This is a genomic window from Laceyella sediminis (assembly GCF_003003125.1).
GTDB classification, from domain to species: domain Bacteria; phylum Bacillota; class Bacilli; order Thermoactinomycetales; family Thermoactinomycetaceae; genus Laceyella; species Laceyella tengchongensis.
The window spans coordinates 456,781-512,014 of record NZ_PVTZ01000001.1 but is presented as its reverse complement, the minus strand read 5'-3'; the positions used below and the strand labels follow the sequence as shown (position 1 = coordinate 512,014).

The window sequence follows — 55,234 nt, the reverse complement described above, 5'->3', positions numbered from 1 at the left end:
CCATCATCCCAATGTGACTCTCGATGATGCGATTGAATATTTGTCTGCTTGGAGTAGCAGAACCAATCAGGTGCAGGCTCTTTATTATTATTATGTCCTCATGGTATTGAAAGGGATGGAAGGATATGAGTTTGAGAAAAGCAGGGCGAAGAGATTAATTGAAGCTTGTGCCAAAGAAGCAGAAAAGTCCCCCTACAAGACCTTTTGTTTTGAGTGGTTTGGAATAGGAGAGGGATTGCAGTCATTGGTTCATCATCGGATGATTGATGAAGCTGGGGGAAACCAGTTGCGGACGGTAAGAGGGATTGTGACGGAGTATAAGCATCCCGGCAATGGAAAAATCGAGGTCAATGGATTTGAGGTATTTTTCAAGCCAGGGCAAGCGAAAGGAATTACAAAGGATTCTCTCAACAAAGAGGTTGAGTTGCAATTTGGATTTAGTTACGACGGGCTTCGGGCCAAGAGTAAAAGTGTCAGGGCACTCGACTACCTCGAAGAAAACATGCCAGCAGATGATAAGAAAACGGCTCACAAAAAGACGCAACAAGCCCAAGAAGAGACCGCTTTTGAACTTGCTTACAAAATAAAGGGAAAAGCCGCCATCAGGTGGCTTTTTTTATCAAGATGACCTCATCCCGCCACATGGAATGAAGGAGTGTTTGGGGAAAATTTATAAAAAGGGGGTTTGCGATGGAAGGAAAATGAAAAGAATGAAGAGAGAGGGAATATCTGCTTCCTGATGAATAAACTAACATTAAGATGCGGGTTGGAGGGATTTGATGGAACCAACGCAAATTCAAACCAATTTGGAAAGAATGCCACAGCGAAACAAAGAAGCGCAGATTGCATTGGTGTTGGGAATCGTCGGCTTTTTTTCAGCCTTTGTGTTTGCGCTGGCCGGGATTGTGTGCGGAGTGGTCGGATTGGTGCTGGGGTTGAGGGGTAGAAGATCAGAAAAAGGGAACTTGGCGAGCGTGGGGATGATGTTAAGCGGATTGGCGATTGGGTTCAGTTTTATTCATGCGCTGTTAAAAGCGGTGTTGATGACCGCACTCCTTTAACGCAGATAGCAATCGGTTGCGGAAAAACGAAGTCAAATCATATCCAAGCGTGCGGGAGTGGCAACCAAATAAATTCAGAATAGAATTAAATTAAAATTCCCGTTGACAACATGAATGAACCAGTGTAATATATATTTTGTCAGCGAGATGAGCTAACGAAAATGAAAACTTAACTTCACAATACGGAGAGATGTCCGAGCTGGCCGAAGGAGCACGATTGGAAATCGTGTAGGCGGGCAAAACTCGCCTCGAGGGTTCGAATCCCTCTCTCTCCGCCATTTTTGACAAAAACGATCATCTATGTTATAATAATCAAATGTGGCTCGGTAGCTCAGTCGGTAGAGCAGAGGACTGAAAATCCTCGTGTCGGCGGTTCGATTCCGTCCCGAGCCACCACGCTGGTGTAGCTCAATTGGTAGAGCAACTGACTTGTAATCAGTAGGTTGGGGGTTCAAGTCCTCTCACCAGCACCATACAGGGGCGTAGTTTAGTGGTAGAACAGAGGTCTCCAAAACCTCCAGTGTGGGTTCGATTCCTACCGCCCCTGCCAATTATCATGGCGGCATAGCCAAGTGGTAAGGCAGAGGTCTGCAAAACCTTTACCCCCGGTTCGAGTCCGGGTGCCGCCTCCATATGAAGTTTGCGGACGTGGCGGAATTGGCAGACGCGCAAGATTCAGGTTCTTGTGGCCGCAAGGCTGTGGGGGTTCAAGTCCCTTCGTCCGCACCAATCGCATATGTGCCCTTAGCTCAGCTGGATAGAGCGTCTGACTACGGATCAGAAGGTCGGGAGTTCGAATCTTCCAGGGCACGCCATATAAAAAGTAGCCGGCTTTGAAAAAAGTCAGCTACTTTTTTTATTGGCTTCAATTGGTTAAATCTCGCAATATTTCTGCCAACTTTTTTTTAGTAGATTTTGTCGCTTCGCAGGCCAGATCGCATGTGGGCGTATTTTGCTGTGGTTTTTCCTTCTGTACAACGGTTGTCTCTGAAGGTTTATTATGTATGTCTGAACTTGGTGAAGGGTTTTTTTCATATGAAGGCGTCGCGCTGGCCACTACATTTGAGGAGGCGTGAAAAATGTTAAGCGGATCCCGGTTGTCGTCATTCCCGATGTGTGAGGGTTTGTTCGGAGATTGGTTAGGGTGAGCCGCATCTGGGGTTGGGTTGGCATCTCCGTCAACCATGCCGGGAAGATGTTTTGCCGGGTCGCTGGGTTGATGGCCATTGTCCGACGAATTCGCTTTTGTAGCGGTGGATGCGGACTGGCTTGACCTGTGCAGTTTTTGTTCCGTCTCTGGGGTGGGCCGTTTCGTTTGCTTGGCGGTGACTTCGTTGTTGTCAGTTGACATAGACCCAGTTGAGTTGGTGAAAATGGCGTAGGAAAAGACGGAACATGCAATGCCAGCACCAATCAGAGCGATGGTTTTTCGTTTGATTTGCGTGCTGTATTCTTCGGGAGACAGGTCGTCTGTGTCAAACTCAGGGGTGGGTAAATACGCTTTGTCCTTCAATGCTACAATCCCCCTTTATACTATGAAACTCGACTTAATGCTACTCTATTTTCCAATATTTGAATAGTAGACTAAAGTCCCGTTTTCGGTTGTGCCATAAAACGGAAACATTTTGGCAGCCAAAAGAAACAGTGTGATAGAAGTTTGCTGAACGATGTCGAGAGAGGCATCGTAAAAATAAGGTGCGGCTTTCTTGATTCAGCCCTGTGGCCGTTCAAGAAAACCGCCCAATGCTATTTTATGTTAAAAGGTGCTGTCAATAATGCCCCCACCTAAACAAATTTCCTCATCATAGAAAACCACGGATTGCCCCGGGGTGACCGCCCGTTGTCGTTCGGCGAATTCCACGCAGAAAGTGCCGTCCGGTTGCGGAAGTACGCGCACCGGTTGGTCTTTTTGACGGTAGCGGAATTTAGCGGTGCATATAAAAGGCTCGTTTGGAGTGTCGCCTTGGCCCAACCAATTGATATCGGTGGCGATGAGCCCACCGGAGTACAGTGCTTCATGGTCATGGCCTTGCGCCACATAGAGAATGTTCTTTTCAATGTCCTTTTTCACGACAAACCAAGGTTCGCCTGTTCCGCTTCCACCGATCCCCAATCCTTGACGTTGGCCCAACGTATAATACATCAAGCCGTCGTGCCGCCCTTTCACTTCCCCATCTAGGGTATGGATCTCTCCAGGTTGTGCAGGCAGATAGTGGCTGAGGAATTCGCGGAAATTCCGCTCGCCGATGAAACAGATGCCGGTGCTGTCTTTCTTTTTGGCTGTGGCCAAACCGACTTTTTGCGCGATCTCGCGCACCTCCTGTTTCTGCATGTGCCCAATGGGAAACATGGCCTGTAGCAATTGCGGTTTGTTGACGGCGTACAAGAAATAGGTTTGGTCTTTATTGGGGTCCGCGCCACGGGCTAGGTACTTTTCTCCGTTTTTCTCGATGATTTGTGCGTAATGGCCCGTTGCGATGAAATCGGCCCCTAGCTGTTTCGCTTTGTTTAAGAACTCGCCAAACTTGATTTCCCGGTTGCACATGATGTCCGGATTGGGGGTTCTGCCTTTTTTGTATTCATCAAGGAAATACTGAAACACTTTTTGTTCATATTCCTTTTCGAAGTTGACAGAGTAATAGGGAATGCCAATCTGTGCGCAAACGCGACGCACATCTTCGAAGTCCTCCGTGGCTGTGCAATGGCCGAATTCATCGGTGTCATCCCAGTTTTTCATAAACAGCCCGATAACCTCATAGCCTTGCTCTTTTAGCAACCAGGCGGTCACGGACGAGTCCACGCCGCCGGACATGCCGACCACCACGCGTATATGTTTCTTGCTCATTTGCATCACTTCCAGTGTTCGGTTTCATACCCTTGTTTCGATGGCATGTCTTCATTATAATCGAAACCAAATGTTTTCAACAAATCCGTAGGCAAACGATCTGATTGATTAGAGATTGGTGGATGTGCAAATATGGATCAAAAACAATTGTTGCAGAGCAGGCTCACTTCGACACAAATTTTGGTGCTCGGGTTTGCTGTGACGATTTTGATCGGGGCGTGCTTGTTATCTTTGCCGGTGGCCACAGAATCCGGACAGGGATTGCCTTTTATTGACGCATTGTTTACAGCCACCTCGGCTGTATGCGTGACTGGGCTAGTGGTGGTTGACACAGCTACAACGTTTAACACCTTTGGCGAAGTGGTCATCTTGTTGCTCATTCAAGTGGGCGGATTAGGTTTTATGACGTTCGGCACGTTTTTCGCATATCTTGTGGGCAAAAAAATCGGATTTCGGGAGCGGTTGGTGTTGCGGGAGACATTCAACCAGTTCAACATGCAAGGGGTAGTCAACCTCGTGTTGAAAGTTCTCAAAATTACCTTCATCATTGAAGGAATCGGATTTGTATTGTTGAGCGTGCGTTTCGTTCCCGAATTCGGATTGGAAAAAGGGCTTTATTTCTCCCTTTTTCATTCCATTTCTTCATTTAATAGTGCCGGGTTTGATCTGTTTGGGGAAAAGGAAGCGTTCAGTAGCATCACCCATTATGTTGAAGATCCGTGGATAAACCTGGTTGTTTCCTCCCTTGTTATTTTGGGAGGGATCGGGTTTGTCGTTATTTTAGAATTGCTTCATTATCGGAAGACCAAACGGATTAGTTTACATACCAAGATTGTTTTGACCATGACGGGAATCTTGATCGCTATGGGTATGCTGGTGATTTTGGTGGTGGAATGGGCCAATCCCAAAACCTTGGGCGGGTTGTCGTTTCAAGGAAAAATCATGGCATCTTTTTTTCACTCTGTTACACCGAGATCAGGCGGCTACAACACACTTAGCATGGGGGATATGTACTCAGCGACATTGTTTTTCACTGTGTTGCTGATGTTTGTGGGGGCCTCCCCCAGTTCCACGGGCGGGGGAATCAAGACGACCACCTTGGCTACCATTCTGCTGTCGGTCTGGTCGATGATCCGCGGACGGGATGATGTCATCGCATATAAGCGCCGCATTCCCCACGGGTTGGTGTACAAAGCGCTTACCGTGACTGTGGCGGCGACCACGCTGGTCATTTTGGATACGATGCTGTTGACGATCACTGAGCAAACTGATCTGTTGACCGCTGGGTTTGAGACGGTTTCCGCGTTTGGCACAGTTGGTTTGACCATGGGATTGACCCCGACGCTGTCAGTGCCAGGTAAAGTGATCGTTCTGCTCACGATGTTTGCCGGTAGGTTAGGGCCGCTCACCATTGCTTTTGCTATCGCCCACAGTCAGAAACAACCGCCTTACCGTTATCCTGAAGACAGACCGTTGATCGGTTGACGAACGGGTTGGACAGGGGGTGCCAGTTGCCCACCCAGCATGGCAAGCGGTTGATCGGTCTTTGAAGTGGGCATGCTGGTAAGGAATGTGGTGTGACGGAGTTGGCTAAAAAATCGTACTAAGATTGTCGAAACGCCAGGCTTAAAAGCGGTTGTCAAAGCAAAGTGGTTCCAGTAAGCTATTTACAAGCGCAATGGCATAGAAATGAGTATCATGTAACCACTTTCAGTAAGGAGGGGCTTATGCGAATCACAAAAAAAGATTTCTTGCCATCGGCTCTCCTCTGCTGCAGTTTCCTCTTCTTAAGCGGTTGCGCCACCGTGATAGAAAAAATTCAGCATACGACTGGAAACCAAGTTGAAAAAGTAGAACAGCTGGCAGTAGACGATATTCAGAAGCAAGAGACGGAAGAGATGCCGAGACAAGAGGATACATCGGATTTGCCCAAGAGCCCGGCTCCACATACGGAGTTAAATGATATTTTAAACGATGAAGGAAAAGGGGAGTACGCCGGCGAGAAGTTCAACCGGGGTAAGGTGGTTCAAGCTTTGAACCAGATGCCCAAAGGATTGAGCGATGACAAGGCGTATGCCTATTTATTGGGTTTAGTGGGTGAGAACTACCGGAGCGATGTGGATCGCTTCAAAAATCTAGAGGAAGCCGATTATGAAGAGATGGTCGATGTTTGGGTGGCGGCGCGCCACAAATACCCCAAGCCGACACCTGCTTCCGCTTCCAAGGATAAGCCGTCTTCAGCGCTTACACCTGAACAGCCCAAGAAAATGAACATGTCCGTCATGCTTGACGCCAGCGGCAGCATGAAAAGTCAGTTGTCGAATCACAGCAAGAGCAAGATGGACAGTGCAAAACAGAGCATTGAGCAAATGGCTGCTGCCTTGCCTCCGAAGCGCTCCCTGTTGCAAGTGAAAGTGTACGGCCATGAGGGAACCAGCGCGCAAAAGGACAAAGAGCGGTCATGCCGAAGTCAAGCTAAAATTTACGCCGGGGATAAATGGGACCGAGAAAGACTGCGTAAAGCGCTGAGCCAAATTCATCCGGCCGGATACAACCCATTGGCGCTGGCCATGGGTAGCAGTTCCAATGACATGCAAAAAGGGGCTCCGGCTACCGTGGAAAACCATATACTCATCATCAGCGATGGGTTTGAGAATTGCGGCGGGGACCCGGTACAAACGGCTAAACAGTTGCATCGCGAGTACATGGCCAACATTCATGTGATCGGTTTGGATGTGGAACCGGAAACGGAGCGGCAATTGCGGGAAGTGTCCACCGTTACGGGAGGCGCTTATCAAACAGTGACGGATGAAAAAGAATTGAAGCAGGCCGTAAAAGAACGGGTGCAGATGGTGAACCGACTGAACGATCCATGGCAGATCCGGGCACTCCAAACTGCGATCAATGCGCATCACCAAGACGAAAAAGAACTGACTAAACATCATCAGAAGATGAAGAAGAAAGTGGAAACCGAGCACCAGCGTTTGAATGAGGCCAATTTGTATATCAAGAAAGAAGGAAAAATTGACAAAAAGACATGGACGGAAATCGATACGTGGATTGACCAACGCTGGCAACAGCTTGAAACATTCACCGAAGATCGATATGGGGAAGTAGACTCCCTGTTGGATTCCGAGTTTCAAGAAGAGACACACCGCTTGATGAATGAATGGGAAAAAGATGGCGGCAAAAAGGAAGAGTTTCAGAATAAAGCCGTGCAACTGTTAAAAGAGGATTTGCTGAAGAAAAAAGCGGAAGAGGCTGGCGGGCTGACGGACCTGTCGAATCAGCAGAGCGAATGAGGTTGAATGTTATGTCAGAGTGTCCATTTGCATTTGTGTATGATGAGCGTCTGGGATTAGCTCGACCCGTTCTTTATGTCGAATATGAAGAGCTTTCCCAAGAGAAGCAAGATGAATTTGAATTGAAATGCCAAGAGTGCTGTTCGTATATCCCAGAACGGATTAAGGAGATCGAGCAGGACTATTTGCAACGGTATGAAGCACTAGCAAATACGGAGGATGAAACGGAATTTTTGCGGTTGAACGACGAATTGAACGAGTTGTCCAAGCGCATCTGCGAATTGAATTTGCTGTATTTGCAAATAGAAGGAACCTATTTGTCTGCCAATGTGCATGCATAGATCAAAGGTTGGGGTGTGGAAACATATCCCAACCTTTTTTATTACTATAAGACTTTACCATACTAATGTATTAGTGTATCATCAAACAATAGTGATACAATGTACAGAAAGAACATGCGTTTTAGGAGTGGAGAAAATGAAACAGAAACAATTGGGCTTATTCTCTTTGATGGCGGCGGTCGTGGGGACCATCGTCGGCGGCGCCGCCTTCAATTTGCCAAGTGACATGGCGGCTGCAGCGGGAAGCGGTCCGGTCATCTTGGCTTGGGTGATCACCGGCTTGGGCATGTTAGCGCTGGCGATGGTTTTTCGAAATCTTTCTTTGCGGAAGCGGGAGTTGAGCGGAGGTATCTACAGCTATGCTAGGGCCGGATTTGGTCCGTTCATCGGTTTTAGTAGCGCTTGGGGTTATTGGATTGCATCGATTTTGGGGATTGTCGCGTTTGTGACTTTGTTTTTCCAGACACTTCGCTTTTTCTCTCCGTTGTTTGGTCAGGGGGATAATCTGCCTTCCCTGGTGGGAGGGATTGCGTTTGTGTTGTTTTTCCATTGGTTGGTGGCACGTGGGATCAAGGAAGCAGCCATTATCAATATCATGACGACGGTGGCCAAGCTGATCCCGATCCTGATATTTTTAATCATTGTAGCGGCGGCATTTAAGCGCGACGTGTTCATGGCCGACTTATGGGGTTCGGGGAGCTTTTCTTGGCAGTCGGTCGGCCAACAAGTGAAAGACACGATGTTGGTCACTTTGTGGGCTTTCGTAGGAATTGAGGGTGCCATTGTCTTGTCGGGTCGGGCTAAACGTGCAAAGGACGTGGGTGTAGCGACCATTGTGGGATTGCTGGGAACTTTGGCAATTTATCTACTGATTTCCGTACTGTCTACAGGGATTTTATCACAATCTGAGCTGGCTGCATTGCCGGAACCGTCCATGGCCTATGTATTGAAAGCGATCGTGGGGCCCTGGGGGGCGGTGTTGATTGTGATCGGCCTTCTGGTTTCCATCTCGGGGGGCATGCTCAGTTGGTATTTGGTGACGGTTGAGATTCCGTATGTGGCGGCGCAAGATGGCGTGTTTCCGGACCGATTTGCCCAGGTGAATCGTCAAGGTACACCGATGGTATCGCTGTGGTGGTCGACGGGAATCACTTTGCTCTTTACCGGTTTGGTGTACGTGTCGGCGTCCACTTATCAAAAAGTATATTCAATGGCCAGTGTTGCCATATTAATCCCATATCTATTGTCAGCCTTGTACCAAGTAAAATTGGCCTTGGTGGGGGAAACTTACCTAAAGGATGGACGGAGAACAAGAGATCTTTTGATCGGCGCGTTGGCTACAGGCTATTCGCTATGGACGCTTTATGCCGCTGGCCTGACTTATCTGTTGATGGTTTCCGTTGTGTACGCGGTGGGCATGGTGCTGTATCTCTGGGTGCGACGAGGGCAGGAGCAGAGCATGCGCAAGTGGGATTGGATTGTTGCCGGAATCATTGTGGTGGCGGCTTTGGTAGCACTGGGCGGCGGAATGGTGTAAATTGGTATATTAATTTTTTGTAAAGGCGAAATTAATATATGGTTAAATGTGCGTCCAAACTCTGTTCAATCCCATTTGTTAAGTCTATGATTATTTTTGGTTAAATAATGGTTAACTAGGAGGAATTGAACGTGCTGTTTAACCGCTCAAAAGACCGCCTTTTTTTCAAAATAATGGTCGATGCAACCACCAACATCGCGGAGGCCGTCCAGCTTTTCCGTGAAAATGTGGAGACGCTGGAAGAAAAGGAAGCCTATGCGGAACGCCTGAAAGAACTGGAAGACAAAGGGGACGATTACACACATCAGCTCATCAGAGAGTTGAATCAAACCTTTGTTACGCCATTAGACCATGAAGATATCCTCAAGCTGGCCTATACGCTGGATGACGTCATTGACGGCGTGGAAGCCTGCGCGGCTCGCTTTGTTTATATGCAGGTGGATAAAACCAATTCCTGCCTGATCAAGTTTGGAGAGATCTTGGAGAAGAGCGCCCGCCATCTCCATGATGCTTTCATCGCTTTGGAAAAGCGCGACTATGAGTTGATCCGCAAGATTTCCATCGAGATTAACTTGCTTGAGAATGAGGGCGACCGGTTGATGCGCGAAGGCATCATGGAGTTGTTTGCCGATCCGGTGGATGTGGTTCATCTCATCAAAATGAAAGAGATTTATGAGAAACTGGAAGATGTAACGGATGCTTTTGAAGATGTGATGGACATCATGGAAAGTGTGGTCATGAAGTATGCTTGATCCATTTTGGGTTTTAGTCGCCGTCGTCGCATTGGCCCTCGTGTTCGACTTCACCAATGGATGGCATGATACGGCTAACGCCATTGCCACTGTTGTGGGGACACGAACACTTTCTCCGGCGATGGCGATTCTGATGGCTGCCTTGCTCAACATAGCGGGGGCTTTTTTTTCGACGGAAGTGGCGAAAGCGATCGGGAAGGATATTGTCGATCCAAATCACGTGACATTGATTGTGCTACTGTCGGCGTTGTTGGCGGTCATCTTGTGGAATATCATTACGGTGATGCTGGGGTTGCCGACGAGTTCGTCCCATGCCTTGATCGGGAGCTTGATTGGCGCCGCCGTCGCTTATAAAGGTACTGCGATTCTGCAAACTCACGGTATCCTGATGATATTGGTCGCTTTGCTGATTTCACCGGTGTTGGGTGCGTTGGTTGGGGCTGGTCTCATTAAACTCATTCGTGCGTTATTCAGCAATATCCCTCGTTCCAAGGTGAAAAGAACGTTTAAGCCGTTGCAGATCTTTTCTTCCGCGTTCATGGCGTTCAGCCATGGTGCAGCCGACGCCCAAAAGGCGATGGGGATCATCGCGATGGCATTGGTTGCGTATGGCTCCCATACCGAGCTGTATGTGCCCGATTGGGTGAAGATCGCAGCCGGGCTCGCCATGGGTTTGGGTACAGCGATGGGCGGTCGGAAAATCATCCACACCATTGGCTCGCGTCTGAGTCGCTTGGAAACACCGCAAGGTTTTGCTGCTGAGACGGGAGCTGCACTGTTGTTGGCGACAGTGGCGAAAATCGGGATTCCGGTGAGCACCACGCACACCATCACGGGTGCCATCATGGGCGTGGGTGCTGCGGAACGGGTACGTAGCGTCCGCTGGAGTGTCGCTACCAAGATTGTGTATGCTTGGATTTTGACATTGCCAGTTACAGCCTTGATGGGCTATGTGTTTTACACCATCTTCAAAGTATTAGAAGGCTAAGATGACAAAGCTTGCGTTCCGTTTGTTAATCGGATGGGCGTAAGCTTTTTTCGTTTGTCAGGGGAGCTTTATGTAAATGGTGAGGTTTACCGTGTGTTAGGGAAAGGGCCTCGTGGCAAAGAAATGCGAAAAAAACCCAGTGGAAATCCACTGGGTTTTGATTGGCGTGCCCTGGAAGATTCGAACTCCCGACCTTCTGATCCGTAGTCAGACGCTCTATCCAGCTGAGCTAAGGGCACATATTTGGTTGGTGCGGACGAAGGGACTTGAACCCCCACAGCCTTGCGGCCACAAGAACCTGAATCTTGCGCGTCTGCCAATTCCGCCACGTCCGCATGAATGGTAGTGGTGAAGACAGGTTTAAATATAACATCATCTTAGAGAGATTGCAATCATTTTTTTGCAACAAAATCATATTTTTAATATTCGGCCCTTTTTTGATAAATTGACATGGCTTTTTTATCCGGTTCGGGAACGTGGCACAGGAGTGGCGCGGTGTTCCTGCTATTTATGGATTGTTTGATTTTAAAAAAATTTGGTCGAATGTTTGGCCGCATGGTATAGTAAAAGCAGTCAAACTTCAATGAGCGGGGGGTTACCTACCCCTTATCTTGCAGGTGAACGCCTTAAGAGGGCGGCTTACTGGCTCCCCATTGCAGGGTGGGGAGGTTCGCAAAGAACATAGCAACGGTATGTATACATCATCGCGGAAATAGAGACTGAACAAAAGCAGGAGGAATGACCGATGAGTGAGATTCGCTGGTTGGACGAAGTGGAAAAACGCAAAGAAGATTTATTAAAAGATCTGGACGGGTTGCTTAGAATTGAAAGCGTGCTCGATGAATCCACAACGGGGGAGAAGGCGCCATTTGGGCAAAAAATTGCCGAGGCGTTGGAATATATGATGCGGTTGGGGGAGAAAGACGGGTTCATCACCAAAAATGTGGATGGGTATGCAGGTCACATCGAATACGGTGAAGGCGAAGAACTGATCGGTTTGATTTCCCATATCGATGTCGTTCCGGCAGGCGAAGGGTGGACTTCCCCTCCTTACGAACCGGAAGTGCGCGATGGCAAGCTTTATGCTCGTGGCGCAATCGATGACAAAGGGCCGACCATGGCTGCTTACTACGCCTTGAAAATCGTTAAAGAATTGGGCTTGCCCCTCTCAAAGCGCGTGCGGTTGATCATCGGTACTGACGAAGAATCGAAGTGGCGGGACATGAAGGCTTATTTTGCGCGTGAAGAGATGCCGACAATGGGATTTTCGCCGGATGCTGATTTTCCGATCATCGCCTCTGAAAAGGGGTTGTTGGATATTCTGCTCACTGGGAACGGACAGGGGCGACCAGTCGACGGGGATTATTGGACACTGGCTGAATTCAAGTCAGGCCAGCGGGTTAACATGGTTCCTGATCAAGCGGTGGTCAAATTGGTTGGTGAGGGCGATGTGTTCGAATTAAAAGAGAAAGTGCAAGACTTTCTGTTGACACATCGGATTCAAGGTTACGCGGAAGAAAACAACGATGGTGTGTCGATTGTGATCCAAGGGCAATCCCATCATGGTTCCGAACCGCATAAAGGGTTGAATGCTGCATTGGAAATGGCTCGCTTGCTGGGGCGCGTTCCGCTTGATCCATCGGGGCGGAACTTTGTTGACATGCTGAATGACCTGCTCGTTGACGGGTATTTTGGCGAGGGATTAGGTATTGCCCAAGAAGAGGAAGTCTTAGGCAAACTGACTGTAAATGCGGGCGTGTTTGAACATGTCCACGACGGGCGCCAGTCGCTCCGCATCAACGTCCGGTATCCGCTCGGGGGGGATTCTGAATCCATCTTGCGGACTATTACTGACAAAATGTCGGCCTATGGCTTCACCATCGACAATGTGGATCACAAACCGTTGCATCACGTAGAGCGCAACCATCCATTGATTCAAACGCTGGCCAAGGTCTACGAAGATCAGACAGGAGAAAAGGCCGAAATCCTGGCCATCGGCGGCGGCACGTTTGCACGGGCGCTCAAGACGGGAGTTGCTTTCGGCCCGTTGTTCCCAGGCAGTGAAGAGACAGCCCATCAACGGGATGAACACATCCTGCTGGAAGATTTATGGCGGTCTACGGCAATATATGCCCAAGCAATTTACGAATTGGCGCGCTGATAACAAACCCCCCGGCCCATTTCAGGTCGGGGGGTTGCGTTATTTGGCATGATACATTTTATAGATAAAGCTGTCTGGTGTGACGTCTGGAGGAAGAGGCCGCATCGTTTTCACCCGAATCTTGTTATTGAGGATCGTACGGTGAAGTGCTTCAAACTCCGTTTGCTTGTATAAAGGGGAGTTGTAACCGTTCAAGTCGATCATGGTGTTGTCTTTGAAATAGACCATGTATTTTAACCGCAAATGACGGTCGTCATTAAACGGCAACCGCTCGTAATCGTAATCCAGCACGACTTGATCGATATCGCGCCAGCGTTTCACTTTGGCATCGTCCAAACTGAACAAGGTGTTATAGGCAATCCCTTTGGGAGTCACCAACAGATAGTTGTCAAAGGCCAATATGACCAACGGGCTGGCTACCAAATACAAGGAGGCGAAGACCAAAAAGGTTCGCCGCAGTTTCTGTGGGTGTTGCCGCATCCGGAAAAAAGCGATGACAAAGAAGACGACGCCACACAAGAACAAGAAGACAAACCCATAAGCGAATGGGGTGCCCATCAGGTAAACCTGATCGGGTTCTGCGTAATTTTGCAACTGATAATAGATGAAAGCAATCCACAGCAAGGTGGACACAATCAATCCGCCAGCTAGCCGAATAATCCAATTTATCATCGTCCGCAATGAAGTCGAGCCTCCAGATTGTTAGTGTTCTTGGGGAGATAAGGAACGCAGATAATGCATGACTTCTTTCAACTCGTCAACGAATCGGTCGATCAGTTCTAGGGTCGTGTCTTTGCCAAAGGTGATTCGCAAGCTTTGGAACGCGGTGTCCAAGCTTTTGCCCATGGCGAGTAACACATGTGAGGCGGCGTGCTTGCCAGCGCTGCAGGCGGAACCGCTTGACACGTAGATTTGTTTACGATTCAGTTCCAAGAGAATCGCTTGCCCCTCCACACCATGAAAACTTAAATTCAAGTTGTTGGGTAAGCGGTCGCTGGGGTGTCCGTTTAAATCCACATCGCCGATTTCCGACTGGATCCGCCGCCAGCAATGATCGCGTAGTGCGGTGAGGCGCGCCTGCTCATCAGCCACTTCCTGTGAGATAAGTTGGCAAGCTGCGCCGAATCCGACGATGGCCGGCGTGTTTAGTGTGCTGGCACGCATGCCGCGCTCCTGTCCGCCGCCGTGAAGCAGGGGTTCAATCCGCACCCCTTTTTTTATAAACAGGGCTCCAGCTCCTTTTGGTCCGTACACTTTGTGCGAACCGAGGGAAAGGAGATCGACGCCCAACTCGATGACAGAAAAAGGAACCTTGCCAAAGTATTGAACGGCGTCAGTATGAAACAATATAGGAGAATCCTTCAGTAATTGCCCAATTTCGCGGATGGGTTGTAGGGTTCCCACTTCATTGTTGGCAGCCATGACGCTAACGAGAATGGTGCGGTCGGTGAGCGCCTGTTTTAATTGATCCAGCTTCACCAACCCATTGGAATCCACCGGCACATAAGTAACTTCAAACCCTTCCCGTTCCAAAAAACGGCAGGCTTCCAAGACCGATGGATGTTCCACGGATGATGTGACAATATGGTTGCCGAAGGCTTTCCGTTTGCGGGCGGCGCCGATCAAGGCGAGATTGTTTGACTCGGTTCCGCTGCTGGTGAAAATGATTTCACGCGCAGTGGATGCCCCGATTGCTTGGGCTACCTGTTTTCGGGCCGTTTCAATTGCCTCGCGGCTTTGCTGGCCGAAATCATGGATGCTGCCGGAATTACCATAAGCTTGGCTAAAGAAAGGTAGCATTGCCTCTAGCGCTTCGGGGCGCACAGGGCTGGTTGCCCCGTAATCAAGGTAAATCGGTTTCATTAGTTGTGCCTCCGCTCTTTCTTTCCTTTCTTCATTCATTATAACGGAAAACGCTTAGTTGAAGACCTTCATTTCCAATCTGTTCACAATGAAGTCGCTTAAAATAAAGGTTGACATTCGTCATTTTCCTGAGAAAATAAAAATGTTAAGATTTCGTGAAAGGATTAATCAAAAATGACCCGATTAGTGACCGATTATGTTGTGGTGGGAAGCGGAATCGCAGGCTTGACTACGGCTCTTTCTCTTGGGGAATCAGGTCGTGTGATTGTGCTGACCAAATCGCGTGAGCAAGAAAGCAATTCTTTCCGGGCCCAGGGAGGGATCGCGGCCGCCATTGGCGAAGGGGATTCTCCTGAATTGCATAGACAAGACACCTTGCGCACCGGGGTTGAATTATGTATTCCACAATCGGTCGACGTTCTGGTAGAGATGGCTCCCCAAACCATTCAACTGCTGTCGGGATGGGGTACTCCGTTTGACCAGGAAGGGGCGCAATTTGCTTTGGGGCGGGAAGGCTCCCATAGCGTTTCGCGCATCTTGCATGTCGGTGGGGACTCGACGGGGGCGGGCATCACAGACAGCTTGTTGAAGCAGGTGCAAGCTCATGAGCGGATTGAAATCATGACACACACCATGGTGGCGGATCTGATTGTGCATGGGGGAGTCTGCCTTGGGGTCACCGCGCTCGATGAAGGCCGTGAACCTATCGCTTACCTGGCGCGCAAAGGGGTGGTTTTGGCCACGGGCGGTTGTGGACAGTTGTACCGCTATACAACGAACGATCTGGTGTCCACCGGTGATGGTTTTGCGATGGCTCATCGCGCCGGCGTTAAATTGATGGACATGGAATTTGTACAGTTTCATCCGACAGCGCTAGCGATAGAGCAAAATCCGATGTTTTTGGTTTCGGAAGCGGTACGTGGAGAAGGCGCGCATTTGGTGAATGACCGGGGTGAAGCGTTTATGGAGCGTTATCACACCTGGAAGGATTTGGCCCCGCGCGATGTAGTGTCCCGCGCGATTTATACGGAGATGAAAGCAGGAAGAAAGGTTTTCCTCGATGCCCGAGTTCTGGGAGAGCGGTTTGAGAAACGCTTTCCGAAGATCTACCGGCAAGCGCGCGAACACGGAATCGATCCTGAAACAAACCTCATTCCTGTAACCCCAGCGGCTCATTTCATCATGGGTGGGATTCAAACGGATTTGCACGGACAAACATCGTTGCCACGCCTGTTCGCGTGCGGAGAAGTTGCCTGCACGGGTGTTCACGGGGCGAACCGCTTAGCGAGCAACTCCTTGTTGGAAGGCGCCGTGTTTGCGCAACGGGTGGCAGATAAGCTGTCTTCCTTGGCGGAGCAAGCAGTTGAGGATGTGCCCGATTTTTCTATCCCGACTTTGTGCAATGATAAGCAATCTGAAGAAAAGTTAAAACAATCCATACGGCAGATCATGTGGGACTATGCAGGAATTGTAAGAACGGATGAAGGTTTGCGCAAAGGGCTATCCCTACTGGATAAGGTGGCGGAACAAGTGGAAGATGGGATGCTTGAAACGAGAAATATGTTAATAACTGCACAAATTATTATGAAAGCGGCGTGCATGCGTGAGGAAAGCCGCGGCGGCCACTACCGGCGCGATTTTCCGGAAACTCGGTTAGAGTGGTCTCATAAACATTTGGTGATATAGGGAGCATGGAAGATGAATCCAATTTATTTAAAGCAGTTTATTCGTGAAGTTTTGAACGAAGATATCGGCGCCGGTGATTTGACGACGGAAGCACTCGTTCCGGAAGGGCACCGCAGCACCTGCGTGCTTCTTGTCAAGCAACAGGGGGTTGTGGCCGGGCTGCCGGTCGCCGAACAAGTGTTTAAAGAATTGGACCCCGCCTGTGAGTGGACTCCCTTGGTTGAAGAAGGGGCGGAGGTGGACAAAGGAACGGTGATCGCGCGGATCACGGGAAGCACCCGCGCTATTTTGACCGGGGAGCGGGTTGCGCTCAACCTGATGCAGCGCATGTCGGGCATCGCAACTGTTACCCGTGAGCTGGTCAATAAGCTGGAAGGGCTTTCATGCCGTGTGCTGGATACGCGCAAGACGACGCCGGGGATGCGCCAGCTGGAGAAATACGCGGTTCGTGTTGGAGGCGGCGTCAATCACCGTTTTGGTTTGAGCCACGGGGTGATGATCAAGGATAACCACATCGCCATGGCCGGAAGTTTGGAAGAAGCCATCAAGCGTGTGCGCGAACGGGTCGGACACATGGTGCAAATTGAAGTAGAGGCCGACACACTGGAGCAAGTGAAACAGATATTGGCGTTCGATGTCGATGCGATCTTGTTGGACAATATGGATCTGGATACCATGCGCCAGGCTGTGAAGTTGATTGATGGACGCGTGTGGACGGAAGCGTCCGGAGGCATCACTCCCGAGACGATCCGCCCGATTGCGGAGACCGGGGTGGATGCGGTGTCTTTGGGCTGGCTCACACACTCTGTCTCTTCACTGGATATCAGTTTGGATTTTGAAGATGAAACGGGGGATGAATAATGTCTATTGACACGCTCACCTATTTGGACGCGGAGTTGCCCGAAGTTTACCGCAATATGTCCAGCCAGGAGCTGGATGAACGCATCGCTCGCGCTAAGCAGCAACTGGGGCGGGATCTCGTGATTTTGGGCCATCATTATCAACGGGATGATGTGATCAAGTTTGCTGATTACCGTGGGGATTCGTTGAAGTTGGCGCGGATCGGCGCGGAGCAGAAAGAGGCCAAAACAATCATTTTCTGTGGAGTACATTTTATGGCTGAGACGGCTGACACATTGGCACAAGATCATCAAATCGTCATTTTGCCCGATTTGCGAGCGGGATGTTCGATGGCCGACATGGCTGACATTGAAGACTTGGAAGAGGCGTGGGAGATCTTGCAAGAGCGGTTCGGTGACACGATTATTCCGCTGACATATGTCAATTCCACTGCCGCGATTAAAGCGTTTGTCGGCAAACATGGTGGAACCACATGCACTTCTTCCAATGCCCACAAGGTGCTGGAGTGGGCTTTCAGCCAGAAAAAGCGAATTCTCTTTTTGCCTGATCAACATCTGGGCCGTAACACGGCGTATGCGATGGGCATCCCGTTGGAGCAGATGGTGGTTTGGAACCCGCAAACGGTCGAATTTGAAGAAGTGAAAGGCGATCTGGAGCAAACGCGGATGATTTTGTGGAAGGGCCATTGCTCTGTGCATCAGAAATTTACTGTTGATCAAATTAAACGCATTCGTGAGCGGGACCCAGAGATGAAAGTGATCGTGCATCCGGAATGTTCGTTTGATGTGGTGCAAATGGCTGATGACTCAGGATCGACGGAGTACATCATCAAAACGATTGAAGCGTCTCCAGCGGGGAGCAAATGGGCTGTGGGAACGGAAGTCAATTTGGTGCAACGGTTGGCCAATGAGAATCCGGACAAGAAAGTGGTGCTGTTAAGCACGACGATGTGCCCTTGCCTCACTATGAACCGCATCGACCGTCCTCATCTTTTGTGGGCGTTGGACAGCGTATTAGAAGGTCGTCCCATTCATGTGATCGAAGTGGATGATGAAACCAAGCATTGGTCTAAAGTGGCGTTGGATCGGATGTTGGCGATTTAATAAAGAGGGAATACAAAATCAACTCTTGCTTTGCAGAAAAACGAAAAGGAGCCCGATTATGGGCTCCTTTGTTATTTGAAGGGGAACAGTTATTTGGCGACGGAATTGTGAATGAATCCAGTGCGTCCGTCTTTTAACTTCACAATAAACCATTCGCCGTTTGTGCCAGTGCGTTCCAGTTTGGTGCCTTTGGCCACCCGCATGATAATGGTTGCTTTTTGTGAAGGGGCATTGCGAATGTTGGCCAAGTTCACCGTGACGGTCACCATTTGCTTTTGCACCGGTGCTGGTGCGGAGATTTTGGCGACCGATTTATGGACATACGCTGTGTAGCCAGTTGTCAGTTGAACCCGGAACCAATCTTTGTTCTCCCCGGTCAGCGCGATTTTGGTTCCTTGTTTTACTTTTTGCACGATCGGTGCACTCAGTGAAGGGTTGGAACGAATGTTGACCACGTTTTCAGTGGTGACCACGGTTCCGCTTTTGGAGACAAACGAAGAAGTTGGTGTTTCGCTTGGTTGACCGGAAACTTTGGTGACGGTCGAGTTGTGGATGAAACCAATCTTCCCGTTTTCCAGTTTTACCTGGTACCAATCTTTGACGAAGCCGGTCAACTCCAAGACGATGCCGGTTTTCTCCTGTTGGATGATAAAAGCACCAATCGATGGACCGGTACGTACATTGGCCAAATTGACGGTGACTTTTACTTTCCCTTCAGTTGGTTGTACAGCGAACGAGGGGTCGCCTGACCATTTGCCATTGGAAGCGCCTTTGTGAATCCATACGGGCGTTCCTTCAGGAATGGTATTGTACAATTCAATCAAGTCTTCTTTTTTCATGCGCACACAACCGCTGGAAGCGTGCGTGCCGATGGACTCAGGCTTGTTGGTGCCGTGAATGCCGTAAGTCCGGCCATTGTCGCCGTTGACGCTCAGACCCATCCATTTTTCTCCGATGGGATTGTTTGGGTCGCCGCCAGGAATGTTTTTCCAGCCTGGCTTGTTGATCTTTACGACCATGGTGAATGTGCCTTCAGGTGTGAGTTCTTCCGTCCGTCCGGTAGCGACCGGATAGGTTTTTTTCAATTCACCGTCTTTATACAAATGTAACTTATTGTTGGTTTTGTCGATCTCTACTTGGTAATTGGGTGCGGCCCCAGACGTCGTGTAGTAGAACCCGAACACGACGGCGATGGCAACAAGTGTGGGGACGAACCATTTCAGATGTCTACCCGTAACTCTTCCCACCTGCGGGCCAGATGACGAGCAGGTGGGTTTCACCTCTCTTTGTTTATGTTTTTCAATGTATTTGTGATTTACTCTCTTTTCTAAATGCGAACAGACGGCTTCCCCTTCATGTGTTCATGAGGACAAGCCATTTGCAGGCTTGTCTTTTTTTACTATACAAGGAAAAGGAAGCGAACGGGGAAGTATATTTTAGCTAAAATATGAATTATTGATTAACAAAATATGGCGCCCGTAAGCGCCATTAAAGACCGTCGCGGTTATGCACTTTCAGGAAACACAAGAATGATGGATGTATGCTGTGCTTCCGCTTTTCAGTCGGATTTGTACCCACTCTCCCGACATGCCCGTCTTGGTCAGTGTCGTGCCCTTGGCCACGCGTTGCAGCACCTTGCCGGAAGTAGAAGGCGTGGCGCGGATATTGGCGAGATTGACACTCACTTTTACGGTGGAAGTGGAGGCTGTGCTTCGGGTGGCCACCGTGTGGTGCAGATATGCGGTGTTGCCATTAGACAATTTGATGCGGAACCATTCCTTGCTGGTTCCGGTCAAAGTAAATTTGGTGCCTTTTTTCGCTTTGGTGACAATGGAAGCGGATAGGCTTGGAGCGGACCGGACATTGGCGACCGAAGCCGTCACCGTCACTTGCCCTGTGGCCGGTTGGATGCCGGATGCCGGGGGTGGGTTGCTCCCCTTGGCCTCATATTTCACATAGGGACTGTACACAAATGCGAGGCGCCCATTGGCCAATTTCACTTGATACCAATCGCCAGAAATGCCGGTGACCGCCAAGCGGGTGCCTTTTGCTAGGGTTTGTATGACGAAGGAACCGGTTGATGGGCCTGAACGGGCGTTGACATTGCTACCCGTGATCGTGGCTGTCCCTGATTTGGGTTTGAGTCCGACGCGGCTGTCTCCACGCCATTGGTTGTTGCTGGTCCCGGAGTGAATCCAAACCGGAGTCCCTTCATAAATGGTGTTATACAATTCAATCACGTCTTTGTTGTGCATCCGGACGCAACCGCTGGAGGCATGTTTGCCAATTGATTGGGGATTGTTTGTCCCGTGAATGCCATAGGTGCGGCCGTTGTCGCCGCGGACGCTGATGCCATTCCAACGCTCCCCGAGTGGATTGTCGGGATGACCACCAGGGATGTTTTTCCAGCCCGGCTTGTTGATTTTGACCACCACGGGCCAAGTGCCTTCAGGTGTGAGTTGGCTGGTTCGCCCAGTTGCCACGGGGTACACCTTGCTCACTTTTCCATTTTTGTATAAGTAGAGTTTGTTCGTTTTTTTGTTAATTTCGATTTTGTAGTCAGTTGAAGCCGCGAAGCTGTGTTGTGGAATGATCAATGTGGCCATTAAGGCGATGATGGCAATCAAGGCCATGTTAAAAAGTATCTTTCTATGGAACAATATGTTCCCCTCCCTTTAAATAAAAAGCCTTTCGCGACGGGCAAAATTTGACAAATGCCTCTATTTCGATCATACTTCATGTCAAATTCCCTGTGAAGACTATATAATCAAAAATATTTAAAAATAATCGTAAGATCATTAACTTGACTTCTACTTGTCAGATAGTGATGCCTGTGCTGCTGGTAGGAAGTGGATTTATGGCGTGTGACATCATTTTAATAAAGAATTAATGCGATAAAGGCTAGAAGTCGGCGGCGGATTGATGGTAACATCAATCTCATAACCAACGGCAAGGTAAAAGCGAATGCCATCACTTTGGGGGAGGGTTTTGCGGTGTATAAGACGGTTTTGTTTGATGTGGATGGTGTGTTTTTGAGTGAAGAGCGGTGTTTTGATGCTTCGGCTCTGTCGGTGTGGGAATTGTTGCATGCCCCCCACTTCCTTGCGTTGCCGCAAGCGGAGCATGATGTTCAACTGGAAGAATCCGCCATTCGGCTGATCCGGGACCAGGTGTTCGACCGCAATCGGGTCTTGGACTGGATGAAGACACGGGGGCTTAATTCCAATTGGGACATGGTATATCTCGCTTTTGCGGGTCAGCTGCTCTTGTTGTTGAAACATCTGTATCCAGCGCATCCGACGGAAGTGAAGGCTTTTGTCAGCCAGCCGATCACGGAAGAAGCCCTTGTCGGAATCCAGCAGTGGGCAGGCGAAGATAAGAATGGTTTCACGCCAGAGTTTGCTCGGTTCCCGGAGCTTTTCGCAGGGCAAGAGCATTTGGACAAGATGGCTTTGCTCACTTATTTCAACGAGTTAGCCTCTGAGTGGTTTGGTGTAGAAGTGAAGCAGTTTTCACGCAACAGCGCCTTGTGGGAATGCTGTTACTCCGTTTATCAGGAGTGGTATCTGGGGGATGAATTGTACCGGAAAAGCGAAGGTGTCGATGTGCGTATGCCCGGAAAAGTAGGATTTTTGCAACAGGAAATTCCCATTGCCGCCCCTGAACGGATGGGGGAGACGCTCAAGCGGCTCAAAGAGAAAGGGATTACCGTGGGCATCGGAACAGGGCGCACCTTTGAAGAAACGGCAGTGCCGCTGAAAGAGCTGGGGCTATTCGGATTGTTCGATGAGTCGCACATCGCCACAGCATCAGACGTGATCGCCGCAGAGGAAGCCCATCCTGAAAAGGCACCGCTCGGCAAACCCGAACCATATACGTATATTAAGGCTCTTTTAGGGACGTCGGCCTCCATAGAAGCGTGTCTCGATTGCGCTTTGCCGCTGGCAGAAGGTGCTGAGATCTTGATCGTGGGGGATTCCGTCGCTGACTTTTTGGCAGCCAGAAAAATGGGTTGCGCTTTTGCGGCCACATTGACAGGTTTAACCGGGCAGGCGGCGCGGGCCAAGTTTGAGCAACTGGGGGCGGATTACATTCTGGACGATGTGACCGAATTGATGAAGGTGTTCACTTAAGAAAAATAAGTTTTTGGGTGAGTTCGTTGACTAACATCACCGATTTTTTGCATAATAAAAATTGAGACGCAATCATGATAGCAGCTCTTCTCCCCTTGAGTGGGGAATAGGAGTGTGGACATATTACATAGGAGGGTTCTGGAATGGCGAAATTCGAACTGCTCGCATTGCCTTACGCTTTTGACGCTTTGGAGCCGCACATTGACGCGCAAACCATGGAAATCCACCATGACCGCCATCATGCCACATATGTGAACAACTTGAACGCCGCTCTGGAAGGGGTGGAAGTGAGCGCTACTTCCGTGGAAGCATTGATCTCCAACCTGGATGCACTGCCAGAAAACGTGCGCACTGCTGTTCGTAACAACGGTGGTGGCCACGCTAACCACAGCCTGTTCTGGGAAATCTTGAGCCCAAATGGCGGCGGTGAACCGACCGGTGAAGTAGCTCAAGCGATCAAAGATACCTTCGGCGATTTCGACAGCTTCAAGAAACAATTCACCGATGCGGCGACCAAGCGCTTCGGTAGCGGTTGGGCTTGGTTGGTTGTGAAAGATGGCAAGCTAGCTGTGACCAGCACCCCTAACCAAGACAGCCCGCTGATGGAAGGGGCCACACCGATCTTGGGCCTGGACGTATGGGAGCACGCTTACTACCTCAAATACCAAAACAAGCGTCCGGCTTACATCGAGGCTTTCTGGAATGTGGTCAACTGGGAAGAAGTAAACAAACGTTATCTCGCCGCGCGCGGATAATGGGGGAGCGCAACCCGTTATGGGGTTGCGCTTTTTTTGCTTTGGCGGCATTCCGGGGCGAAGTGTGCGCTTTTGCGCCCTGTGAACAAAAAGTGTAGAATAAAAAAAGTTCACCCCTTATATTTGCCAAGGTGTTGTCGCAGACTATCCAACAAGGAGGGGATGTGATGGCGCGTAAAAGAAAAAAACGGTTGCTCAATCCCGCAGCCAGACAGGGAATGGATTTGCTTAAGAAGAATGTGATGGGCAAGGCGTTGGGCAAGCATATCGCAAGCCCAGATGACGTAAGTATGGAAGTAGCCAAGCAATTAGGCATTCCGTTTCAGGAGCGGGGGAACGGAGAGCTGAAGGCTGAGGACGCCGGCAAGATCGGCGGAGCCATCGGAGGAAGCATGGTTAAAGAACTGGTGCGCATGGCCGAGGCCTCGTTGGCTCACAACCGGAAATGAGGGCAAATCTGTATGAACAGTTGGTTAAGATTAGTAAAGAAATCAACAGATTCATATATATGCGCTAAATGAGCGCGCTATAATGGGGAAGATGGGTTAAGGAGGGGAGTGCCATCGAACGCATACTCTTGCTTACAATGGGATTTGGGACAGGCCACAACTCCGCCGCCAAAGCGTTGGCGTGCGAGTTTAATAAACAATCGAACGTCACTGCGGAAGTTGTTGATCTGCTGCAACTCATTCCAAACAGTTTTCATCCACTGTTGCAGTCCGGATATCACGGCATGCTAAGTAAGTTTCCGACCTTATACTATTATTTATATGATTGGACTCACCATAACAAAGTCATTCGGTACGTTTCTAGTGAAGTGATTGAAAAGATGGGTTGGTCCATTCGCAAAAGGTTGAATCAGCTGATTCGCGTGACGGAGCCAACCAAAATTGTGACCACCCATCCTTTCGGATTGCTCATGTGTCCGGACATCTACGAAGAGATCCCGACGGTTGGGGTGGTGACGGATTATGAGTTGCATCCCATTTGGCTCGCTCGCGTGCCCCATGTGTTGTGCGTGCCCAAAAAATTGCCCAATTGGCATCAGTTTGAGCGGATACAGTGGCAAACCGGGTTGTCATTGATTGAGACCGGCATTCCGGTCAATCCCACATTTTATGAGCATGTATCCAAGCAAGAGGCGTGCCGCCGGTTGGGGTTGTCCCCCGTGCGCCCGGTGGTGCTCGTCATGGGCGGAGGCACTGGCCTGGGACCGTTGGAACAAGTTGTGGGCGAATTGCAAGAGTTGGACCATTTGCAGTTGGTGGTGCTGACAGGGAAGAATCAGGGATTGTTTGAGCGGCTGACCCGGCAGTTTGTCGCACCGCACATACGGATTGAAGGGTACCGCACCGATGTACCCATATGGATGTCCGCTGCCGACCTTTTGATCACCAAGCCGGGTGGGGTGACCATCACTGAAGCGATTGCTAAACAGTTGCCGATGCTGTTGTTCGAAGCTTTCCCGGGTCAGGAAGAAGCTAATCAGCAATATCTCTTGCACCATCGCGTCGCCATGATTACGCGTCCGTCAACCATTCGCCTGCAAGTCTCCAAACTGCTTGATTCGCCGTTGCAATTGGGGCGGATGCGCGAACGGTTTGGGGTGCTGATGTCATCAGACGCGTGTCAGAGAATCGTCAAAGAGACATGCAATGCCAAAGCTCCCATTTTGCAGACTTTGTAATGAAGTCTGTTTTTTTATTCGCGGTGGGATGAATCATTTCGCCGCTTGCTAAACGATTCAAAGTTGGAATATTGTAAAAAGGAGGGGAGGGAAAGTGGATGAAGTTGGTTACTTATATGGTCAAAGCGGATGAACTCAATATTCAATCACAGGATGGGATGCTGGCCCGTTTGGGCTGGGTGCGGGACGGGCATGTGATCGATGTCGGGCTGGCACAGCAGTGCATGGAGTTGGAGCAAAACCTCGTCTTTCCTTATCGTCTCGCCACCGACATGCTTACGTTTTTGCAACGGGGCGAACAGGAGCGCGACTTTCTGCAACGATTGGATCAAGCACTGGGGCAGAGAGATTGGTTGCGCTTGCAAGTGGAAGGGGAACCGGTGGCATTAGCTTTGGCGGAAGTGGATCTATTTGCGCCGATCGCGACGCCGAGTAGCCTGCGCGATTTCTACGCATTTGAAGAACATGTACGGACATGCCGCCAAAAGCGGGGATTGGGCATGGTACCGCAGTGGTATGAAATCCCCGTTTTTTATTTTTCCAACCATCAGGCAGTGATTGGCCCGGAAGCGCCTGTGAAGAAACCGGCGTACACCAATCAGCTTGACTATGAATTGGAGATTGCCTGCGTCATCGGCAAAAGGGGAAAGAACATCAAGCGCGAAGAAGCTCTTGCCCATATCGCTGGCTTCATGATCATGAATGATTGGAGTGCCCGCGACGCCCAACTGCAAGAGGTGGCGGTCGGGCTTGGGCCGGCGAAAGGGAAAGACTTCGCCACGTCGCTCGGCCCCTGGTTGGTGACAACAGATGAATTGGAAGACTGCCGCGCCGGAGAGCGCTGGTCGCTTACGATGCGCGCGCGTGTCAATGGCCGTGAGCTATCCAAAGGGAATACCAAAGATTTGCATTGGACCTTCGCGCAAATGATTGAACGAGCGTCTGCTGAGTGCGAATTGGTACCTGGAGACGTGATCGGATCGGGCACGGTGGGCACAGGCTGCTTGTTGGAGTTAGGTGAGGAAGTCCATCCTTATCTCCAACCAGGAGATGTGGTAGAGTTGGAGATCGAACGGTTGGGATTGTTACGCAACACGATTGTGGAATGACATTTTCTTTTTAATGATTGACAAGTATCCTCGGTTAGCCCATAATAAATAAAAATATTGGAAAAACGATATCGGTTGTACGATTTTCTTATCCAGAGTGGCGGAGGGACTGGCCCGATGAAGCCCGGCAACCTCGGTATATCATACCGGAAGGTGCCAAATCCTGCAGTGCACATGTAGCACTGAGAGATAAGAAGAATGGTTTCGTCGTGTGCAAAAACCCTCTTCTTATCTAGAAGAGGGTTTTTTCTATATTCAAACACAATCATTTGGAGGGATTGGGATGGAACAGGTGCGAGTGGCACTGTTGGGCTTGGGAACGGTAGGCACCGGCGTGTGGAAGATGATTCAAAGCAACCAAGACGTGATCGCCCGGCGCACGGGCATGTGGGTAACGGTGGAGGCCATCTTGGTGCGCGATATCACCAAAGAACGCCAAGTGGAAGGAACGCAATCGTTGTTGACCACCAGTTTTGACGAAGTACTGGCCCGCGAGGTAGATGTGGTCATCGAAGTGATGGGAGGCGTCGAACCTACCCGTGATTATTTGCGGCGGGCAATGGAAAACGGTTGTCACGTTGTGTCCGCCAACAAGGAGTTGTTGGCCCGCCATGGGGAAGAATTGCGCTCATGGGCAAAGCGGTTTGGTGTGAAGTTGGCTTATGAAGCCAGTGTGGGCGGCGGAATTCCGATTATCGGTACGGTATCCCATTTCCTGAAGGCCAATCGCATATGTAAAGTTTCGGGAATATTGAACGGTACAACCAACTTCATTTTAACCAAAATGAAGGACGAAGGTCGTACGTATGAGGACATATTGATAGAAGCGCAACAAAAGGGATACGCTGAAGCGGACCCGACGGCAGATGTCGAGGGGATTGATGTTGCCCATAAACTGTCGATTCTCTCGCGCCTCGCTTTTGATGTGCATGTGCCTGTCGATCAAATTCAGCGGGTGGGCATCACGCAGGTCTCCCCGATCGAATTGGACTTGGCCGATCAACTTGGTTTTGCGGTTAAATTGCTCGCTTCTGCTGAACAATATGGTGAAAACGGCCCAGTGTCCTGCTCGGTATCCCCGACCCTGTTGCCGCTGTCCCATCCCTTGTCCAATGTGAACGATGTGTACAATGCCGTGCATGTGGAGGGGGACTTTGTTCAGGATCTTACGCTGATCGGCCAGGGGGCGGGTGAGAAGCCGACCGCCAGCGCTGTGGTGGAGGATTTGTGCAACTTGTGGCGGTTGACGGGACAGACCTCCGGCAAAGCGGCTCCCCGCGCATTGTTATTGGAGAGTGCGGATGGAGACGGCTCGCGCTTTCATCTCTTGTCTTTTCCGTCCGCGCAAGCATCGGCTGGCCAAGTGGTCGGGCACCTGGAGCGGGCGGATCTATCGGTGCAGGCATGGAAGGCGGCGCAAGAGGGGGAAACGACGTGGTTAGCGTTGATCGCCAACGGATGGGAGCGAGGGCAAGCGGACCGCTTGTTGCGTGAGCGGAGCTTGGCAGTGACTTGGCACGCAAACCGTCCCGTTGTGGGCGGAGGAGTTCCATGGGGCTCTAAGGCGGTGCCGTTGGCTAAAGCGGCGGGCGACCAGTGAACAGGCAGAATTCAAGCTTTCGGTTTTTTAGTTAGTCTGGCGGCCACTAATGGCCGTCTTTTTTTAGGGATCACCTGCCGTCAGACCTGCGTTTTCAAATTGTTTCGGGTACAATAGGATAAGCGCATTTATTAAGGAAAGGAAAACGGCAGATGAACAAGTCAACCAAGCAAGCAAAACAGATTCGCTTGAAGCGGGGGGAGGTGATCCAGCTTCCCATCCGCCGCATCGGCATCAATGGCGAGGGCATAGGCCACTACCAAAAGCAAGTGGTTTTTGTGGAAGGCGCTGTACCGGGTGAAATCGTGGTCGCCCGCGTGGTACAAGTGGAACCCAAATTTGCCAAAGCCCAACTATTAAAAGTGAAGAAAAAATCGGCTTATCGGGTGGAACCGCCGTGTCCGGTGTATCGGGAGTGCGGTGGGTGCCAATTGCAGCACATTGACCGCCGGATGCAGAAGCGCTTGAAGCGGGAGTTGGTTGCCGAGAGTTTCGCCAGGTACGCTGGTTTGCGAGATGTGCCGATCAGCGAGACTGTCACGATGGATGAACCGTGGTCGTATCGCAACAAGGCGCAATTTCCTTTGCGGCGTGTGGGCGGTCAAGTCTCCATGGGCATGTTTTCCGCCGCTTCCCACCAATTGGTTGATGCGAGTGCATGCATGGTGCAACATCCCAAGCTGAACGAAGCCCTCTACGAAGCCAAGCGACTGGTGGAGGAGTTGGGGGTGGATATCTATGATGAGCGGAAACATCGCGGCACACTCAGGCATCTGGTAGGGCGGATTGCTTTCGCCACGGAAGAAATCCAGTTGGTGTTGGTCACCCGGACGAAATCATTTCCCGAAGAAGAAGCTTTTGTGCGTGAAGTGACCCGACGGCTACCTCAAGTGAAAAGCGTAGTGCTGAACCACAATCCAGATAAAACCTCACTTGTTTTTGGAGAGGAATCCCGGCTGTTGTGGGGGAATGAGAAGCTGATTGAACGATTGGGAGAATTGACGTTTGCGTTATCCGCCCGGGCCTTCTTTCAGCTGAATCCCGCCCAGACCGTCCGGCTGTATGACGCGGTCAAACGAGCGGCTCGCCTGACAGGGACAGAAACCGTGATTGACGCCTATTGCGGAGCGGGAACCATCGGCTTGTGGTTGGCTTCTGAAGCGAAGCGTGTCATCGGCATGGATACGGTGCCTGAAGCCGTTGCCGATGCCAAGGAGAATGCCAAATTAAACGGTATCGCCCATGCCGAATATTACGTGGGTGCGGCGGAAACGCTTTTGCCCAAGTGGATCAAAGAAGGATTGCGGCCGGATGTTATCGTGGTAGACCCGCCACGGACCGGATTGGGACAGCCTTTGTTGCAGGCTCTGATGCGGACAAAGGTGCCGCGCGTGGTATATGTTTCTTGCAATCCAGCGACGTTGGCCAAAGATTGTGCGCAGTTGTTGAAGAGCGGGTATCGGGTTGCCGGGATTGAACCGTTTGATATGTTTCCGCAGACAGCGCATGTGGAAGCCGTGTGTGAACTGGTGCAGATGTAAAATTGAATCGCCAAACAGAAAGAGCGGGTGGGAGAAGATGAACCGTAGCGTGGATTGGAAGAAGGGGATGCGCGCTGGCCTTAAAACGTCGTGGGAGTTGAGCAAAATCGTTCTTCCCATTGCGTTTGTCATTCAGGTGGCTAAGCAGACGCCCGTGTTGGGATGGGTGACGGAGAGCATCGCCCCCTTTATGTCTGTTTTTGGATTGGGTGGGGAAGCGGCGATTCCGCTGGTGCTGGGCAATGTGTTGAATCTTTATGCCGCTTTAGGGGCTATGCAGGCGGTTGACTTGACGGTGAAGCAAGCGTTCATCTTGGCGGTCATGCTTAGCTTCTCACACAACATGTTTATCGAATCGGCGGTTTGCCGCCGGGTGGGTGTGGCGACATGGGCCGTGATCACTGTGCGGATGGGACTGGCAGTGGTCTCGGCCTTGATCATCAACTGGACGTGGGCCGGTGGCGGAGAACCGATTGCGCAAGGAGTGGTAGCGCCAGTTGAGCATGCTCATGCTGACGGCTGGGGGGATATCTTGCTCACGGCCTTCTATGCGGCGGCCGAAGGTGTATTGCAACTGGTGGTGATTGTGCTACCGTTGATGGTCGTTTTGCAGGCCCTCAAGGATGTCGGTTTTCTGGATAGGGTGGCGCAGTGGATTATGCCGCTACTCAAACCTTTGTCGATTTCCGGGCATGGAGCGATTGCGATGGCCACGGGGTTATTTGCTGGCTTGTTTCTGGGGGCGGGTCTTATCATTCAAGAGGCGGAAGAGCGTAACTTTTCCAAGCGCGACATGACGTTGATCATGATTTTTTTGGCCGCTTGTCATGCGGTGGTTGAGGATACCTTGATTTTTGTCCCGCTTGGGATTCCGGTCGTTTACCTGTTGTTGATCCGATTGCTGGCAGCGATCGCTGTCACGCTGGTTGTCGCTCGCCTTTTAGTGAATGCTGGGGAAGAGCCCTTAGGGCAGCGGATGCAAAGAAGTAGTTAGGGCTAGTCAGGTGCATTGAAATGGATGATTGGGTACTTTTCTACATTTTATAAATGTTTAGCAGGGTTAATCTATATAAAAGTCGAATAAAATTATTTAATATTCTAGTGGTTTGGTGCAATGACATGAAAGGGATGAACATGACATGGAACTCGTTTTTCGCACGATTAAACCTGCTGATGCACCTGTGTTAAAGGAATTCTTGGAGTTGGCGATGGAGTTTTATGGAAATGAACGCGAACAAATGATGGATCATTATCTCGCAGATTGGGGAAAACGGGTGGATATCGGCTTTATCGTTTTATTAAAGAAAGAAAAAAAGCCGATTGGTGCGGTGTGGTTCCGCCAATTCACACAAGACCGCCCGGGGCTCGCTTTTCTTGATGAGAAGACGCCAGAGCTGATTGCGGCTGTTTCGCCAGAGTATCGCAATCAAGGGATTGGGCGCTACCTGATTACCCGGTTGGTTAATCAAGCCCGCATGGAGGGCTTTCAGGCGCTTTCGGTCGCCGTGCATAAGGATAACCCGGTGCTCGGTTTATACGAGCGGCTCAGCTTTCAAGTTGAGCGGGAAGACGGGTCCCTCAAGGTGTTGCGGCTGACGCTTTAGCCTTGAAACTCCTAGCGCATCGCTTTTTATCGTTCTTGCTTCTGTAAGGTTTGCCTTTTGCCCGATCGCTTTGCTGTTCGTTGACGGAGCGCGTTTGGGAGGGTTATAATAAATGACAAATTGAAGGAAAGGAACGGTATGCGAACAATGGACAATGTATCTCGCTAATCGAAACCAATCATTGAGGAATCAATTACTCAGTGTTTTCGGAGCGGGATTCGTCTGTCCATTTTTCGTTATTGCACGAGCATCGCTGGCGCGTTGCTTGGCTGGTTTATACCTGCCGGGCGATGTGCTTTTCGTGCATGCCGTTAAACGGATATGGCATGAATCCTCTCTGGGAGCGAAGGGAGGATTTTTTTGTTTTTGCTAGAAGCGGCGAATGTGAATAAGTGGTTGGGTGAGCGGTTGTTGTTCACGTTAGATGAATTGAAGGTACAAGCCGGTGAAAAAATCGGCATCGTCGGTTTGAACGGCGCCGGCAAAACGACGCTTTTGCGCACATTGGCCGGGGAAGAGCCCGCCGACGAAGGACGGATTGTGCGGCGCGGTTCGGTGGCTTGGATCAGACAGCTAGTCGGCGACAGCGAAATGCCGCTGAGCGGGGGTGAACAGGTGCGCGAGCAGATTAAACGGGCCTTATCGAAGCAAGCCTCGCTTTTGTTAGCGGATGAGCCGACCTCTCACCTCGATTTGGCCGGGGTCAAGTGGCTGGAGAAAGAGTTGCGGGCGACAGACCGCGCCGTCCTTCTGATCTCACATGACCGGGCGCTGTTGGATGCGGTTTGCGGTAAGATTCTGGAGATTGAACAGGGAGTGTGCACACTATATCCGGGTAACTACTCCTTTTACCGCGAAGAAAAGGAACGGCGTCGTGCCTTTGCCCAAGCGGAGTATGATCAGTACGTGGCCGAGAAAAAACGGTTGCAAGCGGCGATTCGTGAAGTGAAAGAACGGTCGCGGAGGATGATGAAGCCGCCGAAGGGGATGAGCGTGTCCGAAGCCCGTATGGGCAAAGATTATCGAGGGACGAAGCAGGGAAAAGTGGCAGGGCGTGCGAAAGCGCTCGAATCACGGTTGGCCCGCTTGGAAGAGAAAGAAAAGCCGCGCGAGTTGCCGCATGTGCAATTTGATGCCAGCCATCACGATCCCATCGGGAGCAAGGTGGTGTTGCGACTGGAGCAAGTCGGCAAACCAGGCCTGTTTGCGCCGCTTCGGTGCGCGATTCCGACGGGAGCGAAGGTGGGCGTGATTGGTGCCAATGGTACGGGCAAATCGACATTGCTTCAGCTACTGGTTTCCCGCGCACCTGGGGTTGCTTGGGCCTCGGCGGCGAAAATCGGCTTTTTCCAGCAACAAATCAATGTGTTGGATGAAAGAAAATCGATTTTGGAGAATGTGCGGACATCCAGCCGGTATGATGAGACCATGATCCGCACGGTACTCGCTCGGCTGTTGTTTCGACGTGAGGAGGTGCACAAGCCGGTAAGCGTGCTCAGCGGCGGCGAGCGGGTGAAGGCGGCGTTGGCCAAAGTGTTTTTGAGTGAGTCCAATGTGCTGGTGTTGGATGAACCAACCAATTTCTTGGATCTGTTTGCGCGCGAGGAGTTGGAACGGGTGCTCAAAAGTTATCCGGGAACGTTGCTGTTCGCTTCGCATGACCGCCATTTGCTCCGGGAGGTGGCTGAACGCTTGATCATCATTGAAGATCAGCACGCCGTTTATTTCGAGGGGACGTTTGCGGAGTATGAGCGGAGCTTGACACGAACATCCACCTCCCAGCCCAAACAGTCGGCCGAGGCCTTGTTGCGGATTGAAACGGCATTGGCGGAAGTGCTGGGGCGACTCGGTTTCCCGTTACCAGAGGCGGAGCGAGCTGAGCTGGAACGGCGTTTTCAAGAGCTGGTGCGAGAGCGCGATCGGTTGAAAAGAGGGAAATAGAAGCGCGTGAGAGGGTTGCATCCATGGGGAAGGATGCGGCCCTTTTTTCGTGGTGGGAGTGGAGACATCGGCATGGTTTTGTCTTAAAATCAGAATATGATGCCAAAGGGAGGTGAAACGATGAATCCATCGCGTGCAGGTGTGTTTTTGTTACTCGCATTGGGAGTGGTGGCATTCTCTTTTTCCGGTATTTTCATCAAGTGGTCGTCTGCGCCTGCTAGCGTGTTGGCCACGCATCGTTTGTCGCTGACTGCGTTGCTCATGTTGCCCTGGGTCTGGCGGGAGCGTGCTGGGCTGGTCAGACTGACGGGTAAGGATTGGGTTCGACTGTCGTTGTCGGGCTTTTTTTTGAGCTTGCATTTTTTGTTCTGGATGTCATCCTTCCATTACACCTCAGTGGCTAGTGCGATGATTTTCTTGAATCTGACTCCGCTCTTGGTGGCGGCGGGAGCTTTTCTGATGTTTAAGGAGAAATATCCGGCGCGTGCGTTTTGGGGAATGGGATTGGCGCTGGTTGGCACGGGGCTGGTTGTTGGCGGTGATTTTACTTGGACCCTGACTGCGCTGTGGGGAGATGTTTTGTCGTTTTTGGGCGCGGTTGCTGTTGCCATCCATATGCTATTGGGGCAAAATTTGCGCCAGCGCATCTCTTCGACGGTTTACAGTTTTGTGGTGTTTGTGGTCGCAACCTTGGTGCTGGCCGGATATAACGTTGTTCTCGGTGTCCCGCTGTTTTCCTATCCAGCTGAAGAATGGGGCATCTTCTTCCTGCTGGCCGCCGTGCCGACCGTCTTTGGCCACTTGTTGTTCAATTGGTTACTCAAGTTTACCAAAGCGGTTACGATTCAGATGGCAGTACTGGGTGAACCGGTAGGAACGGTCTTGTTGGCAGCGTGGCTCCTTGATGAGGCGGTTATTTGGTCGCAACTGGTGGGTGGATTGCTCTCTATCGTCGGAATTGTGTGGTTTATTCGGGCGCAGGCGCGGTCAGAAGAAGATGGAAAGTTTCAGACGGCTGCTTGAGAAGGCTTCAACCTCTGAGCGCAGCCACATCGGTGACGCTCTTCGATGGATCAATCCCCGCCCCGTATGGCCTAAGGCGGGAAGGCCTTATACGTCATCTCTGTCCGTAGCCTTTTCCATTCCGTAGATGTCGGAGAAGGGGATGGTGGTGGTTTCCCGCCCATTGGCCAGTCGAATCCAGCGCTCATGCGGATTGATCTTCTGCACAAAGCCGCACCATTCACAGGGGCGGCGCCGGTTCACATAACGGACGAGCAGAGGGAAGTCGCCATCCACCGCCTCCATCAGCAGGCGATTCATCTCGACGAGCTGGTCTTCATCCAACTGGGGGGGAATGAACGCTTCCTCGTCCTGTTTGCGCTGCAAGAGTGCCGCACGGTGTTCTGGGAGAAACATACGGCTACCTTCCCACAGCATGTTGTGGCGATTCAAAGATTCATTCATCGGTAATGCCCTCCTATTTTTTGTGACCGTTCTAGAGCCTGCCCGGCGCGGGTGAGCGAAGCGGCCCGCAAAATGGCGGTGGGGCCGAAGCGTTGGTTGATTTCATCCATGACATGGCCCAAACGGTGCTGTTGATCATTGTTCTCAAACAAGCTGAGTTGCATGGGTCGATCGGCGGACAGCTGGCTCAGGCTTACACCGATGGAGCGGATCGGCTGGCCGTCCCAAAAGCGGGTGAACAATTCCCGGGCATGGCTAAATACAGTCATCGTGTGATTGGTCGCTTCCGGCATGGTGCGTTGCCGATGGAAGCCGCTGGGGAAGTTGAAATCGGCTCCGCGGCAACCGACGCTGACAGTCCACCCCACTTGCCGTTGCCGACGCGCGCGCCGGCACACTTCCTCGCACAACTCCAATAAAACGACGCCGATTTCTTCCGCGGTGCGATAGTCACGGGGCAAGGTCATCTGGTGCCCGATCGCTTTTTGTTTTTGAAACGTGTCGGGATGAACGGGTGATAGGTCAATGCCGTTGGCTGTCATCCACAGAACATGCCCGTTCACCCCCCACCGTTTTCGCAGGCGAGCCAGTGGGCAACGGGCGAGGTCGCCAATCGTGGCGATTCCCATGCGGCGCAAGTGGCGTCCCATCCGTTTGCCAACACCAAACATTTTTTCAACGGGCAACGGCCAGAGATGGGTTTCCAACTTGTCTTTGGTCAGCTCAAACAGGCCGCTTTCGTTCTTTTTGGCGAAGTGGTCGCAAGCCATTTTGCTGAGCACTTTGTTGGGGCCGACGCCAATCCGGGCATATAGACCGAGTTGGATGGCGATCTCTTGTTGGATTTTGCGGGCCGTTTCCATCGGGGAGCCGAATAATGTTTGACAACCGCTGATGGAAATGAATTGCTCATCAATCGAATACGGTTCAACCTGATCGCTAAATTGGCCCAAAATCTCTGTAATCCGCAGGGAGGTTTGTAGGTAAAGGGACATTCGCGGCCGAACCACGGTCAAGTGGGGGCAACGCTCTTCCGCTTCCCGCAAGGTGATAGCGTTTTGGATGCCATAGGATTTGGCGAGCGGGCAAGCGGCGAGGATGACGCCACTTCGCCGCTCTGGGTCACCCGAGACGACCAAAGGGCGATGTTGTAACTCGGGTCGCAAGGCTTTTTCGATGCTGGCGTAGAAAGATTGCATGTCAATGAGAAGCACCGTTGATTCCATATGGGTCACTCCATTATGCGAACGTATGCTTGCGTTTGTTTTTATTATATGCAAATATATGTTCGGGTAATATCGTAAAATGTTTCCAATCAGATCAGGACAGGGGAGAGGACTGGCATGAACGGGAAAACGATCTATTATCACGGACGGATTACCACGTTGGACCCGTCCCAGCCATTGGCGGAAGCGGTAGTTGTGGAGCGGGGGCGGATTGTGGCGGTGGGGGAGACGGAACAGCTTTTGCTCGATCATGGCCGGGCGCAAGTGAACAAGGTAGATTTGCAAGGGGGCTATGTTTATCCGGGGTTCGTCGACAGCCATCTTCACCTGTCAGGGGTCGGGCAACGGTTGCGATGGCTGGATCTGGGCGCGTGTCGGAGCAAAGCGGAGTTATTGCAGGCGATCAAATGGCGGGTGCCAACTAGCAAAGAGGGTGAATGGATTCTGGGCATGGGGTTGGATGAAAATCGTTTGCAGGGCGGCGCGCCGACACTGGAGGAGTTGGATGAAGCCAGCCCCCACCATCCCGTGCTTTTGGCCCGGGTCTGTTTGCATGCCCATTTTGTCAATTCGGCCGCTTACCAGGCGGCGGGGATCACAGAGGCAACGGCGCCACCGGAAGGCGGTGTGTTTGGGCGGGACGGAAGCGGACGGCTGAACGGATGGGTGTATGAACAAGCTTCCCAGCCTTTCTATGCTGCGCAACCCACCCCGTCTTACCATGAAAAGAAAGAGACGATTCGCCAAGCGATGAAACAGGCGTTGGCTTGTGGATTGACTGGCGGACACAGTGAAGATTTGCGGTATATCGGAAATGTTGGGGAGTTGGTGCGGATTTATCGCGAGTTGGTGGATGAGGGAGTGAAGTTTCGAACGCATCATCTGTTGTATCACCCTTATCTGGCTGAACTCGATGAGCTGGAGCCAACGGAGCTGGCGCCAAATCCGTGGGTTCGCTTGGGGGCGGTAAAAATTTTTGCCGATGGTTCAATTGGCGGAAGGACAGCGTTGATGTCGGCGCCTTATGCCGATGATTCGAGCCAAATCGGGGTGGCGATCCACGAGCAGGCGGAATTGCTGGACTTGGCGCGCCGTGCTGCTGCCTATGGGCGCCCCATCGCGGTTCATGCGATTGGTGATGAAGCGGCGCGCCGGGTGATTGAGACCATGGAGCAAGTCCCCGCTCCGGCAGGAGAGCTACGGCATCGCCTCATTCATGGTCAATTTTTGCGGGCGGATCTGATTGCGCGCCTGCAACGGCTGGATGTGGTGGTGGACATTCAACCACGTTTTGTGGCGAGCGACTTTCCATGGGTGTTAGAGCGGGTGGGAGAACAACGGATCGCTTATGCCTATGCATGGAAAACGTTGCTCGAAACGGGAATTCCCTGCGCGGCGGGAAGTGATGCTCCAATCGAGCCCTTGCATCCGCTCTTGGGAATGCACGCGGCAGTGACCCGGCGGCGCCTAGAAGATCCAGTTACTCATCCTGGATATCTGCCTGAGCAGAAATTGCAACCGCTTGCAGCTTTGCGCTTGTTCACGCAGGGAAGTGCTTACGCTGAAGGCATGGAAAAGGAGAGAGGCGTGATCGCCGTTGGGCGCTGGGCCGATCTCACCGTGTACGACCGCGATCTTTTGCAGTGCCCAGCGGAGGAATGGATAGAAGCGAAGACGGTGTGCACAGTGGTGAACGGACAGATGGCATACGATGGGAGATAATCCGAACCCGTCGACTCCGCTTCCAAACATTTGATGTTCTTTTTTGACAGGGGTCCACATATTTTTACCTCAGGGGGGATGGTATGGCCATCATCAACGCGCGGGAAAAAGATGTCAAGTTGTTGGCCCGGTTGATGCGGGCGGAAGCAGAGGGAGACGGGAAACTCGGTATGTTGAATGTGGGCAATGTGGGCGTGAACAGGGTGTTGGCCGATTGCCTCGATTTTGAGGGACTGCGCTCGGTTCAGGATATGGTGTTTCAATCTCCGGGCGGGTTTGAAGCAGTGCAAAAGCCTTATTTCTACCAAGCGGCGCGCCAACTGGACATCCGGCTGGCCCGACAAGTCATTCGCGGCCAGCGGTTCATCCCGGGCCGGTACGCTTTGTGGTTTTTCGAGCCACCAGGAGCATGCCCGGCCCGATGGTTCAACCAAGTTAACGCCGGGCGTTATAAAAGCCATTGCTTTTATATACCGAGCCAAGAGGATTGCCCCAAAGTATTCAGTTTTTAGGAGGCGGTGGAGATGTACTGGTCTTATCCATATGTTATGGGCATGGATGCCAATGTGTCGCAGCGGCGGCAGGAGCGGCGGTTTTCAGAAGATTTGATGCAAGCCAATGTGGGAAGACGAATCACGGTGTTTTTGACTTATGACGGTAGCCAACAGTGGCGGGATGTGACATTCTCAGGGGTGTTGCGCCAAGTGGGCCGGGATTATTTCATGATCCGGGAACAGAATTCTGGCCGGGACATGATGTTTTTAAACATCAATTTGGATTATGTGGTATTTGAAGATCAACCAGCGCGATTAGCGGATGCATAGGGGATTGCGTAATAGGAAACCGGGCGGAAGGGCGCCTGGTTTTTTGCTGTGGATGAAAGGACTCCAAAAAAGCGGAGTCCTTTATTCTTCGAAGAGATAAGCCAAGGCGTCCAAGGCTTGTTCAGGGGTCTCGACAACCAGTTGCGCGCGTTGGGCGAGTTCTTTGAGCGGATGGTGCAGACTTTCTGGCCGGATGAGAATCAATGGCTTATTTAAAGCCAAAGCCATGGACGCATCCATTGCCGTGTTCCATTGCCGGTATTTTTCACCGAATAGCGCGATCACGATGTCTGCTTTTTGCATCCAAACCCGTGTGCGTAGGTTATTCACTTCTGAAGCGACATGGTCGCGATACACAGCGTTTGGTTGCGTTCCTTTGATGCGTTCGCCGATCTCATCGGAGAGATCATGGTTTTCTTGCGGCCCTTTGAAGCGGATGGGGAGGTTGCGGGCTTGCGCGCCTTGACGCAATTGCTCCCGCCAATCATCGTGAATCTGCCCAGCCAAATATACGATCAATTCCATAGCAAACGCCTCCTTGATCCCCACGGGGGAATGTGTTTTACATGGCGGCTCCGTGTGGGCGGGCCACAAACTAAAGTGTATCAAATGAGCGTTCTACGATAAATGGGTTTGCCGCGAATTGGAACAAGTGAAAAGGAAGGGTTGGCAGAGCATATGATGAAAGAAAGCTTCCTACAGCGGAAAATGAACGGATCGCATCGGCAAGGCGGTTCGGTCAAATTTTAATAAACCCGATCATCTAACTTGGGTTATGATGTAAGAATTGAATAAAAATGATTGACTGAATTAGTTATCTATTTTATTCTTAAATCAGTGTACTTAATTCCGAGTTAATGTATATGGAATACCTGTTTTACATGAGCAGACGCTGGAGGAAAGCGTGGGTTGTCTGTTAACACGGGGGAAATTGGGCAAAGGGAGTGACTGCCATGACGGTAGAATGGAAGTGGGCTGAACAAGCAGACAAACTAAATTCAGTAGAGCAATTGAAATTGAGACAGGATGGGCTCGACATCATCGATGAGATCAGAGAAGTTTACGCCAAACAGGGGTTTGCCTCCATTCCGGAGGAGAAATTCTCCTTGTTCAAATGGGCGGGCATATATCAACAGCGCCCAAAATCTGACGGTTACTTCATGATGCGGGTTCGCATTCCCACCGGCATCTTAAACAGCCGCCAAGCGAGAGTCATCGCGGAGCTCTCTGAACGGTTCGGCCGTGGTTTGATTGATGTGACGACGCGGCAGGCCATTCAATACCATTGGTTGCGGGTGGAAAATCTGCCGGAGATGTTCGACCGTTTAGGCGAAGTTGGCCTCCATTCATATGAAGCGTGCGGCGATTGCCCACGGACCATTATTGGCAATCCGCTGGCGGGCATCGATCCCAATGAATTGATTGATACCCGGCCGATTGTGGCTGAGTTGGAGAAGACTTTTTTGCTGAACAGAGAGTTTTCCAACCTGCCGCGCAAGTACAAAATTTCGGTTTCGGCAAGCATTTATAATCCTGCCCATGCGCAGATCAACGATCTTGCGTTCACTCCCGCAGTCAAAGAAATAGATGGGGAAGAAGTGGTTGGATTCCATGTTTGGGTGGGCGGCGGCTTGTCCAACCGTCCGCATTTGGCACAACAATTGGATATATTTGTCCGACCGGAGCAAGTGGTGGATGTAGCCGTGGGAGTGACCAAAGTGTTCCGCGATTATGGGTATCGACAAAAACGACACCGCTCCCGCCTGAAATTCTTGGTCGCCGACTGGGGCCCGGAGAAATTTTTGGAGGTGTTGTCCGGCGAGATCGGCACCTACCCGACGCGCGGGGAAGATCGGATCGTTGGCTGGAATGCGGGATATTTCACCGGAGTGCATCCGCAAAAACAAGCGGGCCTCTCCTATGTGGGGTTAAGTATTCCGGTCGGCCGGACTTCGGCGGAAGAATTCGCAGCGTTGGCTGATTTGGCTGATCGTTATGGCTCGGGGACATTGCGCACAGTCAACACGCAAAACATCATCATCTCCGATGTGCCTGATGAGAAGGTAGCTGCCCTGCTCGAGGAGCCGCTCTTGAAGCGGTTGAGCCCGTCGCCAAAACCGTTTGAAGGCCATGCCGTGTCCTGCACCGGCAATGAGTTTTGCAACTTGGCGCTCACAGAGACGAAAGAGTTGATGCGAGAAGTGGCGCGGTATCTGGATGAGCATGTGGAATTGGACACCCCGATCCGGATTCACGTCAATGGATGTCCCAACTCCTGCGGGCAACAGCAAATCGCCGACATCGGCTTGATGGGTGGCAAAAGCAAAACAGCCCAAGGGATGGTCGAATCTTACCAAATCTCCGTCGGCGGCCATCTGTTCGGGGCAGGGAAGTTCAACACTCCGCTCAAAGGGCGCGTGGCCAAAGAACATGTAGCTCCGGTGCTGAAAGAGCTTGTTCTGTTCTATAAAGAACAAAGACAGGCCGGAGAACGGTTTACACAGTTTATCGAGCGAGTTGGCATAGAGGCGTGCCAAGCGGAACTGGATCGCATTTGTGAACGGGTGGTGCCATCAGTATGAGCCAGGAATTGTACTTATACCGGTTGAAGGCTGAACTGAAAAACGGCGACACCCATGCGGTGGTGGTGTTGTCGACGGGCGACGAGCAAGCTTTCACCCATGCGGAAAAGGAATTGGAGCGTTATCTAATAGCCACGCCAGATGTGAGGGAATGGACACTGGAAGAGAAAAAGAGAGTTCGCCCGGGTTCTGGTTACGTCTTGTCGTCCAACGGCTGAAAATGGTCTGATATGTGATCAAACCGTGCAACCAGACATATATGGAATGGGTGAGGAGGAATGAAAATGGAAAAACAGCTGTTGCAACATGCGGTGTTGGATGAAACGCGGCTGAAGAGTTTGCAAGAAGAGTTGCGGACGAAACATCCGGAAGAAATCATCCGTTTCGGCGTAGAAGAGATTGGAGTCAAAGCGATCACGCTGGCTTGTAGCTTCGGTTATGAGGATGTGGCGCTGGTGGATATGGCGCTGAAGGTAAATCCTGAACTAGATATTTTTTATTTGGATACCGATTTGCACTTTGCGGAGACATATCAGGTGCGCGACCGCTTGAGCGAGCGTTACCAGAAAGAATTTATTCGCGTTGCGCCGGCACTGACGTTGGAAGAACAACAGGAGCGCTACGGTGCTGAGCTTTGGAAACGCGATCCCGACTTATGCTGCAAACTGCGCAAGGTGGAGCCGCTTAGAAAATTCCTGACCGGTTATCAAGGGTGGATCACCGGCATCCGCCGCGAACAGTCGCCCACGCGAGCGCATGCGGAAGTGATTGAATGGGATCAAGCCTTTGGCATGGTCAAATTGAATCCTTTGGCCTTTTGGAAGGAAAAACAGGTGTGGAACTATATCTTCGCCCATGATATTCCGTACAACCCATTACACGACCAACAGTATCCAAGCATCGGTTGCCAGCCATGCACCCGGCAAGTGAAACCGGGTGAAGATCCGCGCGCGGGCAGATGGTCCGGGTCTGCAAAAACGGAATGCGGGTTGCACGTCCCGCAAAGCGAGTAATGTTGACAGTCTCCTTCACTGGATTCATCGTCGGTTTGCTCGTGGGCTTGACGGGAATGGGTGGGGGGCTTCTGATGACACCGCTTCTCATCTTGCTGTATGGCTTTTCACCGACGATGGCAGTGGGGACGGACTTGATATATGTAGCAGTGACCAAAGCGGTGGGGAGCTTTCAGCATTTCCGCTAGAAAACAGTCGATTGGAGCATTGTTCGGCGCCTGGCCAAAGGAAGCGTTCCCGGCGGTTTGTTGGGTGTGCTGACGATCCAGGCGTTGAAGCGGTTTGCCAATTTAGATATTGAGCAGGTGTTGGGCCAGTTCCTAGGGTTGAAGTTTATCATTGTATCACTGTTCATGTTGATCAAAATGATGGGCAAAACGGAACGCCCAAGTGAGTGGATCAACAAGGTCCCGCTGGGATGGGTCGGCTTCTTGGGTGGTTTATTGGTGGGCCTGACATCGGTTGGCAGCGGGACGCTGTTTATGGCGATCTTGCTTTCCAGCACGTCACTCGCGGCGGCGAAATTGGTGGGAACCGATGTGGTTCATGCCTTTTTTCTCACCTTAAGCGCGGGTGCGATGCATGCTTCATTCGGTCATGTGAACTTGGAGTTTGTAGCTTGGTTGCTTTTGGGTTCGGTTCCCGGGATTTTGCTCGGGGGGAGATTGACTCTCCGCGTTCCCGACCGGGCTCTGCGCATTGGCATTATCGTTGTGTTGTTTGTTACAGGAATCAAGATGGTGTGAAGGGAGACGAAAGCATGGCAGAATTGATCGCCCCTCACGGAGGACGATTGGTGCAACGTGTTGCAACAGGAGAAGAAAAAGAGAAATGGTTAGAAAGGGCGGCGGCGTTTCCCTCCATATCGGTCGGCGCAGTGACGTTGTCTGACTTGCATTGCTTAGCAACGGGCGTGTTTTCCCCGCTGACGGGATTTCTCAATGAGCGGGATTATGAGTCCGTTCGGGACGAGATGCGGCTTGCTGACGGTACGGTATGGAGCATTCCTATTACCTTGCCTATTCCAGAAGAGAAAGAGGCAGAAGTTAAGCGAGCGGAGTATGTGTCCCTGGTGACGGAAACAGGAGTGCTTGTGGCCGTGGTACGCGTGGAAAGTGTGTACCGAGTGGATCCGGAGTTGGAAGCGAGCAAAGTGTATCAGACCGTGGATCGCAACCATCCTGGGGTTGCCCGGTTGGCGGCGCAGTCAAACGTGTATCTAGGCGGGGAAATCACGCTTCTGGAAAGATTGGATCAAGGCATTTTTGCGAAGTATGCGTATGACCCCGCCGATACGAGAAAAATGTTTGAAGAGCGGGGCTGGCGGAAAGTTGTCGGCTTTCAGACGCGCAATCCCGTGCACCGGGCGCATGAATACATCCAAAAAGCGGCGTTGGAAACGGTGGATGGCCTCTTTTTGCATCCGCTGGTAGGGCAGACGAAGTCGGATGACATCCCTGCCGATGTGAGATTAAAAAGTTATGAAGTGATTTTGGAACACTACTACCCGCGCGACCGGGTGATGTTGGGGGTATTTCCAGCAGCCATGCGTTACGCCGGGCCGCGTGAGGCCATCTTCCATGCGATGGCTCGCAAAAACTACGGTTGTACACACTTCATCGTCGGCCGCGACCATGCGGGGGTGGGCGATTATTACGGCACGTATGATGCGCAAAAAATCTTTAGCCGGTTTACCCCCGACGAATTGGGAATCACACCCCTGTTTTTTGAACACAGCTTTTATTGCAAGAAGTGCGCGGGGATGGCTTCATACAAAACATGCCCGCACGGCAAAGAAGACCATGTGATCCTGTCGGGAACAAAAGTAAGACAGATGTTGCGCGAGGGAACGATGCCGCCGCCGGAGTTTTCCCGTCCAGAAGTGGTTCGGGTGTTGATTGACGGCATGAAAAACGCTTGAACAAGCAAATCCGAACAACGAAATCAATTGGAAGACAAACGCAAACCACCCGGCATATGCCGAGGTGGTTTGTCGCATTTGCGGTCACGGCAAGAAACGTCGGATGTCGGCCAACACATCTTCAATGGGGATCGCAAACCCCAAGCTCTGCGAGGGAAAAATAATCAGGGTGTTGATACCGATCACTTCGCCTAAGATGTTGACCAATGGCCCTCCGCTGTTGCCGGGATTGATGGCGGCATCGGTCTGAATGACGTTGTCATAGTGCAAGCCATTGATGTGGAGGGGACGATTTTTGCCGCTGATCACCCCGACGGTGACGCTTTGTTCCAGACCCATCGGATTGCCCATGGCTAGCACCCATTCTCCCACTTGGGTCGCTTCGGAAGATCCCAAAGTAAGCGACTTTAAGGGCCGCGGTGGTTGAATCTTCAATACAGCAATGTCCTTGTCCGGGTGGGACCAAACCACAGTGGCGGGCAAGGTGCGCTTGACTCCGTCCACTTTGACCCGGATTTCCGACGTGCGTTCGATCACATGCTGATTGGTCAAGACATAACCGGACGGATGAATGATGAAACCCGAACCGAATTGGCGCGACCGGTTAACCGGCTTGGCGAGTTCGGGAAACAGCATGCCCAAGACCGCGCTTTGCAGGGAGAGGCCTCTTTGCTCCTCCATGGTTTCAATTGCTACGACACCGCTTTTGATACGGCGGGCGACGGATACAAAGAGATTGGCGGGGTGATGGGCAGCAAGTCGAAATTTGTGCGTGTACGCACGCGGATTGTCATGGTTCAAAGAAGGTCACTCCTCAGCACTTGTTGACCTGGATGGGATATCTTATGTTCCGCGCCTGCGCGCTGACAAGGCGCCTGCCCGGAAACAGGCGAACCAATTGGCATGGGGATGGCACACGGAGAGGAGAAGTGAGGTTTATTTGTAAACGGAGAATGACTAATTAGTTGACAATATAAACGGAACGCTATAATCTAAAAATGATTTTATAGTCAATTATTAAGGAGACTGCAAGATGGACAAAAACAGGCAGACCGTGCGTGACATGACATGGATTGCATTGTTCACGGCATTGTTGGCAGTGAGCGGACAATTTCAGATTCCGATAGGACCGGTTCCTATTACCCTGCAACCATTGGTAGTCATGTTGGCAGGCTCTCTCATAGGCGCCAAGCGGGGCGTTATCAGCATGGCGGTGTTCATTGGCCTCGCCGCGGCCGGGGCACCAGTCATGGCGGGAGGAACAGGCGGGCTGGCCAAGTTGGTCGGGCCGACCGGAGGGTATGTCTTCAGTTGGCTGTTGGCCGTTTGCGTGATTGGTTGGATGGTTCAGAAGATGGCGCGGCATAGGCAGATCGCCTTATGGCAGCTCATCTTGGCCCACCTGGTCGGAGGCGTCGCAGTGGTACATGCGATCGGATTCGCTTGGGTGGTCACTTACTTGAACCTTCCCCTCACCATGGGCACGTTGAGCGCAAGCCTGTTGATTTTCCTGCCTGGCGACATCGCCAAAGCTGTGGTCGGTGCCATTGTGGCGCAAGCGATGTATCGCGCGATTCCCGCGTTGCGTCCCGTGTCGAAGGGATAATCCCATAACAAAAAGCCCCCCGTTCCGTCATCAGGCATGGGGGGCTTTTTATTATGGCAACAGCGTTAAATTGGTCACTTGGCTTAAAAAATGGATAAAACGGCTGTTGAGGGGAATGATCAAGTCCGCGGTATCTTGGGTGAACGCACCTTGGCGGTTGACCAGATGAAGATGGGCGACGGATAGCTTGTAAAAATCGCGGTGCCGATTGGGCTCAAGCCAGCCGACCACCGAGTGGGTTCCGCGCTGGTTGGTTGGCAGGGGATAGGGGACAAGGCCCAAAATGTCATCTAAAAAAATATGGTAGGATAAATGGGGACGTTGAAAAATCAACTCTTTGGTTGTCAAGGTGGCTCCCCAATTGTTGTGACGTTGCGACAAAATCAATTGACCGGCTAATCGTTTGATGGGAATGAATGATGATCGGTACATGGGGACACACCTTTCATGATTGAGTTGCAACTATTGTATCATAAGGGAGGGAATCTGATGCGGACGTTCGCGGATGTGCGCAAGCTATTGAAGCAATTCGGGACCGTCATTTACACCGGGGATCATCTCGGCGATTGTGAGTTGATCTTAGATGAATTGCGGGAAATGAAATCGTATGGGATGATCGACGCGGACACATACCGGATGGCCGTGATGATAGTAAAAAGTAGCCAACAGCGCCAAGCTTGACTAGGGTGTGTCTGGCAAATCAAGTTGGTGGGGAAGAAGCGGCGGAAAAACCTTTTCTCGAGGAGCGCCGATGCACAAGTGAAGCGAATGAGAAAATGGTTTGGGAGCCGCTGGCCTATTCATCAGACACGCCCTAGTGGAAAAATTTACTCTAGTATGCTGGATACAACGCCGTCAGGCGTGAGCGGTTTGTTGACAGGAGGCGATCAAGTGGAGTGGCAACGAGTGGTGCGTGAGGCGCGCGCGGCCGCCGAAGAATTGGCGGTTGCGGCTGGGAAATTGGCGAAGGAAGCTTTTCTGCTCGACAAGGAGATCGAAGCCAAAGGGGAATACGGTGACATCGTGACGGAGATTGACCGCCAAGCGGAAGAATGGATCGTGTCCGTCATCAGGAAGCGGTTTCCAAGTCACCGCATCTTGGGCGAGGAGTTTGGCTGGCAAGGTGGGGATGATCCCGATTGGTCCTGGATGATCGATCCGCTGGACGGTACCAACAACTATGCGATCGGCTTGCCGGTGTATGCGGTGTGCATCACCTGTTTTTATCGCGATGAGCCCGTGTTGGGAGTCATTTATGATTCGCATTTAGAACGGTTGTATGTTGCTGTAAAAGGGGAAGGGGCAACAGTCAACGGCAAACCGCTAATCATCGCACCCCAATCGTTCAAGCGCCCCACTGTCGCCTGGGTACAGGGACATCATGTACAGGGGGATGAACGCTCTTTGGCTTTGCGCCAAGCCTTGGAACAACGGTGTAAGCGGGTGTTGCGCCTCTGGGCACCTGGGATCGCTTGGAGTTTGTTGGCACAAGGGCAGATTGACGCCATGGTGGTCTACCGTTCCGGTGGAGTCGACATGTATGCGGGAATGCTACTGGCCCGTGAAGCGGGAGCCGTCACCGTCGATTATGGGGGCAAAGCGTTTGACGGCATCGATCCCGACGCTTCCCTGATCGCCTGTCATCCCGAGCGGTTGACAGAGATCATCAAGCTGGTGCGAACATAAAAAGGGGGGGCATCGTGGTGCGTCAGATAAATCACAAACGACTGCATGAAGAAGTTCAGAGACAAGCAAAGCGGCATGTGGACAATTTGACCAAGCCGTTGGGTAGCTTGGGTGCGTTGGAACAGATCTATGTTAGGCTAGCCGGTATCACTGGACAATTGCATCCTGATATTGGTCAAAAAGCGATTGTCATCATGTGCGGGGATCATGGCATCGCGGAAGAAGGGGTGAGTGCCTATCCGCAGGCCGTGACTGGATTGATGATACATAATTTCGCCAAAGGCAAAGCCGCGGTCAATGTGCTAGCTCGCCAGCATGGAGCAGAAGTGAGAGTGGTTGATGTCGGGAGTTTGTTGGATGAAGTGCCAATTCCCGTAGTGGACAGACGGGTGCGCAAGGGCACTGCTAATTTCACGGTTGCTCCGGCGATGAGCCTGAATGAAGCGGAGCAAGCCATTCAGGCCGGACTGGACGTAGTTCGCCGATTGAAGGCAGAAGGAACGCGCCTGCTGGCTGTTGGTGAGATGGGTATCGGCAATACGACTTCGGGGGCAGCTTTGACCGCGGCGCTCACCGGGTTGGAGGTGGAGCGCCTGACTGGCCGCGGCACGGGGGTCTCCGACGAAAGTTTGTCTAAAAAGCAACAGGCGATCAAACAGGCGCTTGCCACTCATCGCCCCGACCCTAGTCGTCCGCTCGAAGTGTTGGCTCAACTGGGTGGATTAGAAATTGCGGGCATGGTAGGGTGCTATTTGGGGGCGGCGCAAGAGGGATTGCCGGCGGTGATGGATGGTTTGATTTCCACCGCCGCCGCCCTCGTTGCCGTAAGATTAGAACCGATGGTCAAAGACGTGTTATTTGCTTCCCATTTGTCGGTGGAACCGGCTCATGCTGTGCTGTTGCAAGAATTGGGTTTGGAGCCACTCATTGCGGCCGGCATGCGGTTGGGAGAAGCGAGCGGCGCAGCGCTCAGCTTTCCGCTGTTTGATTCAGCTGTGGGATTGGCCAGGGAAATGGCCACCTTCGCCGATCTGGGTTTGCCTGAACCAAACCCGTCACTTGGTGAAATAGAGCAGGGCGAAGAACAGGGTGCCAATCAGCCATAGCCACCATAACTCCACGCATTGTATCAACAACAGCTTGGAGGCGGGAAGTGGGATGGCGGGATTTTGCCGATAGATCACAACCCAGTATCCGTCATTTACCGCATGGATGTCATGTTGCCATTCATCCTCGTGTTTTGAGGTGAGCCACGCATCCATGCTTTCTTCCATGCCCCGATAAAAGAAGCGGGCGCGGGTGAGCAGGCGGTGGGCAGGATCATGGATCAAATGAGCGAAATAACCCGTTTCCAACTCGGTGAGAGTGGCAATGGCATAGCCGCGGTTGAAATGTTCGTTTAACCAATCTTCTTTTTCACGAATTTCTTCTTTGGTGAAGAAACGTGAACGAAAATGCACGTTGTCAGCCATAGGCATTCTCCTGACGATGAAAAGGTGTCTTTGTTGATCTTATTCGAAGACAAGCGTCATTTTAAAGAGGTTTTATAAAAAAGCGCATTCTTTCCATGGTGAGAGTGCGCTTTTTTACAAATGGGGCTGAGCGTGCCTGTCTGGCGTGTTATGATGAAATGGCAGACTTTGAAAAGGTCACCGCAAGGTTAAAAAAGGGGTTAACGAAGGGAAAAGAGAAGGGAAGGACAGAGATGATGATCGAACGTTTTGGGCACGGCGGGGATCTGGCCACAGCCCAAGCGATGTTCTCAATCGAAGAAAATGCATGGCTTGATTTCAGTTCAAACATATATCCTTACGGCCCCCCGTCCAGTGTGTTGGATGTTTTAAATCAGGCGCTCAGAGAGCCTGGGGTCCCTGTGTTAAGTCGTTATCCCGATCCGGACGCTCGCGTGCTACGGCGGATGATTGCCCAGTTTCACGAAATGGATGCCGAGGGGGTGATCGTGGGTAATGGAGCGGCTGAACTCATCGATTTGTTGGTGCAGGCCTTGTCGCCACAGAAGGTCGGCGTGATTCAGCCCGCTTTTGCCGAATATGCGGACAGTGCCACAAAGCGGGGAATACCCGTGCATTCCATTCATACTTGCTGGGAAGAAGGTTTTCTGCCGGAGCCGTCTGCGGTGGAGGCATTGATGAAGGAAGTGGATGCGCTCTTTGTAGGGACGCCGAACAATCCCACTGGCCATCTGCTCCCCGCCGGACTAATGGAGAAGATGGCGGCAGGGGCGAAGCGGTGGCAGACTTGGTTGATTGTGGATGAGGCGTTTCTCGATTTCGTGGCCGATGGTGAAGAACGTTCAGCGGTGCGGTTGATTTCTGCCCATCCACAGGTGATTGTGTTGCGCTCTTTGACGAAATTCTTCGCTTTGCCCGGCCTGCGGTTGGGATATGCGGTGGCCGCCCCTGAAGTCGCCGCGCGGTTGCGCTTGATGCGGACGCCATGGAATGTGAATGGCTTGGCGCAGATTGCGGGAGAAGAGGTGATGCGCCCGGAAGTGTATCGCGCGCACGCGTTGGCGGTGCGTCGCTGGCTTGAGCCAGAGCGCGCGCGGATGGTTGGAGAATTGGCTCAGTTTTCGGAAATGGCGTTTTTCCCAAGCGAAGCCAACTATCTGTTGGGAAGGGTCAACGGCGGCAAGATTGACGCGCGGCAACTTCAACACGCCTGCGCCAGCCAAGGTGTCCTGATCCGGAGTTGCGCCAATTATCCAGCATTGGGGGATGATTATTTCCGTATTGCCATCAAAAGACCGGAAGAGAATGACCGGCTGCTCGCTGTTTTGCGGTCATGCATGGATTGAGGAGGAAACGATGGGAATTCGATTGGTAACGGGCGGCGTGCGTTCTGGCAAAAGCCGTTTCGCCGAATCGTTGTGTGTGAAAGAGGGGAAACCGGTCGTCTATTTGGCAACAAGCCAAGTGGTGGACGATGAGATGAAGGCACGTGTGATAGCCCATCAGCGGCAACGGCCCAAAGAGTGGGAAGTGAAGGAGGAAGCGTTTGATTTGGTGGGAGTGATCACAGAGATCCCCACGGGTAGCGTACTGTTGGTTGACAGCCTTACGGCTTGGGTCAGCAATCTGTTAATGAGCGAACCTCTCGCGGAAGGGGAAGACCCTTCGCGTTGGCGCTCCCGGAGGCTGGCGCAGGTAGAATCGCATGTGCATGCCTGGCTTGACCGTCTGGCGGCGCGAGATGCGGTGATCGTGACCGATGAGGTAGGTTTAGGCGGTGTGTCGATGCATCCGATTGGCCGGTGTTTCCAAGATGCGCTTGGCTGGGTGAATCAGGAAGTGGCACTACGGGCGGATGAAGTGTGGTTTGTCGTATCTGGTGTGCCGTGGAGAGTGAAAGGATGAGCGGTTTTGCACATGCAGTTGCGTTTTTGACCCGATTGCCCATGCCGCGGCGATGGCTGTTGGGAGATCATCGGACCAGTCCGATGTGGTATCCCGTGGTGGGGGCGCTATTGGGTTTGTTGTTGGTCTGTTTCGATTGGCTAGTGGCCCGATGGTTCCCGCAGATGGTGCGTGCGGTACTAGATGTGGGATGTTTGGTTTATCTCACTGGCGGATTACATTTGGATGGCCTGATGGATACCGCCGATGGGTTTGGGGCCAATCGTGATCCCGAGCGCACACGCCAAATCATGAAAGATCCGCGTGTCGGAGCGATGGGAGTGTTAGCCGGCGTTCTCGCTCTGTTGTTGAAAACGGCCACATTGTATTATCTCTTACAGTACCATGTCTGGAACGGAGCTTTTGCTTGGGCTAGTTCGGTAATGCTCGCGCGCTTTGCGGCCGTTGTGGCGATCTTCGTGTTTCCTTATGCCCAAGCGCAAGGATTGGGAAGCGGCTTGAAAGAATCCTTAACTTTGCGGCGCATGAATGCGGCCAGTTTTTTTACCATTCTCCCCCTGATCTGGTGGTGGGAGTGGGAAGGCATCGCCTTGTTGGGCATTGTGTTCGTTTTGACCTGGTACCTCGGTAAAACGGCGGTTCGCCGGTTGGGAGGTTGCACGGGCGACATATACGGGGCTTTGATTGAAGGGGCTGAAATCGCCGCATTGCTCTTTTTTACGTTGGGGGTGAAACTGGGATGAAATGGGTTTGGATTCGGCACGGGGAAACGAAAGCCAATCGCGACAAAAGATACTGCGGACAACTGGATGAACCGTTGACGGAGGTTGGAAAGAAGCAAGCGTTGCAACTGTCCAGCCAATTGGCGGATTTGAAGCTGGATGCCATCTATGCCAGTGATCTGCAGCGATGCGCCGAAACAGCGCAAGCCATCAAAGAGGCTCACCCGTCTCTTTCCATCCATTTCACGCCGGCACTGCGCGAGTGCTCATTTGGCGCTTGGGAAGGGCGAACCTATGAAGAACTGATGGGCACTGATCCCGAACATGTAGGCAAATGGTTGGAAAATCCTTTTTTTCATGCTCCTCCAGACGGTGAAACCCTACGTGACCTGGACCAGCGCTTGATGGCATGGGTTCGGCAGGCGATCAAGCGGCATCGTGGAGAGACGGTTTGCGTTGTGACGCATGGTGGGCCGATGCGATGGTTTTGGGCGCGGATGATTCGCCGCGATTGGGAGTCTTTTTGGGAGCCGGAGTTGCAGACGGGTCAAGGCTGGCTGGTAGAACGTACTGGAACGGAGTGGCAAGTCGTGAGGAAGTTTGGGGAAGAACGGGAGGAGTGAGTGGGATGTTACCACAGGAAAGCCGGCTGACAGTGCAATGGGACGCGGAAATGATTCAGCTGGTCGCAGCAAAACCCCTCACTTGCCTGAGTAGTGCGGTGGTTGGCGGAGGTGTGCAACATGCGGTGCGCATCATCAATCGCCATGTAGATAAACAATATGACGCGCTTGACCCCACGAAGGAGATCAACGAATGGTTGGCCGCGCGGGGCATACCGCGAGAAGGAACAGTCGTATTGCTGACCGCGGCTGATTTGACGTTGGGTAGCGAACAAACAGCGGAGGCACCGACATTTGGATTGAGGACATGGGTGACGGCTGGGATCGGGAATGCAGCACGAGCCGGGCAGAAGGGGCCCACGTTTAGGGAGCCCTCTTTTGGCATGCCTGGTACAATCAATATCTTGTTGTTGATTGAGGGGGCTGTCGCTCCAGCCGCGCTGGTAGGCGGGGTGATCACGGCCACAGAAGCGAAAGCAGCGGCTTTAGCCGATTTGGGAGTGACAGATTCCAAAGGGCTGGTGGCGACAGGGACGACGACCGACGCAGTGGTTATCGCCGCCACGGGGAACATCCAGGATGGGGTCATTCATCCGTATGCCGGCACCCTGAGTCCGCTTGGGCAAGCGATTGCGCGGACGGTGTATGCGGGAGTAACAGAAGCGGTGGAAAACGAACGGCGCAGAAAGCGGTGAGGAAGATGGATTGGGGCTTAATCATATTGTTCGCCTGCCTGCTAGATGTGATGTGCGGAGATCCGCGATGGTTGCCCCATCCAGTAGTGGGGATGGGAAAAGTGATTTCCTGGATGGATCGGGGGATTGGCTGGTGGCTGGAGAAGAGAGGGTGGTCTAATGAGACTCATCGTGTCCCCATTCGTTGGCTTGGGCTCAGTTTCCCTATCGTGGTCGTGGGTGGAGTCTGGGCGGTTAGCGCGGGATTGGTGCATCTGGCCTATGGTTGGCAACCGCTGGCTGGAGGGATGCTGGAAGCGATGATGATTTGGCTGGCGATTGCGCCCCGAGGATTGGCTGAAGCAGGGTTGAACATATACCGCGCGCTTAACAAGCAGAAACTGGAGGAAGCGAGGCGCCAGCTGGCGATGGTCGTCAGCAGGCAAACGGAAGGGTTGGATGAAGGAGAGGTGGTGCGCGGGGGGGTGGAAACCGTCGCCGAAAATCTGGTCGACGCCGTCGTGGCACCGCTGTTTTTTGCGGCCATCGGGGGGGCGCCTCTGGCGATGGCGTATCGGGCGGTGAACACGCTGGATGCGATGGTGGGTTACCGCTCTGAGCGTTATCTTCATCTGGGGACAGCTTCGGCTCGCCTGGATGACTTGTGCAACTTTATCCCTGCCCGCATGACAATTGGGGTCTTGCTATTGGTGTTTTGGATCATGCGCTTAGATGTCAGACAGGCTTGGCGCACTTACCGTCGCGATGCCCATCTTCATCCCAGCCCCAACAGCGGAATACCCGAGTCATTAGTTGCGGGAGCACTCCATATCCAATTGGGTGGGGTAAATGTTTACCATGGGCGCCTGTCAGAACGGGCGCGGCTGGGAGACCCGATCGAACCGCGCCAGGCCAAGCATCTGTTGCAAACAGTGCGCGTGATGTGGTGGGCGACCGGGGTGTGGGTAGCCATCCTGATCGGGGTCAGTGCATTGGTTTAGCTCTTTATTGACTTAGTTGGAGGACGTAGCCAGCCAGCGTCGGACAACCCAGCACCATCCCAGCCGCCACAGCGAGAAAGCGGCCAACATGAAGAGGGCGGTGATGCATAGAAACAGCCAGTCGAAAGGACGATTCAGATGCCAAGCCCTGAGCGCGGTTCCCAAGCAAGTGCTGATCAGAACCGCGCCGCACAACTGGAGCCAACCCGACAGTAGCGGTTGGCGATGCGGAGCGCGATAAAGCCCCATAGAGAATGCGACCATGAACCAGGCGATGAGGAAGGGAGCGGCCGTAGTCAACACCGACGGCACATCCAACGGCATCTGGTGAGTGACGCGCCCTTGCCATGAAAAATAGATAAACAAGAAGCTATCCCCAAGCAAAAGAGATGCCAATAACTTATAACATTGGCGCATGTTCTTCACTCCAATCGGGAAAATACTGTCTATAGAATAATAGAAATCTTTGATTCGGTACAGGGGCACACTCAATCACAGGAGGATCCGGAATGGATGACAAGCTTGACGCAAGCTTAAAGGAAATCATCGTTCATGCGAATGACCGAAATGAATTAGTGGATGTGGAATATATCCCGTCACCTTTTTGCTTGATCGGCGTTGGTACGGATGCGGTGGTCGTCCAGCATCCCAACTATCCTGACCTGGTGTTCAAATGTTACGCGCCAGATCGGCTCGCCAAAAAAGAACAGGAAAAACAAGTGTATGAACGCTTGGGAAATTCGCCGTACTTCGCTTGCTTACGTGGGAGTGGAACCAATTACTTGGCGTTGAGTTATGAACCGGGTCCCACGCTGTACCAATGTTTGGAGCGGGGAATCACCATTCCAGAGCAGGTGATCGAGCAAGTGGAAGAAGCGCGCCGATTTGCAAGGAGCAAGGGGCTCAATCCGAGGGACATTCATTTGAAAAACGTGATTCTGCAAGGAAATAAGGCCAAGGTGATTGATGTCTCTGAATACTTGAACCCCGGTGATGACAAGAGATGGGATCATCTTGTTGAGGGATATAATGCGTTTTACAGTTTAATCAAGGGAAAAAAACTGCCTGTTTGGTTGATTGAGATGGTGAAACATATTTATATGCAACAACAGGGCGGCCCTTTTCATTTGCAAGAATTCGGCAAAAAAATCATGCAACGGTTCGGTCTAGGACTAACCAATCACGATCGGAATGAAGGAGGATAATCACATGTTTCAAAATCCATCGGATCAGGAAAGAAAAGAATTGCTGGCAACTGCCAAAAACATTGCCGTCGTCGGTTGTTCCAACAATCCGGAGCGAACCAGTTATCTGATTGCGGAAGCATTGCAAAAAGCGGGCTATCGTATTTTTCCGGTGAATCCCAATCTGACAGAACCGGTTCTCGGGGAACGTCCCTACGCTTCCTTGAATGAGATTGCTGAACCGATTGACATTGTAGATGTGTTCCGGCGAAGCGAGGCGGTTTTGCCTGTGGTAGAAGAGGCGGTCAAGGTGAAACCGCGCGCAATCTGGATGCAGTCAGGCGTGGTGAATGAGGAAGCGGCCCGCTTGGCGCAAGAACATGGCATTATGGTGGTTATGGATCGTTGTATCAAAGTGGATCACGCGATCTTGCTCGGCGGAAAATAGGTGTGGATGGTAGGAGGGCCGAAAGCGGATAAACATCACATCAAGAGGTGAGGCGGATGCAAGCGGTAACCTTGTCCCGCTTGGTGTTGGACCGGATGCCCGAAATACATGAGCTGTTGACGGAAACAGAAAAAGAAGCACAAATCCTCATCTATGGTGAAGTGTCGGCATTAAAAGAAGAAGAGATTTATTACATCGTCGCTGAAACGATTGCGAAAAAGCGCATGTGCCAATATTACCACTAGGGCATATCTGGTGAATAGCTAATAGAGCTAAGCATCAGAGAAA

Annotated in this window: 56 protein-coding genes, 9 tRNA genes, 1 pseudogene and 1 riboswitch (1 of these 67 cut by a window edge); of the genes and pseudogenes, 51 read left to right on the top strand and 15 right to left on the bottom strand. The window is 51.8% G+C overall.

Features of this window, described 5'->3' with window-relative positions; translation table 11 throughout:
• The 9 genes from CLV36_RS02700 to CLV36_RS02660 form a co-directional block, all read left to right on the top strand.
• Positions 1-628 carry the 3' portion of a hypothetical protein gene (locus CLV36_RS02700; protein WP_106341657.1) on the top strand. Its footprint begins 524 nt before the window's first position, so 628 of the gene's 1,152 nt are visible here — the last part of the coding sequence; its start codon lies beyond the left edge, outside the window; the stop codon is at positions 626-628.
• 151 nt (positions 629-779) lie between these two features.
• A complete protein-coding gene (locus CLV36_RS02695) occupies positions 780-1,061 on the top strand; it encodes a hypothetical protein (RefSeq protein ID WP_106341656.1) in 282 nt (93 codons plus the stop codon).
• Between the two features lie 184 nt (positions 1,062-1,245).
• Positions 1,246-1,339, top strand: a tRNA-Ser gene (locus CLV36_RS02690).
• A gap of 42 nt (positions 1,340-1,381) precedes the next feature.
• Positions 1,382-1,457: transfer RNA gene (locus CLV36_RS02685), tRNA-Phe, on the top strand.
• Position 1,458: 1 nt separating this feature from the next.
• A tRNA-Thr gene (locus tag CLV36_RS02680) sits at positions 1,459-1,534 on the top strand.
• 3 nt (positions 1,535-1,537) lie between these two features.
• Positions 1,538-1,611, top strand: a tRNA-Trp gene (locus tag CLV36_RS02675).
• 8 nt (positions 1,612-1,619) lie between these two features.
• Positions 1,620-1,693 (top strand) — tRNA-Cys (locus tag CLV36_RS02670).
• A 10-nt stretch (positions 1,694-1,703) separates the two neighbouring features.
• Positions 1,704-1,790 (top strand) — tRNA-Leu (locus tag CLV36_RS02665).
• A gap of 9 nt (positions 1,791-1,799) precedes the next feature.
• Positions 1,800-1,876: transfer RNA gene (locus CLV36_RS02660), tRNA-Arg, on the top strand.
• Between the two features lie 50 nt (positions 1,877-1,926).
• Here CLV36_RS02660 and CLV36_RS02655 read toward each other — a convergent pair.
• Positions 1,927-2,574, bottom strand: a complete 648-nt coding sequence (locus tag CLV36_RS02655) for a hypothetical protein (protein ID WP_106341655.1) — start codon at positions 2,572-2,574, stop codon at positions 1,927-1,929.
• Between the two features lie 243 nt (positions 2,575-2,817).
• Positions 2,818-3,912 carry a tRNA 2-thiouridine(34) synthase MnmA gene (gene mnmA / locus CLV36_RS02650; RefSeq protein ID WP_245888266.1) on the bottom strand — a complete coding sequence of 365 codons (1,095 nt, stop codon included), beginning with the start codon at positions 3,910-3,912 and terminating at the stop codon, positions 2,818-2,820.
• Positions 3,913-4,038: 126 nt separating this feature from the next.
• On the opposite strand from mnmA, the gene CLV36_RS02645 reads away from it, so the two are divergent.
• From CLV36_RS02645 to CLV36_RS02620, 6 genes are all read left to right on the top strand, one after another.
• Entirely contained in the window at positions 4,039-5,391 is a 1,353-nt protein-coding gene (locus CLV36_RS02645; RefSeq protein ID WP_106341653.1) for a TrkH family potassium uptake protein, read from the top strand.
• Between the two features lie 242 nt (positions 5,392-5,633).
• A complete protein-coding gene (locus CLV36_RS02640) occupies positions 5,634-7,208 on the top strand; it encodes a vWA domain-containing protein (protein WP_106341652.1) in 1,575 nt (524 codons plus the stop codon).
• An 11-nt stretch (positions 7,209-7,219) separates the two neighbouring features.
• Positions 7,220-7,549: a hypothetical protein gene (locus CLV36_RS02635; protein ID WP_102993219.1), complete on the top strand. Its 330-nt coding sequence runs from the start codon at positions 7,220-7,222 to the stop codon at positions 7,547-7,549.
• A 136-nt stretch (positions 7,550-7,685) separates the two neighbouring features.
• Positions 7,686-9,086, top strand: coding sequence for a basic amino acid/polyamine antiporter (locus CLV36_RS02630; protein ID WP_102993218.1), 1,401 nt, complete (start codon positions 7,686-7,688; stop codon positions 9,084-9,086).
• A 131-nt stretch (positions 9,087-9,217) separates the two neighbouring features.
• Positions 9,218-9,838 carry a DUF47 domain-containing protein gene (locus CLV36_RS02625; RefSeq protein ID WP_054095908.1) on the top strand — a complete coding sequence of 207 codons (621 nt, stop codon included), beginning with the start codon at positions 9,218-9,220 and terminating at the stop codon, positions 9,836-9,838.
• The gene (locus CLV36_RS02620) at positions 9,831-10,826 is read left to right on the top strand and encodes an inorganic phosphate transporter (protein WP_054095909.1); all 996 of its coding nucleotides are present in this window, start codon (positions 9,831-9,833) and stop codon (positions 10,824-10,826) included. Before CLV36_RS02625 ends, CLV36_RS02620 begins: the two co-directional genes overlap by 8 nt.
• Before the next feature lie 162 nt (positions 10,827-10,988).
• Here CLV36_RS02620 and CLV36_RS02615 read toward each other — a convergent pair.
• Both CLV36_RS02615 and CLV36_RS02610 read right to left on the bottom strand, forming a co-directional pair.
• Positions 10,989-11,065, bottom strand: a tRNA-Arg gene (locus CLV36_RS02615).
• 9 nt (positions 11,066-11,074) lie between these two features.
• Positions 11,075-11,161 (bottom strand) — tRNA-Leu (locus CLV36_RS02610).
• Between the two features lie 410 nt (positions 11,162-11,571).
• Here CLV36_RS02610 and pepV point away from each other — a divergent pair.
• Entirely contained in the window at positions 11,572-12,987 is a 1,416-nt protein-coding gene (gene pepV, locus CLV36_RS02605; RefSeq protein WP_106341651.1) for a dipeptidase PepV, read from the top strand.
• 39 nt (positions 12,988-13,026) lie between these two features.
• Here pepV and CLV36_RS02600 read toward each other — a convergent pair whose 3' ends face one another.
• Together CLV36_RS02600 and CLV36_RS02595 are read right to left on the bottom strand one after the other, a co-directional pair.
• Positions 13,027-13,668, bottom strand: a complete 642-nt coding sequence (locus CLV36_RS02600) for an Asp23/Gls24 family envelope stress response protein (RefSeq protein WP_106341650.1) — start codon at positions 13,666-13,668, stop codon at positions 13,027-13,029.
• Positions 13,669-13,689: 21 nt separating this feature from the next.
• Positions 13,690-14,850, bottom strand: a complete 1,161-nt coding sequence (locus tag CLV36_RS02595; protein WP_106341649.1) for a cysteine desulfurase family protein — start codon at positions 14,848-14,850, stop codon at positions 13,690-13,692.
• 174 nt (positions 14,851-15,024) lie between these two features.
• Here CLV36_RS02595 and CLV36_RS02590 point away from each other — a divergent pair, with 174 nt between their 5' ends.
• Genes CLV36_RS02590 through nadA form a run of 3 tightly spaced genes read left to right on the top strand, consistent with a single transcriptional unit; the run spans position 15,025 to position 18,500 of the window.
• Complete coding sequence (locus CLV36_RS02590) at positions 15,025-16,536, top strand: L-aspartate oxidase (protein ID WP_106341648.1); 1,512 nt, start codon at positions 15,025-15,027, stop codon at positions 16,534-16,536.
• Positions 16,537-16,548: 12 nt separating this feature from the next.
• A complete protein-coding gene (nadC, locus tag CLV36_RS02585) occupies positions 16,549-17,397 on the top strand; it encodes a carboxylating nicotinate-nucleotide diphosphorylase (protein WP_106341647.1) in 849 nt (282 codons plus the stop codon).
• On the top strand, positions 17,397-18,500 hold the full coding sequence (gene nadA, locus CLV36_RS02580) for a quinolinate synthase NadA (protein ID WP_106341646.1): 1,104 nt from the start codon (positions 17,397-17,399) through the stop codon (positions 18,498-18,500). Before nadC ends, nadA begins: the two co-directional genes overlap by 1 nt.
• Positions 18,501-18,589: 89 nt before the next feature.
• Here the strand turns inward: nadA and CLV36_RS02575 are convergent, their stop codons facing one another.
• The gene (locus CLV36_RS02575) at positions 18,590-19,747 is read right to left on the bottom strand and encodes an SH3 domain-containing protein (RefSeq protein ID WP_146130580.1); all 1,158 of its coding nucleotides are present in this window, start codon (positions 19,745-19,747) and stop codon (positions 18,590-18,592) included.
• A gap of 267 nt (positions 19,748-20,014) precedes the next feature.
• Complete coding sequence (locus tag CLV36_RS02570; RefSeq protein ID WP_146130579.1) at positions 20,015-21,160, bottom strand: SH3 domain-containing protein; 1,146 nt, start codon at positions 21,158-21,160, stop codon at positions 20,015-20,017.
• 333 nt (positions 21,161-21,493) lie between these two features.
• Here CLV36_RS02570 and CLV36_RS02565 point away from each other — a divergent pair, with 333 nt between their 5' ends.
• The 11 genes from CLV36_RS02565 (at position 21,494) to CLV36_RS02515 (ending at position 33,893) form a co-directional block, all read left to right on the top strand.
• Positions 21,494-22,633, top strand: a complete 1,140-nt coding sequence (locus tag CLV36_RS02565; protein ID WP_106341643.1) for an HAD family hydrolase — start codon at positions 21,494-21,496, stop codon at positions 22,631-22,633.
• Between the two features lie 143 nt (positions 22,634-22,776).
• Complete coding sequence (locus tag CLV36_RS02560; RefSeq protein ID WP_106341642.1) at positions 22,777-23,388, top strand: superoxide dismutase; 612 nt, start codon at positions 22,777-22,779, stop codon at positions 23,386-23,388.
• A gap of 167 nt (positions 23,389-23,555) precedes the next feature.
• Complete coding sequence (locus tag CLV36_RS02555) at positions 23,556-23,837, top strand: small, acid-soluble spore protein, alpha/beta type (RefSeq protein ID WP_106341641.1); 282 nt, start codon at positions 23,556-23,558, stop codon at positions 23,835-23,837.
• A gap of 137 nt (positions 23,838-23,974) precedes the next feature.
• The gene (locus CLV36_RS02550; RefSeq protein ID WP_106341640.1) at positions 23,975-25,075 is read left to right on the top strand and encodes an MGDG synthase family glycosyltransferase; all 1,101 of its coding nucleotides are present in this window, start codon (positions 23,975-23,977) and stop codon (positions 25,073-25,075) included.
• A gap of 98 nt (positions 25,076-25,173) precedes the next feature.
• Positions 25,174-26,184, top strand: coding sequence for a fumarylacetoacetate hydrolase family protein (locus CLV36_RS02545; RefSeq protein ID WP_245888265.1), 1,011 nt, complete (start codon positions 25,174-25,176; stop codon positions 26,182-26,184).
• Between the two features lie 85 nt (positions 26,185-26,269).
• A riboswitch (SAM riboswitch) is annotated at positions 26,270-26,380 on the top strand.
• An 87-nt stretch (positions 26,381-26,467) separates the two neighbouring features.
• Complete coding sequence (locus CLV36_RS02540) at positions 26,468-27,784, top strand: homoserine dehydrogenase (protein ID WP_106341639.1); 1,317 nt, start codon at positions 26,468-26,470, stop codon at positions 27,782-27,784.
• Positions 27,785-27,936: 152 nt separating this feature from the next.
• Entirely contained in the window at positions 27,937-29,325 is a 1,389-nt protein-coding gene (gene rlmD, locus CLV36_RS02535) for a 23S rRNA (uracil(1939)-C(5))-methyltransferase RlmD (RefSeq protein ID WP_106341638.1), read from the top strand.
• A gap of 37 nt (positions 29,326-29,362) precedes the next feature.
• The gene (locus CLV36_RS02530; RefSeq protein WP_106341637.1) at positions 29,363-30,319 is read left to right on the top strand and encodes a nucleoside recognition domain-containing protein; all 957 of its coding nucleotides are present in this window, start codon (positions 29,363-29,365) and stop codon (positions 30,317-30,319) included.
• A 145-nt stretch (positions 30,320-30,464) separates the two neighbouring features.
• Complete coding sequence (locus tag CLV36_RS02525; protein WP_106341636.1) at positions 30,465-30,929, top strand: GNAT family N-acetyltransferase; 465 nt, start codon at positions 30,465-30,467, stop codon at positions 30,927-30,929.
• A gap of 360 nt (positions 30,930-31,289) precedes the next feature.
• The gene (abc-f, locus tag CLV36_RS02520) at positions 31,290-32,870 is read left to right on the top strand and encodes a ribosomal protection-like ABC-F family protein (RefSeq protein WP_106341635.1); all 1,581 of its coding nucleotides are present in this window, start codon (positions 31,290-31,292) and stop codon (positions 32,868-32,870) included.
• Positions 32,871-32,990: 120 nt separating this feature from the next.
• Entirely contained in the window at positions 32,991-33,893 is a 903-nt protein-coding gene (locus CLV36_RS02515; RefSeq protein ID WP_106341634.1) for a DMT family transporter, read from the top strand.
• Between the two features lie 87 nt (positions 33,894-33,980).
• Here the strand turns inward: CLV36_RS02515 and CLV36_RS02510 are convergent, their stop codons facing one another.
• Both CLV36_RS02510 and CLV36_RS02505 read right to left on the bottom strand, forming a co-directional pair.
• On the bottom strand, positions 33,981-34,337 hold the full coding sequence (locus CLV36_RS02510; protein WP_022736922.1) for a YolD-like family protein: 357 nt from the start codon (positions 34,335-34,337) through the stop codon (positions 33,981-33,983).
• Positions 34,334-35,563 carry a DNA polymerase IV gene (locus tag CLV36_RS02505; RefSeq protein ID WP_022736921.1) on the bottom strand — a complete coding sequence of 410 codons (1,230 nt, stop codon included), beginning with the start codon at positions 35,561-35,563 and terminating at the stop codon, positions 34,334-34,336. The genes CLV36_RS02510 and CLV36_RS02505 overlap by 4 nt, the downstream gene beginning before the upstream one ends.
• Before the next feature lie 117 nt (positions 35,564-35,680).
• Between CLV36_RS02505 and CLV36_RS02500 the strand changes: the two genes are divergently transcribed.
• From CLV36_RS02500 to CLV36_RS02490, 3 genes are all read left to right on the top strand, one after another.
• Entirely contained in the window at positions 35,681-37,285 is a 1,605-nt protein-coding gene (locus CLV36_RS02500; RefSeq protein WP_022736920.1) for an amidohydrolase, read from the top strand.
• Between the two features lie 83 nt (positions 37,286-37,368).
• On the top strand, positions 37,369-37,797 hold the full coding sequence (locus CLV36_RS02495; RefSeq protein WP_106341633.1) for a cell wall hydrolase: 429 nt from the start codon (positions 37,369-37,371) through the stop codon (positions 37,795-37,797).
• 12 nt (positions 37,798-37,809) lie between these two features.
• Positions 37,810-38,109 (top strand): spore coat protein GerQ, encoded by a 300-nt coding sequence (locus tag CLV36_RS02490; protein ID WP_022736918.1) that lies wholly within the window; start codon positions 37,810-37,812, stop codon positions 38,107-38,109.
• A gap of 81 nt (positions 38,110-38,190) precedes the next feature.
• Here CLV36_RS02490 and CLV36_RS02485 read toward each other — a convergent pair whose 3' ends face one another.
• Positions 38,191-38,634, bottom strand: a complete 444-nt coding sequence (locus CLV36_RS02485; protein ID WP_022736917.1) for a YtoQ family protein — start codon at positions 38,632-38,634, stop codon at positions 38,191-38,193.
• 428 nt (positions 38,635-39,062) lie between these two features.
• Here CLV36_RS02485 and CLV36_RS02480 point away from each other — a divergent pair, with 428 nt between their 5' ends.
• The 5 genes and pseudogenes from CLV36_RS02480 to sat all read left to right on the top strand — a co-directional run bounded on the left by CLV36_RS02480 (position 39,063) and on the right by sat (position 43,625).
• Positions 39,063-40,691, top strand: a complete 1,629-nt coding sequence (locus CLV36_RS02480; RefSeq protein WP_106341632.1) for a nitrite/sulfite reductase — start codon at positions 39,063-39,065, stop codon at positions 40,689-40,691.
• Positions 40,688-40,909: a DUF3906 family protein gene (locus CLV36_RS02475; protein ID WP_106341631.1), complete on the top strand. Its 222-nt coding sequence runs from the start codon at positions 40,688-40,690 to the stop codon at positions 40,907-40,909. Before CLV36_RS02480 ends, CLV36_RS02475 begins: the two co-directional genes overlap by 4 nt.
• A 66-nt stretch (positions 40,910-40,975) precedes the next feature.
• Positions 40,976-41,704 (top strand): phosphoadenylyl-sulfate reductase, encoded by a 729-nt coding sequence (locus CLV36_RS02470; RefSeq protein ID WP_106341630.1) that lies wholly within the window; start codon positions 40,976-40,978, stop codon positions 41,702-41,704.
• Positions 41,650-42,450 (top strand): annotated as a pseudogene (locus tag CLV36_RS02460) (sulfite exporter TauE/SafE family protein). The gene CLV36_RS02470 and the pseudogene CLV36_RS02460 overlap by 55 nt, the downstream one beginning before the upstream one ends.
• Before the next feature lie 14 nt (positions 42,451-42,464).
• Positions 42,465-43,625 carry a sulfate adenylyltransferase gene (gene sat / locus CLV36_RS02455; RefSeq protein WP_106341627.1) on the top strand — a complete coding sequence of 387 codons (1,161 nt, stop codon included), beginning with the start codon at positions 42,465-42,467 and terminating at the stop codon, positions 43,623-43,625.
• 84 nt (positions 43,626-43,709) lie between these two features.
• On the opposite strand, the gene CLV36_RS02450 is transcribed toward sat, so the two are convergent.
• Entirely contained in the window at positions 43,710-44,426 is a 717-nt protein-coding gene (locus tag CLV36_RS02450; RefSeq protein WP_245888264.1) for a S1C family serine protease, read from the bottom strand.
• Positions 44,427-44,658: 232 nt separating this feature from the next.
• Between CLV36_RS02450 and CLV36_RS02445 the strand changes: the two genes are divergently transcribed.
• The gene (locus tag CLV36_RS02445) at positions 44,659-45,231 is read left to right on the top strand and encodes a biotin transporter BioY (RefSeq protein ID WP_106341626.1); all 573 of its coding nucleotides are present in this window, start codon (positions 44,659-44,661) and stop codon (positions 45,229-45,231) included.
• Between the two features lie 51 nt (positions 45,232-45,282).
• Here CLV36_RS02445 and CLV36_RS02440 read toward each other — a convergent pair whose 3' ends face one another.
• Entirely contained in the window at positions 45,283-45,663 is a 381-nt protein-coding gene (locus tag CLV36_RS02440) for a hypothetical protein (RefSeq protein ID WP_106341625.1), read from the bottom strand.
• Positions 45,664-45,720: 57 nt separating this feature from the next.
• On the opposite strand from CLV36_RS02440, the gene CLV36_RS02435 reads away from it, so the two are divergent.
• The 3 genes from CLV36_RS02435 (at position 45,721) to cobT (ending at position 48,023) form a co-directional block, all read left to right on the top strand.
• Positions 45,721-45,912, top strand: a complete 192-nt coding sequence (locus tag CLV36_RS02435; protein ID WP_106341679.1) for a YqgQ family protein — start codon at positions 45,721-45,723, stop codon at positions 45,910-45,912.
• A gap of 87 nt (positions 45,913-45,999) precedes the next feature.
• Complete coding sequence (locus CLV36_RS02430) at positions 46,000-46,917, top strand: inositol monophosphatase family protein (RefSeq protein WP_245888271.1); 918 nt, start codon at positions 46,000-46,002, stop codon at positions 46,915-46,917.
• 17 nt (positions 46,918-46,934) lie between these two features.
• Positions 46,935-48,023 carry a nicotinate-nucleotide--dimethylbenzimidazole phosphoribosyltransferase gene (gene cobT, locus CLV36_RS02425; RefSeq protein ID WP_245888263.1) on the top strand — a complete coding sequence of 363 codons (1,089 nt, stop codon included), beginning with the start codon at positions 46,935-46,937 and terminating at the stop codon, positions 48,021-48,023.
• On the opposite strand, the gene CLV36_RS02420 is transcribed toward cobT, so the two are convergent.
• Positions 47,973-48,389, bottom strand: a complete 417-nt coding sequence (locus CLV36_RS02420; RefSeq protein WP_106341622.1) for a hypothetical protein — start codon at positions 48,387-48,389, stop codon at positions 47,973-47,975. The two genes, cobT and CLV36_RS02420, sit on opposite strands and share 51 nt — an antisense overlap.
• A 233-nt stretch (positions 48,390-48,622) precedes the next feature.
• On the opposite strand from CLV36_RS02420, the gene cobD reads away from it, so the two are divergent.
• From cobD to cbiB, 6 genes are read left to right on the top strand one after another with little or no spacing between them, the layout of a single operon-like run.
• The gene (gene cobD, locus CLV36_RS02415) at positions 48,623-49,735 is read left to right on the top strand and encodes a threonine-phosphate decarboxylase CobD (RefSeq protein WP_181352787.1); all 1,113 of its coding nucleotides are present in this window, start codon (positions 48,623-48,625) and stop codon (positions 49,733-49,735) included.
• Between the two features lie 10 nt (positions 49,736-49,745).
• A complete protein-coding gene (gene cobU / locus CLV36_RS02410; RefSeq protein ID WP_181352786.1) occupies positions 49,746-50,294 on the top strand; it encodes a bifunctional adenosylcobinamide kinase/adenosylcobinamide-phosphate guanylyltransferase in 549 nt (182 codons plus the stop codon).
• Positions 50,291-51,037, top strand: a complete 747-nt coding sequence (gene cobS, locus CLV36_RS02405) for an adenosylcobinamide-GDP ribazoletransferase (RefSeq protein WP_106341620.1) — start codon at positions 50,291-50,293, stop codon at positions 51,035-51,037. Before cobU ends, cobS begins: the two co-directional genes overlap by 4 nt.
• Complete coding sequence (locus CLV36_RS02400; RefSeq protein ID WP_106341619.1) at positions 51,034-51,639, top strand: histidine phosphatase family protein; 606 nt, start codon at positions 51,034-51,036, stop codon at positions 51,637-51,639. The genes cobS and CLV36_RS02400 overlap by 4 nt, the downstream gene beginning before the upstream one ends.
• A 5-nt stretch (positions 51,640-51,644) precedes the next feature.
• Positions 51,645-52,334 (top strand): adenosylcobinamide amidohydrolase, encoded by a 690-nt coding sequence (locus tag CLV36_RS02395; protein ID WP_106341618.1) that lies wholly within the window; start codon positions 51,645-51,647, stop codon positions 52,332-52,334.
• 5 nt (positions 52,335-52,339) lie between these two features.
• Positions 52,340-53,314 carry an adenosylcobinamide-phosphate synthase CbiB gene (gene cbiB, locus CLV36_RS02390; protein ID WP_106341617.1) on the top strand — a complete coding sequence of 325 codons (975 nt, stop codon included), beginning with the start codon at positions 52,340-52,342 and terminating at the stop codon, positions 53,312-53,314.
• Between the two features lie 12 nt (positions 53,315-53,326).
• Here the strand turns inward: cbiB and CLV36_RS02385 are convergent, their stop codons facing one another.
• Positions 53,327-53,731 carry a DUF3054 domain-containing protein gene (locus CLV36_RS02385; RefSeq protein WP_106341616.1) on the bottom strand — a complete coding sequence of 135 codons (405 nt, stop codon included), beginning with the start codon at positions 53,729-53,731 and terminating at the stop codon, positions 53,327-53,329.
• A gap of 92 nt (positions 53,732-53,823) precedes the next feature.
• Here CLV36_RS02385 and CLV36_RS02380 point away from each other — a divergent pair, with 92 nt between their 5' ends.
• From CLV36_RS02380 to CLV36_RS02370, 3 genes are read left to right on the top strand one after another with little or no spacing between them, the layout of a single operon-like run.
• On the top strand, positions 53,824-54,519 hold the full coding sequence (locus tag CLV36_RS02380) for a serine/threonine protein kinase (protein ID WP_106341615.1): 696 nt from the start codon (positions 53,824-53,826) through the stop codon (positions 54,517-54,519).
• A gap of 4 nt (positions 54,520-54,523) precedes the next feature.
• The gene (locus CLV36_RS02375; RefSeq protein ID WP_022736896.1) at positions 54,524-54,946 is read left to right on the top strand and encodes a CoA-binding protein; all 423 of its coding nucleotides are present in this window, start codon (positions 54,524-54,526) and stop codon (positions 54,944-54,946) included.
• 56 nt (positions 54,947-55,002) lie between these two features.
• A complete protein-coding gene (locus CLV36_RS02370) occupies positions 55,003-55,191 on the top strand; it encodes a hypothetical protein (protein WP_102993175.1) in 189 nt (62 codons plus the stop codon).
• Positions 55,192-55,234 lie beyond the last annotated feature (43 nt).

Excerpts from the sequence above, each read along its gene's own strand:
- CLV36_RS02695 (WP_106341656.1), top strand. The coding sequence starts at position 780 with ATGGAACCAACGCAAATTCAAACCAATTTGGAAAGAATGCCACAGCGA.
- mnmA (WP_245888266.1), bottom strand. The coding sequence starts at position 3,912 with ATGCAAATGAGCAAGAAACATATACGCGTGGTGGTCGGCATGTCCGGC.
- CLV36_RS02645 (WP_106341653.1), top strand. The coding sequence starts at position 4,039 with ATGGATCAAAAACAATTGTTGCAGAGCAGGCTCACTTCGACACAAATT.
- CLV36_RS02640 (WP_106341652.1), top strand. The coding sequence starts at position 5,634 with ATGCGAATCACAAAAAAAGATTTCTTGCCATCGGCTCTCCTCTGCTGC.
- CLV36_RS02635 (WP_102993219.1), top strand. The coding sequence starts at position 7,220 with ATGTCAGAGTGTCCATTTGCATTTGTGTATGATGAGCGTCTGGGATTA.
- CLV36_RS02630 (WP_102993218.1), top strand. The coding sequence starts at position 7,686 with ATGAAACAGAAACAATTGGGCTTATTCTCTTTGATGGCGGCGGTCGTG.
- CLV36_RS02620 (WP_054095909.1), top strand. The coding sequence starts at position 9,831 with ATGCTTGATCCATTTTGGGTTTTAGTCGCCGTCGTCGCATTGGCCCTC.
- pepV (WP_106341651.1), top strand. The coding sequence starts at position 11,572 with ATGAGTGAGATTCGCTGGTTGGACGAAGTGGAAAAACGCAAAGAAGAT.
- CLV36_RS02595 (WP_106341649.1), bottom strand. The coding sequence starts at position 14,850 with ATGAAACCGATTTACCTTGATTACGGGGCAACCAGCCCTGTGCGCCCC.
- CLV36_RS02590 (WP_106341648.1), top strand. The coding sequence starts at position 15,025 with ATGACCCGATTAGTGACCGATTATGTTGTGGTGGGAAGCGGAATCGCA.
- nadC (WP_106341647.1), top strand. The coding sequence starts at position 16,549 with ATGAATCCAATTTATTTAAAGCAGTTTATTCGTGAAGTTTTGAACGAA.
- nadA (WP_106341646.1), top strand. The coding sequence starts at position 17,397 with ATGTCTATTGACACGCTCACCTATTTGGACGCGGAGTTGCCCGAAGTT.
- CLV36_RS02560 (WP_106341642.1), top strand. The coding sequence starts at position 22,777 with ATGGCGAAATTCGAACTGCTCGCATTGCCTTACGCTTTTGACGCTTTG.
- CLV36_RS02555 (WP_106341641.1), top strand. The coding sequence starts at position 23,556 with ATGGCGCGTAAAAGAAAAAAACGGTTGCTCAATCCCGCAGCCAGACAG.
- CLV36_RS02550 (WP_106341640.1), top strand. The coding sequence starts at position 23,975 with ATGGGATTTGGGACAGGCCACAACTCCGCCGCCAAAGCGTTGGCGTGC.
- CLV36_RS02545 (WP_245888265.1), top strand. The coding sequence starts at position 25,174 with ATGAAGTTGGTTACTTATATGGTCAAAGCGGATGAACTCAATATTCAA.
- CLV36_RS02540 (WP_106341639.1), top strand. The coding sequence starts at position 26,468 with ATGGAACAGGTGCGAGTGGCACTGTTGGGCTTGGGAACGGTAGGCACC.
- rlmD (WP_106341638.1), top strand. The coding sequence starts at position 27,937 with ATGAACAAGTCAACCAAGCAAGCAAAACAGATTCGCTTGAAGCGGGGG.
- CLV36_RS02530 (WP_106341637.1), top strand. The coding sequence starts at position 29,363 with ATGAACCGTAGCGTGGATTGGAAGAAGGGGATGCGCGCTGGCCTTAAA.
- CLV36_RS02525 (WP_106341636.1), top strand. The coding sequence starts at position 30,465 with ATGGAACTCGTTTTTCGCACGATTAAACCTGCTGATGCACCTGTGTTA.
- CLV36_RS02515 (WP_106341634.1), top strand. The coding sequence starts at position 32,991 with ATGAATCCATCGCGTGCAGGTGTGTTTTTGTTACTCGCATTGGGAGTG.
- CLV36_RS02510 (WP_022736922.1), bottom strand. The coding sequence starts at position 34,337 with ATGAATGAATCTTTGAATCGCCACAACATGCTGTGGGAAGGTAGCCGT.
- CLV36_RS02505 (WP_022736921.1), bottom strand. The coding sequence starts at position 35,563 with ATGGAATCAACGGTGCTTCTCATTGACATGCAATCTTTCTACGCCAGC.
- CLV36_RS02500 (WP_022736920.1), top strand. The coding sequence starts at position 35,681 with ATGAACGGGAAAACGATCTATTATCACGGACGGATTACCACGTTGGAC.
- CLV36_RS02495 (WP_106341633.1), top strand. The coding sequence starts at position 37,369 with ATGGCCATCATCAACGCGCGGGAAAAAGATGTCAAGTTGTTGGCCCGG.
- CLV36_RS02490 (WP_022736918.1), top strand. The coding sequence starts at position 37,810 with ATGTACTGGTCTTATCCATATGTTATGGGCATGGATGCCAATGTGTCG.
- CLV36_RS02485 (WP_022736917.1), bottom strand. The coding sequence starts at position 38,634 with ATGGAATTGATCGTATATTTGGCTGGGCAGATTCACGATGATTGGCGG.
- CLV36_RS02480 (WP_106341632.1), top strand. The coding sequence starts at position 39,063 with ATGACGGTAGAATGGAAGTGGGCTGAACAAGCAGACAAACTAAATTCA.
- CLV36_RS02475 (WP_106341631.1), top strand. The coding sequence starts at position 40,688 with ATGAGCCAGGAATTGTACTTATACCGGTTGAAGGCTGAACTGAAAAAC.
- CLV36_RS02470 (WP_106341630.1), top strand. The coding sequence starts at position 40,976 with ATGGAAAAACAGCTGTTGCAACATGCGGTGTTGGATGAAACGCGGCTG.
- sat (WP_106341627.1), top strand. The coding sequence starts at position 42,465 with ATGGCAGAATTGATCGCCCCTCACGGAGGACGATTGGTGCAACGTGTT.
- CLV36_RS02445 (WP_106341626.1), top strand. The coding sequence starts at position 44,659 with ATGGACAAAAACAGGCAGACCGTGCGTGACATGACATGGATTGCATTG.
- CLV36_RS02440 (WP_106341625.1), bottom strand. The coding sequence starts at position 45,663 with ATGTACCGATCATCATTCATTCCCATCAAACGATTAGCCGGTCAATTG.
- CLV36_RS02435 (WP_106341679.1), top strand. The coding sequence starts at position 45,721 with ATGCGGACGTTCGCGGATGTGCGCAAGCTATTGAAGCAATTCGGGACC.
- CLV36_RS02430 (WP_245888271.1), top strand. The coding sequence starts at position 46,000 with ATGAGAAAATGGTTTGGGAGCCGCTGGCCTATTCATCAGACACGCCCT.
- CLV36_RS02420 (WP_106341622.1), bottom strand. The coding sequence starts at position 48,389 with ATGGCTGACAACGTGCATTTTCGTTCACGTTTCTTCACCAAAGAAGAA.
- cobD (WP_181352787.1), top strand. The coding sequence starts at position 48,623 with ATGATGATCGAACGTTTTGGGCACGGCGGGGATCTGGCCACAGCCCAA.
- cobU (WP_181352786.1), top strand. The coding sequence starts at position 49,746 with ATGGGAATTCGATTGGTAACGGGCGGCGTGCGTTCTGGCAAAAGCCGT.
- cobS (WP_106341620.1), top strand. The coding sequence starts at position 50,291 with ATGAGCGGTTTTGCACATGCAGTTGCGTTTTTGACCCGATTGCCCATG.
- CLV36_RS02400 (WP_106341619.1), top strand. The coding sequence starts at position 51,034 with ATGAAATGGGTTTGGATTCGGCACGGGGAAACGAAAGCCAATCGCGAC.
- CLV36_RS02395 (WP_106341618.1), top strand. The coding sequence starts at position 51,645 with ATGTTACCACAGGAAAGCCGGCTGACAGTGCAATGGGACGCGGAAATG.
- cbiB (WP_106341617.1), top strand. The coding sequence starts at position 52,340 with ATGGATTGGGGCTTAATCATATTGTTCGCCTGCCTGCTAGATGTGATG.
- CLV36_RS02385 (WP_106341616.1), bottom strand. The coding sequence starts at position 53,731 with ATGCGCCAATGTTATAAGTTATTGGCATCTCTTTTGCTTGGGGATAGC.
- CLV36_RS02380 (WP_106341615.1), top strand. The coding sequence starts at position 53,824 with ATGGATGACAAGCTTGACGCAAGCTTAAAGGAAATCATCGTTCATGCG.
- CLV36_RS02375 (WP_022736896.1), top strand. The coding sequence starts at position 54,524 with ATGTTTCAAAATCCATCGGATCAGGAAAGAAAAGAATTGCTGGCAACT.
- CLV36_RS02370 (WP_102993175.1), top strand. The coding sequence starts at position 55,003 with ATGCAAGCGGTAACCTTGTCCCGCTTGGTGTTGGACCGGATGCCCGAA.